This is a genomic window from Streptomyces sp. NPDC044061 (genome assembly GCF_056434305.1).
Map to the genome: position 1 here is coordinate 51,045 of NZ_JBWKFL010000033.1, position 44,599 is coordinate 95,643.

Sequence of the window (44,599 nt, forward strand, 5' to 3'; positions counted from 1 at the left end):
CTGGGCGTCCACGCTGACCGGGGACGGCTGCGGGACGGGAGTCGGAGAGGGCTGCGGCTGGGGCTGCGGGACAGGGTTCGGGTCACCCGTCAGCTGCGCGAACTGCTGGCCCAGCGCGTACCAGGACGGCGCCCCGGTGAAGTACGCGGCGGCCTTGTTCAGGCCGTCTTCGTCCAAGACGACGTACGCCTCGGTCACGTACGTGTGCCAGAAGCGTTCGGTCATGTCGGTCTCTTCGCCCCAGGTGACCAGGCCGAACTTGCCGTGCCCGTACGCGCCGGCGATGACGCAGTGACCGCCCGCGGGCTTCGCTCCGCGGACGACGTCCCAGGTATGGCCGGCGTCGAACTGGCGCATCGCCGAGTCGGGGAACGTCATCCCGACGTACACGGAGCCGAAGAGGGCGATGGCCTGCTTGACCTCGGTCAAGTTCGAGACGTCCAGGGACGCGTAGGCCACGATCTTGTGGCCCTCGAGACCGGTCTTACGCCAGTAGGCGAGGACGTCCTGGCAGTAGGCGCCCGTGTCCGAGTTCGGGTCACTCGGGGTGTAGCCGGTGATGGCCGAGTACATGCCGAGGACGCTGTCTTCGGTCGGGACCACCTCGGTACCGCTGCCGTAGAACGTCAGCTGATTGACCATGTGCCCGACACCGGCGCAGGTGCAGTCACCGACGCGGTCGTTGGCGTACATGGGCCAGCGGATGCCGTTTTCCTGCCAGTCGCAGGAGGCCGGCGGTGCGGCGAGGCGCTCCCTCAGGACCTCGGACAGCTTGAGTTGCGGGCGCGCGGGCTGGGCGGGGAGCTTCCCGAGCCGGTACCGGTCGGTGATGGCGGAGGCAGCCACCGGGTTCCCTTCCTTGGCATCGAAGACACAAGGGCTCTTGTGTCTGTGATCCAAAGGCTAGGGAGTTTTGGTGCGTGTGTTCCCTCCGCTTGCCCGGCAGGGGGAACAGCCTCGTCGAACAGACCTACGCTCGCGGTATGCGTCAAGGCCCCGTCCGCACCGTCGTCCTCGCCCGGAACTTGCAGGCGTTCCACGCCTGGTGCTCCGAGAGCGGCACCCGCCCTCGAGACCGCTCCGTCCTGTACGCCTCCGGCCCGCACGCCCTGCGTGGCCTGACCGGGGTGGAGATAGTCCGCTACGGCCTCTGGTGGGACCGCCCGGACGAAGCCGCCCTCTCCAAGGCAGTTGCCAGCCTCGAGGCCCGCAACGTCAGCAAGCAGGCGGTCTGATGAGCGACCAGAAGATTGGGCAGCTACTCGACTCGCTCGGGACCACGATCGATCTGGACGAGGGTGACCTGCCCGTGGACGCGCTCGTCCTCCTCAAGGTCGTCAAGGTCGACGGGGCGGTCTCCATGGTCAAGGGCCAGTCCGACGCTTTGGACTGGCTGACCTCGCTCGGCATGCTGACCGCTGCCATGGAGGTGGAGCGTGGCGGCTTCGCCAAGGTGACCGACGACTAGGCCGGCGCCACCCTCAGCTCCAGCTGGTCCCCGTACGCGGCCCGGAACTGATCCGGCGTCCACGTACGGTCCCCGGCCACGAACACCGGCTCCACCATTGCCCCGCCCTCGGCTAGTTGGTCGGCCACCAGGACCCACGCCACCACCGAGGATGGCGTGGGTACTCCGCTGAAGACGACGTCCTTGGGCGCGTACGCGTCGACCCTCCAGCCCGGCGCGGCGGGCACCACGGTGGCGATGTCCCGTCCGGCGGGAGGCACCTGAATCATCCGAGACCTCCAGGCCTTCTAGGCGGGTGCGATCGTGCTGACGGTGCCCGAGCTGCCGCGCCACTTCAGCGCGCCGCCCTGGGCGTACAGCACACCGCCGCCGGCCGGGTTCGTGGTGGGCACGACCGCGGCGTTGGTGATGCCGACGATGGCGCCGGTGCCGCCTCCGAGGTCCGCCCCGCCGAGGTTGTTGGTGTAGACGGTGCCGGGCGCGGCCAGCTCCACCAGGGCGGTCCCCAGGGTGCCCTTCGTGATGAGGACATTCCCCGTGATCTGATTGCTGCCCGCCGGGCCCATGGCCTCCTCGCGGATGAGGGAGCGGGTGCGCCCGTTGGTGGGCGAGGAGACGATCGTGTTGCCCTGGACCAGGTTGCGGGCGGCCGCGTACTCGAGGTGGATGCCGGAGGCCTGCCCGGCAGTGCCGACCTCACCCGGGGAGAAGATCGTGTTCCCGACGATGTTGTTCTGCTCGCCCGCGATGAAGATGCTGTCTCCGGCGGTGCCATCGAAATTACAGCCGGTCACCTTGCTGCTGGACGCGTCCTGAAGACGTACACCCTTGCAGTTGTTCGTGGCCCCACCGACGAAATTGCAGGCCACGATGAACTGCGTGCCAGCCCGGTCGAGAATGGCCACGGCCGTCTCGTAACCGGAGCCGCCGGAGCCGCCGAGGAATTCGAAGTCGCACGCGATGATCTGGTTCTCATCATTAGAGAGCATCTGGATGCCGCGGCCCGGGCCGGTGGAACTCATGCTCTGGTCGAACAGGCAGCCGATCACGCGGTTGTTGTGGCCGAAGGCGCCGCCGGTCTGCGGGCCCAGGTAGAGGGCGTCGTCGCGGCAGGCGATGAAGTGAATGTTGTCGAAGCAGCAGGCCACCGCACCGATGCCGTAGATACCGCCGGACGTGCCGGTGGTGCCCTGCCCGGTGCAGTTCCCGTCGATGGTCATGTCCCGCATGGTGACGCGGGTATCGCCGCCGGTCATGGCGAAGATGTAGCAGTTGGCGGCGTTCTTCAGCTTGATCGTCGTACCCCAGCCGGCGCCGACGATGGACATGCCCTGCCCGGCCGGAATGACGAGCGGGGACGAGACGATGTAGGTGCCGGTGGGGATGTACAGGGTCTTCTGCGCGGCGGCCGCGGCGGTGACAGCGGCCTGCAGGGCTGCGGTGTCGTCCGTGACGCCGTCGCCGGTCGCACCGTAGGCGGCGTCGGTGGCGACCGCCCACCCCAGCTGCGAGGGGATCTGGGAGGCCACGATGTGGCCCGCCTCGTCCAGCTGCGCCCATCCCCCAGGGATGCCGCCCTGCGCGATGAACGCGGCCAGCGCCGCACCGGTGTCGATGGCGGACATGGCGTAGCGGCGGCCGTACCCGAAATCGATGTACAGCGAGGTGACGCTGTCCGGGCCGTAGAAGACGACCGCACCGTCCCCGTCGGCGGTGACCGTGGTGACCGGTGCGCCGGTCAGGTCGGTGAGGTCGGTGAGCTGAGTGCCGCCGGTGAGGGCGTCCCAGACGGTGCCGGCGACACCCGGCCGCAGCAGCAGCTGGTTGCCGACCTTCTCCATGGCGTAGTCAGCGGGGCTACCCCCGTAGAGATGCCTGGACACGTGTTCTCGCTTTCTCGGCTTAAGGGAGCCAGTAGGAGCCGTCGACGGTGAGGGCGTCGCCGGTCCGGATGTTGAAGGGCGTGTTGTTCGTCAGGGAGAAGGAGTTCGGCCGGTCGCTGCTGGAGCTGCCGTTGGTCATCGAGTACCGGAGCCGGGCGATCTTCGTGGTGGTCTCGGTGGGGAAGCAGGCGCCCACACCGACGGCGGAGCCTTCATCGTTTCCGCTGGTGAAGAACCACATGAACAGCGAGCGGTGCGCGCTGGTGCAGGGCAGACCCGGCGGAAGGGACACCTGAAGCGGGGCGTCGATCCCGGCCGGGTTGGCCTTCGGCTCCAGCTGGATCGTCACATCCACGCGCTTGCCGACGACCTGGACGCGGCCGATGTTCGTGGCAGCCCAGCCGAAGTCGAGGACCGTTCCGTTCGCCGACCACTCCGGCCGGTACGTGAAGTCCTTCAGGCCGACGGAGGCGAGCCACTTCCAGTCCGCGCCGTCCCCGACGTACAGGTCGGTGCCCTCGATCAGCAGGGTGTTCTTGGCGCTGGCAGGGCGGCCGTTGATGGTGCTGGGCAGCACGCCACGGCTGGTGAAGTACCGCTTGTCCACGACGTTCGCGGCGGTGACCACAGTGGAGGCGGCAGCAACGGTGCACTGGGCGAGGGGGATCTCCCACACGCCGTCCTCAACCTGCGTGAGCGGCGGCGGGGTGGTGCCGCCCGTCTTGTACACGGCCGTAACCGAGTTGGCCGCCTGGTCCGCGCGCAGCACCACCAGGTCGACCCGGGCGGCGCCACCCGCGTTCGCAGGGACAGCCAGGCTCTTCGCGGCGTCCAGGTGGTAGAAGAACCCGTTCACGGTCGCCATGCCGGGAGCGACCGACACCGTGGTGGTGCCGGAGCCGGTGACCTTCAGCACGGTCGAGCCTGGGTCTTCGGTGTGGACGCCGTCGCTGTTCCAGCGGCGCGCCATCCGGGACCACTGCAACTCGGTGGTGATGGAGCTGGTGTCGAACGGGGCGGAGAACTCGGTCATCAGGCGGCCTTTCGGGTCTTCAGCCTGGTCACGTCCTTTTTGACCTGGGCGATGTAGGCGTAGATACGGGCCACCACAGAGGTGCCAGTGGAGTCACCGCCGACGGTCGCGGTGACCTTCGTCCCGTCCGAGGCGGTGCAGGTGATTGAGACCTCGCGGACGACGTCCGTGTACCAGTCGCCCCGCACATCGGCCGCGACGGTGTCACCGACCTGGTAGTCCCGGCCGTAGCGCAGCTGTGGGATGTCGATAGGGCTGATCGACAGGCTGCCTTGCCCGGCTCCGTTGGTGAGGGCTTCTTCGCCGGCCTGGTCCTGCTGTGCGGCCAGGTCAACTGATGCGGTGTCGACACCGGTGAGGTCGACGAACTGCTCGAGGACCAGGCCCGGGAACAGCGGGTCGGTGCGGTCGTACGTCTTGCACACGCGGGGGCTGGTGCCGCCGCCGGCCACGACGATCGCCCTCGTGCAGGTGGGCGGGGTTGTGGTGTAGGAGGCGTCGGTCAGGTTGCCCAGAGCGAAGCTGAAGCGCGCCGCGGGCCTGCTGGTCGGGGTGTACACCTGGAACTGAAGGCCGGCGCCGACCTGGACGACGCGGAAGCCGAGCCCGGCCGCGTTGGCGATGTCGGTGAGGACGGTCAGGAGGTTGTCGAACTGGTTGACCTGCCGGGTGATCGTCGGCCCCTGCAGCCCGTCTGTGGCGAGGGTGAGCAGCGGGTTCTTGCGTGAAGACAGCGCGCCCGGGCCTGCGTTGACGTTGACCAGGGTCCGCATCCCCGTCTCGGCCTTCACCGCGGACAGCTTGTACACGGAGTCGGTCTGGGAGCCGATCGCCGCCGTGGGGGTGGGCCAGCACGTGTACTGCGCGAGGACGGTGGTGTCGTCGACCCCGCCCACGGTCAGCTTGCCGGAGCCGCCGTCGCCGGAGGACCGGGACCAGTCGACGGTGCGGATCGGCCCGGACATGACCGTGTCCCCGTCCGCGGTACGGATGATCAGCCCGTTGCCCTCCACCAGCAGGCTGGCCTTGTCCGAGTCCGCGGACACCTCGAGCGTGTACGCCCCGACCGCGTTGAAGCGGGGGATCACCGTGAGCGAGGTGTACTCGGCGACCTGCCCTAGCCGGGCCAGGGAGGCGTCGCGTACGTACACGCGCAGCGCGCTGGCGTCCATCGGTTCTCCCTTCCTAGGCGGCCAGGTAGCGGGGCTGGTAGGTCATGCGGACCCTCGTGTTGGAGGTCGCCCCGGTCACCGTCAGGGTCAGGTCGTTGGTGCCCATCTCGAGCGCCCACATGGTGGAGGGGTCGGAGAGGTCGCCCCACAGGTTCGTGACGCCGTTCAGCAGGGCGGTCTGCTGCCGTTCCCGGGTGTCGATGACGATCGTGTCGCCGACGGAGATCGAGTGGGTGAGGACCAGGACCTCACCGGTGGTCACGTTGGTCAGGCTGATCGCGGTGGCCGGCCCAGTGATGGTCCAGATCGGGAAGGCGTCGTCGTCGCCGTCGTTGTCGACCGTCACACTGCCCAGCACCTGCGAGTTGCCGACCACCAGCGGCAGGAACGGAAAGAACGACCCGGCCACCGGGGACCGCCACTCGGTGGTGACCTCCGGACCCAGCCAGTACGGGGTCGGGCAAGCGAACGTCAACGCGTTTATGCACCAGCGCGCCCCCGCCGCGTCCAGCGACTCATCGCCCTCGAGGCCCCCGCTGTAGCAGGCGCCGATGGTGCGGGCGGTTCCGTCAGCCTGCGAGACGGTGAGCGTGCCCAGACCACGCTTCGGGTTCAGGGAGCGGATCAGGGTGCGGCGCCGGGCCAGGTAGGCGGCGCGGGAGTCGTCGGCCCAGAACGCAATCGGCAGGGCGATCTCCTTGCCGCCGGCGCGGACTTGCCGGATCGCGTAGCCGTCAATGCCCGGGGACTCGTCCTGCGTGAAGGCGTAGACGGGCATGTCGAGGCCCTTGGCACCGGGCTGCAGCGCCCACCCGTTGGCCCAATCACTGAACTTGGTCACCAGGCCTGCGGGGTCGGTGAACCAGACGGAGGGCATCTCGTTGACCCGTGTCGGCCACGGCACCCCCGGCTGAGGCTGCTCCGGGAAGTCGCTGGCGGGTACGAGGATGGGCACGGTCAGCCTCCCACTAGGACGGGCCGGTGCAGCGCGTCCTCGAGGGCCAGCGCAGCTTGGATGGACTGGCGGGAGGCCTGTTCACGGATGGTCGCGTTGTAGTGCAGGTGCCGGTCGCCGACCGTGGTGGTCGTGCTGCTGCTGTTCTCGATCCGGGACGCGGTGGCGGCCGCCGACGTGCGCACCATGGTCGCCAAGTGCGAGGCGGCAGCGGCAACCTGCGGGGCGCTGTCCTTGACGCCGTAGGCGAAGCCGAGGCCGGTGAACCGGCCCAGGGCACGGGTGACCTTCGACGGGCTGCTGATCTTCATTTCGACCTTGAAGGTCTTCTGGATCTTCTTCGCCAGCGCCTTCATCGCCGCAACGATGGACGCCTGGGTCGCCTTCAGACCCTCGAGGTAGCCCTTGCCGGACTGCTTGCCCGCGTCGTACATCGCGTCGGCCGCGTCCCGGCCGTACTTGGTGGAGGCCTTGGCGATGGCGTCCTGGGTGATGTTGATGGCCTTCAGCTGCGCCGGAGTCGCGTCCACCAACGCCTTGGCGTAGGCGGCGCCCTGGTCGGGGCCCGCCGAGATGATCTGCTGAAGCAGCGTCTTGGACAGGCCCCGGTCGCCGAGGATCTTGACGTTCTTCCCGAACGCCTTGATCTGGCCCAGGCGGACGTTGAGGCCCGAGAGGATGCCGCCCGCGTCGAAGGTGTTCCCGCCGTTCGGGAGGCTGGTCATGGCCGCGAACTGGTTGGCCTGGTTGGTGGAGTCGGCCGCCAGCTGGTTCGCCGCCGTGATCTTCGCGGCGATCGCGTCACGCTGCGCGGCGAGTTTGTCCAGCTTGCTGGTGGTCGCCTTGATGCTGGCCAGCAGCTTGTCGTCCAGGGTGGTCTTCACACCCTTGAACGCGTTCTTGACGGCCGTGGCCACCCGCGACATCGCAGCGTCGATCTGAGCGGCGGTGCCCGCGAGCTGCTTCAGGAAGTCCGACCCTACCGATGCGGCGATCGGACCGGTGTCGATCTTCTTCCCGCCGATTTTCAGGATGCCGCCGCCGGCGAACCCGCGTGGCAGGCCTCTTGAGATGCGTACGCCGCCGCCGAGGATGCCGCCCATGGCGTAGCCGCCGGGCCGGTTGTACGCGGCGGAGAGGCTGCCGTAGCGGGCGAGCGCGTACTTCATCGAGGCGTACAGGTTGGCGATCGGCGACGTGCTGACCCCGTACATGAACGGCCCGGTGTTGCGGTACTTCCCGGCGTAGGCCCGGAAGGTGGAGTCGATGACCTGCATGAGGCCGACCGACGGGTGACCGGCCCGCCAGTTGGAGTCGGTGCGGTTGACCGCCGTGGGATTACCGCCGGACTCTTGGTTCATGCGGCGCAGTGTCGTGTTGACCAGGCTGAGGGACTGGTGGACCTCGCCGAGGGCCTGCTGGACGACGCCGCGCCAGCGCTGCACCCCGGAGCCGCCGTCCCCGCCGCCGCCGGTGAGGTACGGCATCGGGTCCACAGCGCGGCCGTGGACGCGGGCCTCGAGGTGAAGGTGAGGACCAGTCACGTTCCCTGTGGCGCCGACGGAGCCGACCCGGGCGCCCTGCTTGATGCCCGCGCCGACCTTCGCGGCGATCGCGGACATGTGCGCGTACAGGGACTCCAGGCCACCGCCGTGGGAGATCAGGACGTGCCTGCCGTACGGGCCGCCAGAGACCGCGGATTCGACGGTGCCGTTGTCGACAGCGACGACCTTCGTGCCGGTCTTCGCGGGGAAGTCCAGGCCGGTGTGCCGGCCGGAGGACCACATGCGGCCCTTCACCCCGAACCGGGTGCCGAACGGAACGTTGACCGGCTTGATCCACTGCCCGGACGCGTCGGGGATGTCCTTGCCGCGAATGTAGTCGATGGCCTTGTCGATGAGGCCGAGCGGGGCGCCGGCGACCATGCCCGGCCACGTCTTCTTGTTGCTGCCCAGGGCCTTGGTGATGCCGGACTTGACGGGCTTGAAGGCCTTGGCCGCCAGGTCGGCGAGGCCGCCGCGTACGGCGTTCTCGCCCTTCTTCAGCACGCCTCCCACGGTGTCGGCGATGCCGGAGCCGATCGCGCCGAGGATGCCGCCCTCAGCGAAGCCGTACTGGGCGCGGGCGGTCGCCGGGTGCTGGCCGCGCATCGCGGCAGCGTTCAGGGCGTACAGGCGCTGCCGCTCGTACGGATCCCGCATCACCTCCGAGACGTACACGCCTTCGCCGCGGCGCATCGGCACCAGCTGGTCGTCGCCGTCACGCCAGGTCGACCAGCCCGGCAGGACGCCGCCTCGAGCGAAGCCCTTCACCTTCAGGGTGTCCAGGTTCGGCACGTTCGGGATGTGGCCGGCCGTGGCGTTCCAGACCTTCACGATCCCTTCGTTGTACACGGTGTCCACCCAGAACCGGATGGGGGCGGCGACCTGCTTTTTCAGGCCCGACCAGACCCTGCCGATGCCGTCACGGATGTCCCGGAACGCGCCGGTGAGGCCGTCACCGAACTTGTCGAATCCCTGCCGGACCGCCTTCCACGCACCCGAGGCGGTGGACTTCACTCCGTCCCAGAAGTCGGACCAGATCTTGGCGGCGCCGTTCTTCAGGTCGCGGAACCGGGAGACGATGCCGTCCTTCAGATCGGTGACGATCTGCTTCAGCCGCTTCCACAGGCTCTTGAACCAGTCGATCGTGCCGTTGACGATGTCCGGGATGATCGAGTGGCCCAGCAGCACGTCCCACAGCCACTTGAACTTGTCGACCACCCACTTCACGGCGTCGCCGGTCGCCTTCACCCACTTGCTGATCCAGCCGATCACGCGGGTCAGGACGGGGACCAGGACGCCGAGCGCGTCGGTGAGCATCCCGGTGAGCAGCGTCGCCAGGGTGACGATGAGCGGCATCAGTGGGGTGAGGACGTCCACGGCCAGTTGGATCAGCTGGATCGTGAGCTGGGTCAGCGGCGGCAGCAGCGGCAGCAGCGCGGTGATGAGCGGCGGGAAAAGCGGCGCCAGTTGCGCGAACAGATCCCCGAACAGGCCGATGGCGGGCACCAGCGCGGTGATGACCGGCAGCAGCGCCGTCACGACGGCCTTGAGGACCACGTTGAGGCTGGAGCCGATGACGTCCAGGACCGGGGCGAGCGCGGTGATGATCGCGCCGATGAGGACGCCGAGGGGCTCGAGGAGCGGCATCAGGTTCTGCACGATGCCGACGAGGACGCTGCCGATGGTGTCGATGACCGGGGCGAGCGCGTCCACGATCGGCATCAGTGCCTTGCCGAGGGTCTTCGCAAGGTCGGCCAGCACGGGACCGAACTTCTCGGCGAGCTGCTGGATGATGGGGGCGAGCGCGGCGAGGACGGGCAGGAAGGCCTGGATGACCGCGCCGAGGGTGCCGGCGAAGAGCTTGGCGATGGCGTTGATCGCCTTGAAGATCTGGGTGAGGGCGGCCTGGACCTCGGGGGCTTTGAGGACTTTGGCGATCTCGTGGATGGCGGCACCGAACGTGCCGAAGAAGTCGCCCCCGGCCTTGCCGGCCGCTTTGAAGATGCTGCCGATGATGCTGCCGATGTCCCCGAGGAGATGACCGAACTGGATCGCGACGTCCAGCGCCTTGTTGATCGCGTCGGTAAGGGAGCCGTCCTTCAGCTTCTCGGACAGGCGGGCCATGACCTTGTCCATGACGCTGGCTGCGCCCTTGGTCATCCGGTCGAACGCGGGCTGCGCGGCAATGCTCAGCTGGGCGAAGCCGGTGACCATCTGCCCGGGGATGCGGGACAGGTTGCCCAGGGACTGCTTGACGCCGTCGAAGACCTGCTTGAGCTGCCCGGTCTTCCGCAAGTTGGACACCGCGCTGAGCGCGTTGCGGGCCATGGTGTTCAGCTCGCCGGCGGCGCCGACCAAGCCGGAGCGGACAGTGGGCAGGATCTGGGAGCCGACCAGCCTGAGACGGCTCCCGATCCCGGAGAAGAGACGGTCCTGGACATCCAGCTTCATGGACCGCCACGCGGGCGCCATGGCCTGCAGCGTGCCGACGAACGCCCGGGCGTTCGGGGACAGCTTGGACAGGGCGGTGTCCAGCTTGGAGGTCTGCGCGGCCGCCGCCGCCTGAGCGTCCGCGACACTGCGCGCAGCATCCGCGACGGCCTGCTGCGCGTCGGCTATCTGCCGCTGCCCCTCCACTTGCGCCTTGATGACGTCCTGCTGCGCCTGAGCGAGAGCACGCTCCCGGTCAGCTACCTCCTGGTTCGCCTTCGACACCTTGTTCTTGGCGTCGACGACCGTCTTAGAGCCCTCCACGCCGGCCTTGTTCGCGGCCGCGGTGTCCTTCTCCGCGCGCTGCGTGGCTAGGCGCTGCTCCTCGAGGGACTGCACCGCCTGGTCCTTGGCCAGCTCCGCCTGCTGGATCTGCAGCTGCGTCGCGGTCGGGTCGGAACGGACCCGGGCCAGGTCCTCCTCGGCCTGCTGAACGGCGAGCGTCGCCGCCTGCTCGGACAGCCGGGAGTCCGCCAAGCTGTTGTTCATGTCCTGCAGGTCGCGTACGGCCTGCCGACGTGCGGCGGTCAGGTCCAGCTGGGCCTGCTTGGCGTCCCGCTGAGCGGCGGTCAGGTCCCGCTCCGAGGTGGCGACCTGCTGCTGCGCCTGCTTGACCCGCTCAGCGGCCTGCACCTGCGCGTCCGACAGGGACCGCTGAGCGCGGGCCAGGGAGCGCTGCGCGTTCTCCACGGCACGGGTCGCGTTCGCGGCCTTGGTGGCCTCCCCTGCGGCGGGCTTGAAAGCGGCCTTGATGGCGTCGCTCACCCCGGACGTGCCGACCTTGATCGCGGCGAAGGCTCCCGCCAGCATCGCCACGGCCGGCGCGGCAGTCGCCGCGAGCGGCCCCATCTGTGCGATGGCCTGACCGAGGGACGCGATCGTCGGGAACGCCGCTATCGCCGCGGCAGCGAGCTTGGCGATCCGGGAGGAGAGGATCCCGACGCCGCCTGCACCGCCTCCGCTGCTGCCGCCGAGGCCGTTGAGGCTGCCGGTGAGCGCCGCCAGGCCGATGCTGCGGACCCGGATGTCGACGGTACGGTCACGGGTGGCGTGGGTGAGGGCCGTGTTCGCGGCGGTCGTGTCGGCCCGGGCCTGGATCGTCATCGTGCGGCGCCGGGTGAGGTTCGCCAGACTGTCGGCTGCGACGCGGGTGTCGACGTCGGCGCCGATACGGACGGTGCGGCGTTGGATCAGGTTTTTGATCTCGTTCGCGGCGACGCGGGTGTCGACTGTGGCGCGGATGTTGACGACACGGTCCGCGCACAGCTTGTCCAGCTTGGCCTTGGCTCTCTGGTACGCGGCGTCGTTGATCTTTGGTGCGATCTGTACGGCTCGCTGCCCGGTCAGGCTGTTGAGCTTCTTCTTCGCCGCGGTCTCGTCGACTTCGACGGTGACCTTGACCTTGCGGTCCTGAGTGAGCTTGGCCAGGGAAGCGACCGCGGCCTTGTCGTCCAGCTCGGCAGTGACCTTGAGCTTCTGTTCCTTGGTCAGGCGCTGCAGCTCGGTCTTGAACGCCGCATCATCCAGGGACGCTTTGACGCGGACCCCGATCGGCTTGGCCAGCTTCTTGCTGATGGCGTTGCGGATCAGGTCGCCGGCGAGGTCGCCGGCGCTCTTGGCGGGTTCGCGGATGGCGGAGGGCAGCTCGGCGCGGAGCCGGTCGCCGAACTGGCTCACGTCCGGGATCAGCGATACCCGGGTCGAGCCGACGACGGTGGCGTCTGCCATGCTGCCCCTCCTCCCCTACTTCTTCAGTGCTTCGAGTTCGCGGATCCTGACCATCCACTGGTCGATCGCCGCCTGCTGCGCGGCCGCGTCGACCGGACCCTTCTTCGGGGCGAGCCGCTCGAGGACCGCCATGTTGCGGGCGTTGCGGGCCTCGGTGAGCTCCTCGCGCTCCCGGTCCGCGGCGAGCTTGGGCGGATCCACCGGGGACATCTGCGGTGGTTCGCCCTTGAGGTGGGCCTTCCACTGGATCTGCGCCAGCAGCTGCAGCAGGTTGGTGATGGTGGCCTGCATGTAGGTGGTCTGGCTCCAGCGGTGCCCCTCGAGGTCGCCTGAGGCGGCGGCCTTGGTGGCGGAGTCCTCGGGGAGGGCGACGACCAGGTCCCGTAGCTCGGACCAGGTCATCGTTCCCTCCCCCCAGGACAAGGCCCAGAACTCCTCTAGGCGGCGGCCGGGGTAGTACCGCTGGAGGTCGGCGCGGACGGCTCCGGAGTGCTCTCGGAGGAGCTGGAGGAGCCAGAGTCTTCCCCCGGCTCGCTGCCCGCCTCCTTCTGTAGCTCGTCGAGGATCTCCACCAGCTCACCGACGGTCAGCTTCGCGACCTTCACGAGGTCGTCGAACGCGCCGGCCGGGGTGGCGATCTCCTTGAGGATGTTCAAGTTGCGGTCGCCGTCGGCCTCTTCGACCTTCTCCACGACTTCGACAGGCCAGTAGTCCCGGGTGAGGAAGGAGCAGATGCGGTCCTGGGCAACGCCTTCGCCGCCAACGGGGACTTCGAAGACGACGTCGATGTACTGGACGCCAGCGGCCTGGACGCGCTGGGCACGCATCTCTTGGAGCTTGATGACCTTGCGGTTGGGCTTGGACACGACGGTTCTCTCTTCTTGGGCAGGGGCAGGGCGGGGGACGGTGCAGGTGGCCTGCCGTGCCGCCCCCGCCCAGGGATGTGAGCGCGGCAGGCCACCAGTCAGAAGGGGTGTTACGGCGTGGTCAGGGCCACGTTGGTGAGGAACCGCTGGACCGCCTGACCGCCGGACGGGGCGGCGAGCGGCTTGAACGTCAGCTCGAAGCTCGAGGCATCGTCCGCGCTGCGCTTGCGGTTACCACGGTCGGAGACGTCGACGCGGGCGATCATGATGCGCTCGATCTCGTCGCCCTCGATGATGTCGATACCCAAGGCCTTCTCAATGCCCGGAGACGCCTGACCCGTACCGAAGGACAGGAACTGCGGCACGGCCGGCGGGCCGACGGCCGCGGCGGTGCTGGTCATGTCGGAGGCCTGCACCGCGTAGTACAGCTGGAGGAGTTCGGCGGTGGTCTCCAGGAACGTCAGCTTGAAGCTGCCGTCGCGGGACTTGATGCGGGTCTTGACCGGGGCTTCCTCACCCCATGCCGGGATCTCCGTGCGGTCCTCACCCAAGGCCTCCTCGAGACCGTCAGGGTGCAGGTATCCCAGGTCGACCCAGCCGACGCCCCAGGCGGCGACCGGCGTGGTGGGGAAGGTGGTGCCGACGTCCGCGAGGTAGGCGCGGCCCTTGACGCCAATCTTGACATTGTCTGCGTTGCCCACGACGGGCCTCCTAGCTTGTCGATCGGGGTGGGCGCACGCTCATCCCCAGGGTCATGCCGACCCGGCGAACACCCGTGTTGGGTTCCTCCGGGCGGTCTTGCGGTCCGGTCTCCTCGGAGGCGCCGGTGACGATCGCGTCGGCGGTGGACTGGCCGGGCAGTAGCTCCCACTCCCCCCGCACCTGCAGCGCGAGCCGCATGGCCGCGCCGAGGGCGGGCTTGGCGGGGGCGTAGCAGTCGATGGAGAAGCGGGGCTGATCCCTGGCAGATGGATCGGACCAGCCCCGCAGATCAGCGGTCCCGCCGATCCTGAGGACCCGGACGATGCCGCCGTGCTCGGCCAGCAGCGTGTTGAAGGCGTCTCCCTCGGGGAGTTCACCGACAACCTTGGCGCTGGAGCCGAGGGCGGCTTGCAGCAGGTCGATGGCGACCTGCTTGCCGTCGGGGAGCTGGACCGGCGTGGACATGCGTCAGCCCTGCTTCGCCCGGGACACCTTGGCCGGGACTGCCGGCGCCTCGGTGGACGGGGCAGTCTCGTCAGGCTTCGTCTCCGACTTCGCCCGGGACACCTTGGCCGGAGCCGGGACGGCGGTCTCGTCAGGCTTCGTCTCCGCCGGTGTCTCGGCGTGGGTCTCGTCGTCGACGGGGACGGCGGGCGCGTCGGTGGACGAAGCGGTCCCGTCAGGCCTCGTCTCCGGCTTCGTCTCCTCGGCCGGGGTCTCTTCGGCGACGGGGACGGCGAAGCCATGCCAGGAGCGGACCTCGTCGCGGCGGACCTCAACGACGTCTCCGGGCACCATGCCCTTGTGCCAGAACGTCAGCTTCAGCTTGACCAGGTCAGCCGGGTCTTCAGCGGCCATGGTTGCCTCTTCCACTAGTGGTCGCCCCCTGCTGCGTCGAGAGCGGTCGAAAGGGTGTAGCGGGGCGGGTGGATGGCCCGCCCGTGACGGTCGGTCTGCCGGGTGCCGTGCTCCACGTAGATCGCGTACGGCACGTTCGCCTCCACGGACACCTCACCGTCGGGGCCTGGCTGCTCTACGCGGTGAATGGACGCCTTGTAACGGCCGGTGTCCACCGGGGCGATCGCCTGAGCGACCTCCACCACCCGGTCCATGCGCTTCTCGAGGTCGTCCTGCACCACCCGCGAGTGCGGCAGTTGGTGGATGGCGTCCTCGTCCAGGTCCACCTCGATATGGACTTCGCTGCTCATGCGCCCTTCACCTCCAGCAAGGTGATGGACTGGCCATCGAGCGGCCCGGACTGCTCCACGCGGGCGGGGACACCGTCGATGTCCCATGTGCGGCCGTCCCACTGGATGCGGTGCGAGGGAAGCACCGTGGGCGCGGTACGCGGCAGGTACAGCTGGGCGCGGGTGATGGTCTGGTCGCCGGCCTGCTTCGTCCGCGACGCGAACATGTAGTCGACCGTGCAACCCCCGATGAGCGTCGGGGTCGCCTGGTCCCAGTCGCGTACCTCGGTGTTGTAGTCCCCCGCCACCAGGGGCGCCTCGAGGAGCGTGACCGTCTGACGGCCGATGTTCCCGATCATCCGATCACCCACGGCCACATCGTGAGCAGCCCGGAGTTGCGTAGCACCGTGGCTGCCTCGGGCCCGATCTTCGGTGCTGCGGTACCGCCGGAGCCAGTGCCGGTGCGTCGGGTGATGGACCGCTGCCCGGTCGTCATGGACTGCACGTCGTCCTGAGCGCCGGTCTCATCGCCGCGTTCCATCTTCCAGTGGACCTGCCGCACGCACGCCTTGCGTAGGACTTCCTGTACGTCGGCGTCAGCGGGGTCGAAGTGCGCGCCGATCAGCGCCCCGTCGATCGCGTCCGACGCCTGCTCCAGCAGCCGGAACGCATTCGGCGGGGCAGGCTCGGGGGTGAGCCAGGCCTCGAGGTCGCTGACCGTCGCGTACGCCATGGCCTACTCGCCCTGCTCTCGGGCGTCTTCAACGACCTGCGCGTACTCCTGGCACTCCGTCTTGGTGGCGTCCTTCGCCTCATCCGGGTCCATGCCGAGAGCGATCGCGTAGGTACGCCAGTCGGCGACGGCCGCGTTCTTGGCGGGCCGGTCCGGGAGCGGCTCTACCGGCGCCTCAGGGTCGGTGGTGGGGACGGGGGCGTCCTGGCCCTCGCCGAGCGCCTCTTCGTGCGCGGTCACCCACTCCTGGAGCTGCTCCAGGGACAGGGTGGAGGCCTGGACGGCGTTCAGGCCGAGCGCGACCGCGTAGGTCGCCCACTTCCCCACGTGCGCGTCCTCGCCGGGCTTCTCCCCGGGAGCGGCCCGGTGGTCACCGACCCGGTTGACGGTGTCGGCTTCGGAGCCGTGGACGACGACGAGGGACTTGTCCCCGGCCTCCACATCGGCCGGCTTGCCGTCGACGGGCCGCAGGTGCCCGCGGGTGACCTGCTTGGCCATCTCAGGGTGCAGCGGGTCATCCAGGGTGAGCCGCAGCCCACCGGGACCCTCGTATTCGCGGGAGGCCATGGGTCAGTTCCACGCCTTCGGCATCTTGAAGACCGTGATGCTGCCGGTGAAGCCGGCATCGAAGTCGACGTACAGGGCGGAGCCGTCCTGCTGGAACCGGGCACTCGTGAACGGGCCGAGGAACTCGCTGCCGGTGTTCGCTCCGACGGACTGGACGAGGTCGCCCTGGCCGGCCATCCACGACTGGACTCCGGAGCCCGCGCGGACGGTGACGTTCTTCGCGGCGACGGCCGTGTTGTTGACACGGATGATGGTGTGCTCCGGGTCCGCGACCGGGATGACGACACCGTTCGTGACCAGGGTAGCGTCGATGGTCGTCCCGGCCGGGTTGGTGAGGTGGCTGTTGGGGACGAGCGGCGTGTAGCTGACGGTGGTGCGCGCCATGGGATGCCTCCTAGGGGATCAGCGCACGAAGGGGTTCGATGCCCTAGGGGCTTAGGCGGGGTCGACGAATGCGACGGCGATACCGGTGGGGCGGAGGAGCTTGGCGCCGTAGACGTGGAGGCCGCGGATCGCGTCGGCGATCGTGGACTGCAGGCGCAGCGCCTCGGTCTCCAAAATCTGCTCCGCGTACGTCAGCGCCCCCGGGTAGCCGGCCTGGATGACCTGCGTGTCCCCACTGGGGTTGGGGGTGTTGTTGGTCTGCAGGATGTCGAAGCCAGCGGCGCGACCGACCATGCCGTTGCGGAGGCCCTCTTCGGTGCCGGATTCGTTGACCTTGATGAAGCGGGAGTCCCGCAGCAGGGAGCCGGTGAACTCCGGGGAGACCGTGACGTATCGGCCTTCGCTGGGGATGTTGGCCCGGTCGAGCTTGGTGCGCAGCGGCACGAGGACCTTGTCGTAGGCGTCGGTGTAGCTGGTGTGGATGTCGATCGGGGAGCCGGTGGAGCCGACCGTGTTCGCCGCGGCTACGCCGGTGTAGAGGGAGGCGACGTAGGCGTCTGCCTTGTCGCGCAGCCCGTAGGCGGCGTTCTGCGCCATCTGCGCCATCGGGTTGAGCAGGGCCTGCGCCTTGTCGACGTCGTCGAGCTTGAACGCGAAGGCCTTGCCCTGGTCGATGACCAAGTCCGTGCCGGCGGTCTCGACGTCCTCGTAGTTGATCGTGTCGCCGGAGTCGTAGTCGAAGATCGTCGGGTCACCGATCGTGGTGATGTGCACCGACTGACCCTTGGCGGTGATCTCGCCCTCGTAGTTACGGTTCACCAGCTGCGGCTGCGCGTAGATCAGGGAGTTACGGAGAGCCGTCAGGAGCTGCGCACTCCAGATCTCCGGCTTGAAGTTGTTGATCGACACGGAGGCTCCTAATGCCTACCGGCCGCCCAGGTACGAGCTGAAGCGTCCCTCGTCGACGGCCTTGGTTATCTGTTCGGGGGTCATCCGCTTCGCGTCCTCCGCGCCCAGCTGCTTCTTGCCGCCCGGGGCTCCGCCCATCGGCGCGCCCCCAGCGGGAACCGGCGGCTTGGCCGGCTCGGCCGCCTTGGCGGCGAGCTTGGGGTTGGCCCCCACCGCGTCCTTGACGGCCTTCTCCACGTCGGCTGCGAACGAGTTGCTGGCCGGGTCGAGCTTGGCGATCGCGGTGGCGAAACCGCGGGAGTCCAGGAGGGCGTCCGGGTCACCGCCGTGCTTCCCGGCCGACTTGTAGACGGCGAGCTCTACCTGCGTCTGGCGGGCCTGGTCGCGGGACTCCTTGGTCTCGCCGCGGGCCTCTTCCAGTTGCTTGGCCAGCTCTTCGGGGGTGGGCGGCTTCTCCTTGCCCGTGTCGACGCCGAAGATCCCGGCCAGCTTCTCCATGAAGTCGGCCTGGTCCTGCTGCGCCTTCTGTTCGGCTGCCTCGCGCTTGGACTTCTCGCTGGCGACTTCGCCGCGGAGGTTCTCTACGAGGCGCTCGAACTTGTCCGGGTCGAAGTCGCCTTCGAACTTGGGGGTCTTCCCCTTGGGTTCGGCGGGCGGCTGCGTGCCCGTGGGCTCGGCGGGAGTTGCGGGCTGTGCGGGGGGCGTTGCGGGTGCGGCCGGCTCTGGCGGAGTCGGGGCGGGGGTGCCTTCGGGCGCGGGCGGGTTGGCCGGCTGGTTGCCGGGTTCCGCAGGTGCGTTCGCGGGCTGGGCGGGGGTCGACATCAGAGCCTCCTTGGGCTGCCTGGACGTGCGTGTGTGCGGCGCCTTGTCCGCGCACGTCTGGCATGGATGCTAACCCAATCCCGAGGTCAATGCTGCACAATCAAAGGCGAGAACGCAAGCTAGCCTTTGATTCCAAGGAAGAGAGGGGGTGTGGGGTGACAGAGAGCAGCAAGCAGATAGCCGACCTGGCGCAGCGTCAGCCCGCCCAACTCAGGGCCCTCGAGCACCGCCACGCGGCCGCAGCAGCGCGCCCCCTCGCCCGCGCCCTGGCCGACGCCGAGACCGACGCCACTCACCGCTGGCTGATGGCCACCGCCCCGCAGCAGACGATCCCGACCGAGACGAGCCTGCGCGCTCTCATCGAGCACATCCATAAAGCGCTGGAGGCCGCCTTCTACGGCCAAGGCGCGTACGCCATGGCCGAGGCGCAGCGGGCCGCGTACACGGCGGCGTCCCTCGGTATCCAGCACGCATCCAGGATCACCGCTCTTCTGCGTGGTGTTCCCCCGCCCACCAACGTCCCTGTCGAGACCGGCGCGGTGGCGGACCGTGCCGCCGGCGCGATCCCGGCCGCAGTGCAGGAGGAGCACACCCGGGCCCTGGCGCTGCTCACCACCGCCGGACTGACAGCGACCGGACTGGCCGGGATGAAGGGCGTCTTCTCGAGGGCCCGCCGTGCGGTCACCCGGATCACGGCGGGGGTGGCGACGGCGGTGACGTCGGCGGCCGCGAACGCCGCGCTCACCGTGGCCCGATACCTCGGCCCCGGCATACAGATGCTGTGGGTGGCAGAGCCGGGAGCCTGCCCGGCCTGCGCCGCGTACGCCGGCCGCTCCATCCGACCCGGGACGCACTTCCCCGGCGGGCTGTCCCTGGACCCGAAGCGGACCGTTTTCCTGACGTCGATCCCCGGCCCGCCACGCCACCCCCACTGCCGGTGCGTGCTCATCCCCTGGCATCCGTCCTGGGCCACGCGTGGCACTCCGCTGCCGGCGCTGCTGCAGCAACTCGCCCGCACCGCCGCTCGTACCCCCGCCCGAAGGACCCCGTGATGCCTACAGGAACCCTCAGCTCAGACCGTTTCGACGAGTTCCGGGAGCTGCACGCCCAGGGATACGGGCGGAACCGGATCGCCCGGGAGATGGGCGTGGCACCGGTGTGTGTCTCCCGTACGGCCGAGTACCTGGGGCTCACGTTCGACCGGTCGAAGATCGAGGCTGCGACGAAGGCACGCCTGGCTGATCTGGCGGAGCGGAAGTCGCTGCTGGCTGAGGATCTGCTGTCGGATGCGGAGCGGCTGCGGGCGCAGATGTGGGTGCCGACCACGGTCTACAGCTTTGGTGGGAAGGACAACACGTACGAGGAGCACGAGTTCCCGGAGGCGCCGGCGGCTGACAAGCGGGCGCTGATGTCGACGGCGGCGACGGCGATTGACCGTGTGCTGAAGCTGGTGCCGGAGCAGGAGTCGTCGAACCTGGACGACGCCAAGAGCATGCTCGGGTCGCTGGGTGAGGCGCTGTCAGCGTTCTCTCGTACCGCAGACGACGAGGGCCAGGCCGAAGACGGCGGCGAGCGCTGACCGTGACCACCACGCTGGAGTCGTTGCCTCTGTCCCGGAAGCAGATCCGGTCTGTCGCCGAGTCGACGGCGAAGATCTGCTGCTGGGAGGGCGCGATCCGGTCGGGGAAGACGATCGCTTCCCTGCTGAAGTGGCTCATCTTCATTGCGCAGGCGCCGACCACGGGCGAGCTGGTCATGATCGGCAAGACGGCGCAGACGATCCACCGGAACTTGTTCCTGCCCATGCAGAACCCCGCGCTGTTCGGGGAGATATCGAAGTTCATCCACTACACGCCGGGCGCGCCCACGGCGACGATCCTCGGCCGGACCGTGCATGTGATCGGCGCGAACGACGCCAAGTCGGAGCCGAAGATCCGCGGTATGACGGTGTGCGGCGCGTACGTCGATGAGGTCACCCTGGTCCCGCAGGTCTTCTTCGAGCAGCTGTACGGCCGTATGTCGGTGCATGGGGCGCAGCTGTTCTGCACGACGAACCCCGACAATCCGGCGCACTGGTTCATGCGGGACTGGCTGTCGCAGGCCCACCGGAAGCCGGTACTGCGGTTCTCGTTCACGATCGACGACAACCCTTTCTTGGACGCCGACTACGTCGCGGACATGAAGGCTTCCCACGAGGGCCTGTTCTACCGGCGGTTCATCCTCGGCGAGTGGGTTGCGGCGGAGGGTGCGATCTACGACGCGTGGGACCGGGACCGGCACATCGTCACCGAGCTGCCGTCCGAGGGCATCTACAAGTGGATCTCGCTGGGTGTCGACTACGGCACGTCCAACCCGTTCCACGCGGTGCTCCTCGGCCTCGGTCGGGACCGGAAGCTGTATGCGGCGGCGGAGTGGCGGTACGAGGCGCGGCAGACCCGCCGGCAGCTCACCGACACCGAGTACTCGCGGCGGCTCCGCAGCTGGCTGGCCGAGGTGCCGGGGATCGGGGCGGTGCGGCCGCAGTTCATCACGGTCGACCCGTCCGCAGCGTCGTTCTCGGCGCAGCTGCGCAGGGACAAGCTGACGCCGACGCCGGCGAAGAACGACGTCATGGACGGCATCCGCACCGTGTCCTCGCTGATCGCCTCGAACAAGCTCCTCGTGCACGAATCCTGCGAGGCGCTGATTCAGGAGATCGGCGGCTACAGCTGGGACGACAAGGCTGCGGAGAAGGGCGAGGACAAGCCCATCAAGGTCGCCGACCACGGCGTGGACGCGCTCCGGTACGGCATCTACACCACTCGTGCTCTGTGGCAGCGGCATCTCGCGCTCGCCGCCTAACCACCCCACCCCTGAAGGAGAGACGTTATGCCGCTGCCGCCGTCCGGGAAGACCCCCTGGCCCCCGGTCCAGTTCCACGAGCCGTTCGCTGACATGGATGTGTGGCGGGCCTGGTACTCCGGCGACACCTCCCACCTTGCGCAGGTGTACGGCGGGCCGAACCAGCTCGCGTCGAACTCGAGGGCTCGGGACTTCTTCGAGCTGAACCGGCCGTCGCAGTTCCGTGGCGGCCTCGTCGGCGGGCTTGCTCGGATGTTCTGGGGGGAGCCGATCACGCCGGGGCAGCCGGCGGCGAAGCTGCACGTGCCGATCGCCGCGGACATCGCGGAGCTGTCGGCGAACTTGCTGTGGACTGACGTGCCGTCCGTGGCGGTCGACAGCGATTCCACCAGCGACACGGGTATCGAGAAGTCGACGACTGATCAGATCAAGCGGTACCTGGATGACCGTGGGCACGCCACGATGCGGGAGGGCACCGAAAAGGCCTCTGCGCTGTCCGGGGTGTACGTGCGGGTGGTGTGGAATATAAAGCTGCGCCCGCGGCCGTGGTGGGATGTCCTCGGCCCGGACGCGGTGATCCCGGAGTGGCAGTGGAACGTGCTGACGGCGGCGACGGTGTGGCGGCAGCTGGAGTCTCCGACCGGGGGTTCGGAGGTGTGGCGGATGCTGGAGCGGCACGAGCCCGGGACGATCGAGTACGGCCTGTACCGGGGGGACGCCGACACGCTGGGCATGATGATGAGCCTGGCCGACCATCCGGAGACGGAGTATCTGATAGGCCGGGTCGATGACCAGGGCCGGATGGCGTCCGGTGTGGACCGGCTGCTGGTGCACTACGTGCCGAACATTCGGCCGCAGCGCCTGTGGGATCACATCGAGGACGCGGCGCCGTTCGGGCGTTCCGACTTCGCGGGGATTGAGCCGTTGATGGGCGCGTTGGATGAGGCGTGGACGTCGTGGATGCGTGACCTGCGGTTGGGCAAGGCGCGGATCATGCTGCCGCAGTCGATGCTGGATGTGGACGGGCCCGGCAGGGGCGGCATGTTCGACTTGGACCGTGAGGTGTTCATGCAGCTGAACATGCTGGACGAGGGCTCCGGGTCGGCTGCGATCACGATGAATCAGTTCGCGATCCGTGTGGAGGAGCACGAGCGGACGTGCATGGCGCTGCGGAAGCAGATCCTCTCGAGCGCCGGGTACAGCGCGCAGAGCTTCGGTGACGAGGGCACGGTGGCGGCTACGGCGACGGAGGTGGTGGCGCGTAAGGAGGAGTCGCTGACCACCCGGGGTACGAAGATCCTGTATCAGCGGCCGGCGCTGCTGGACTTGGTGACGACGACGATGCTGGTGGACGTGGCGCACTGCGGCGCGAAGAAGGTCGACCCGACGGTGGAGTTGACGGCGTCGTGGCCGCAGGCGGTGCAGCCGGACCCGGAGTCCGTGGGTAGGACGCTGTCGCTCCTGGAGACGGCTGGGGCGATCTCCGACTACATGAAGGTGAAGACGCTCCGCCCCGAATGGGACGAGGAAGAAGTCCTGGAGGAGGTGGCCCGGATCAAGGCGGACAGGGCCGCGGCGAATCCGCTCCCGGCCGGCGACCCGTTCGGCACGGGCGGAGGGCAGGTGCAGGATCCGACGGCCGAGGGCCAGGACGGTGCGCCGCAGGACGGCGGGGACGGGCAGGAGCCGGGCGACCAGGCTAACCAGAAGCAGGGGCAGGCCAAGGCAGCGTGAGCGGGACAATGGCGGGCATGACCGATACCCAGCCGCACGTGATCCCGCTGTTCCAGTGGGCCGCGTACTGCCAGGACACGAAAGCGCTCCAAGACCGGGATCTCGGTGTCGCCAGCTGCCTGGTCTGTGGGCAGGAGCCCCGTGAGGTGGTGGTGAAGGGGTGCCCGGCCAGCCACGCGCACGCCGGCCGTGATGTCCTCGGGCATGTGGCGTGGCTGGGCTGCGGCCACCAGGCCGAGGTCGAGTTCACGGGCTCCGAGTTGGACCGGGCCGCAATGTGGGGGGTGCCTGCATGACCCCTGAATTGGTGACGTGGCTGCGCGCCCAGCTCGGCGAGGACGAGCGGATCGCGCGGAGGGCAGGCGACAGCTTCCGGCAGATCGGCGAGACCGGCGTCATCGTCGCCACAGAAGGCGACCGAGCGGAAGAGTGCGCCTCCGCCAACTGGGCTGGCGTTGCCGAGCACATCGTCGAGCATGATCCCGCGCGGGTTCTGCACGAGATCGACGCCAAGCAGCGGATCGTGGCCTTGCACTGCGATGCGCGCGGCAAGGACCCGGCTTGCTCCTCAATCGACTATCCGGAGAAGGCCGAAGACTGCGAGACCCTTCGCGTGCTCGCTTTGCCGTACGCGGACCGGCCTGGCTACCTCGAGGAGTGGCGGCCGTGAGCAATCAGTGCGTTCTGTCTGCTGCCGATCCTGAGCCGCCGCCGGGGACCGTGGTCCGGGACAGGCTGGGGCGCGAGTGGGTTCGGGACTGGGACGGTCCGGTGGAGTGGTTGTCGGATGATGACGTGAGCGCGAGGTCGTGGACGAAGGTGGCCGGGAACTATGGGCCGGTCACGGTCCTGTCGTGGGGTGAGCCGTGAACCACAGCCTGGACGCCATGCGCTACGCCTGGGGCCCGCTGGTCGGCCGCGAGCAGCTCGAGCATGCGCACGTGCTGGCGAGGGACCCGTTGCGCCTGGGCTGGCGGTGCCGACGGCTGGGATGCGGTTTCTTCAAGCCGGCTGGGGAGTTCGACGGGGTCAGGCTTCTGCCGGGTATGGAGTGGTGGGACGAGGCGTGAGGGTGGGCGGGGGCCAGTGGAGACTCTCGTAATGCTCCGTAGGCCTAGCGAGTGGGCTCGGCGTGTCAGTCCGTCAGCCGGAGAGCCAATCGTGCTGCCATTCCCTGCATGACCGACGCCCGAGAGTGCCAGCACGGGCCTGGCTACGTCTGCGGACTCTGCATGGAGCCGACGGAGGTGGAGCCGCCGTGCCACGACGACCCGGGCGACTGCGACTATGACTGCCCACGCTTCGTGAAGAGCCACGCGGGGTTCTAACCGCTGGGGTGGGCGGGGGCTCGTAGGGCTGTCAGCGGCGGCGGACGCCCTTGCGCATCGGTAGACGCCTGTAGCGGGTTACGGGCCCGCCCTTGGTGGCGTGGGCCTTCTGGTGAGCGAAGCGGCGCAGACGCGGGTTGGAGAAGAAGTAGCGCCACTGCTTTTTGCTCTTGAAGCCGGTGTGCCTTCGTCCCGGCATGTGATCACCTCCCCTTCAAGTGTGCCCAGGGGTGCCGCGTTTCTGCAGGTCGCATCCGAACCCGTGGGTAACTTGTTTGGGTCAGGGACGGAACAGCGACCCCCACACGCGCTGCATCGCCTCGCGCCCACTCGCCTCGATCGCGCCCTCATCGATGATGAGCAGCTTTCCTTCTGGGCAGAACAGGCTGGCGCGCAAGGTCAGGTGTTCGTAGCCGCGCTCATCGATGACTGCTTGGATCTCGTCCAGACGGTGCGGCTCGCAGAGGATAGTGCGCTTCATGTCGCCGTGAATCTGCGCCCAGAACGCCTCATCGATCTGCCACTGACCGCTCACGCGATGCTCTCCCATTCGCCGCGCCCCTGTAGGCCCGCCACCATCGCAGCCACACCCGCCTCCGCAGCACGGGCCATGATCGCAGACGCCTCGAAGAACCGCTTCTCGAACTCCGACAACGTCGCGGCCCCGACGGCCCGGGTTGGCGGTGTCTCCTCGTCGTGACGTTCGACCTGATGCCGGGCACGGTCGACACTCGGGTACGGGCGGTGGCTCACGAGGTCTCCTCCCCTGAGCGTGCCGGGCCCGCGCCCTTCTCCGCGCGGATCTGCTCGGCCAGCTCGTGCGCGTACTCGTCCAACAGCTTCCCGACGTGCGCGATGTACTCATCCGAGCCCGCGAACATGAACCCGGTCTCCGGATCACACGGCACCGTGGTGCCGTGGTCCGGGGTGTTCTCCCGGGCGAGGCGGATCAGCTTGTCTCGGGCGCTCATACGGTCTCCTCCTCACGTTCGATGCAGCATGGCCCCGCCGCGCCTCACGCGCGCGAAGACGGGCCGGACCGGTCCCCGGCTCAGAGTCCTGCTCGCAGCGTCTTCGTGTGGGCTCGGATCGTGGCCAGGGACGTGTTGCCGATGCCGGGGACGCTGAGGAGTTCGGCGTCGGTTGCTTGCGCGAGGTGGGTGATGGTGTAGCCGTGGGTGTGGAGCGTGTGTGCGATGACCTGGGCGGTGCGGTTGCCGCCGAGGGCTGTGGCGATGTCGGCTTCGTGGTGGGAGCGGCAGCATGGGGAAACGCACTTCTCGCAGTGGCAGTAGGAGTGGTGGAGTGCTTCTTCGGGCCAGCGGAAGATGGCGTAGCCGTGTCCGGCGATGCCGATGCTGATGCCTATGGCTGTGCGCCAGCGGAGGCTGTCTCCGTCTCCGACTGGGCCGATGCCCCAGCGTCGTGTGGTGCAGCGGTAGTGGACGGTGTCCCAGCGGGTTTGGCCGTGGGCTTTGCGGTTGGCCAGGACTCCGAGTGCCGCGGCGAGGGTGGTGAGGGTCAGGCTGAGGGTGACGAGGGTCCATTGCGCGGCGCTCATGAGCGGTCCTGCTCCTTGATGGCCAGGTCGAGTTCGTTGCGGAGGCGTTGGAGGCGGTCCCAGGGCCAGCACAGGTCTCGTACTTGTGCGACGGCGGCTTGTACGTGGGGGTCGGTCGTTTGGTATCCGGCTGCGAGGAGGCGTGCCCAGTCTCGGTCGAGCCAATTGGTGGCGCCGTGGCAGCAGCCGAGCTTGGCGGGTTGGTCGCGTGAGGTGGGGCAGCCGAGTTCGACGAGGGGGTAGGAGTAGCGGCCGATGGCGAGGTCGCAGGCGTGGTGGCCGGTGATGCCGTTACGGATTGCGTCATCGGCTTCGGCGGGTCGGTTGTAGCCGGCGTCGGTGACGACGATGGCGGGGTCGTGGCTGAGGCAGAGGATGTGGAAGGTGCTGCTCATGGGCGGGGGCTCCTGCGGGGTCAGGCGACGGGCTCGTAGGTGGCTTCGAAGATGTCGGGCTTGACCGGGTACAGCTCTCCCTTGATGCCTCGCACGATCCAGTCGTCGTGGTCTCCGCGCATCTGGCCTTCGAGGGTGCTGATGGACACGGCGTCGTCGAGGAAGAGGATCGTGCCGTTGTCGTAGGCCTGGGTGATCCAGTTGGGGAGTTCGTTCCAGGCGTGCTTGGCGGCGTTGAGGGCGTCGGTGACGCGGATGGCGTCGATCTCTACGGGCTTCTTGCGGTAGCGGGCCATGGGGGTCTCCTCCGGGTCAGGCGTTGTCGGTCTGCTGGTCGTCCTGGCGGACGATGCTGCGGACGTTGTTGACGGGGATCCAGGCGACGGGCTCTTTGTCGCGCAGGCCGATGTACTGGCCGTCGACGGAGTCGATGACGTCGGCGGTGAGGTACTCGGCGTCGCCGTTGAGGTAGTTGATCCGGTACTGGGCCATGTGGTCCTCCTGGGGTGTGGGTGGGCCCCGACACTGGGGTCCGGTGTCGGGGCCTTGGTGGGTGATCTGATCGTGGCGTACAGGGGGCGGCTTGTCAGAGGCGTGTTCCCTCGGCGGCTACTTGCCGGGCGGGAGCTGGTTGCGGGTGCTGGCCCAGATGCCGCTGGTCTTGCTGTTCACGGTCCGTTCGTGGTGGATGACGGTGCCCTGGTAGACGTTCGTGGTGGACGCGGACCGGGCCTTGGAGAGGGCTGCGCCGATAGCGGTGACGACTGCGGCGGCTCCGGCGAAGGGGGCGGCGATGGCGAGTACGCCGAGGAGGGTCACGGATGAGAGTCCTTGGAGTACGAGCCAGGCGCCGCATCCGAGGCCGGTGATGCCGGCGCCGACGCCGATGGAGGCGACGGCGACTCCGGCGGCCCATTGGGGGACGATGCGGTTGTCGGGCTGGGGTACGGGTGGGGTGGGGCCGTACGCGGGGGGCTTGGTGTTGTCCCGGTAGGAGGTCGGCGGGTATGTCTCGGGGCGGGTGGCTGCGGCGAGGGCGTCTTCGATGTCGGCGAGGAAGGCTTGGGCGTTGGGGTTGGGCTGCCCGGCCTGGGTGGCGTGGGGCTGCCGCGCGGGGGGCTCGGGCAGACGGTTCACGGTGTGGGGTCTCCTGTTCTGTGGTTAGGCGCGGGTGGCCCAGCGGTTGTTGGAGCCGCGGCGGATTTCGAAGCCGGGGCCTGCGATGCGGCCGGGCGCGGGCATGGTCTGGCCGATGCCGAGTTCGTCGATGGTGTTGAGGAGGCGTGCCAGTTCGGTGGCGAGTTCGACTGCCTTGGCCTGGCGCTTGCGTGCTTCTTCGGGGGTTCCGGTGAACACGGCTGTTTCCCCTTCGTCAGGCGATGCGGAAGATGCCGGGGCGCCAGGTCTCGGCGATCTGGCCTTGGTCGACGAGGTCGTTGAGGTGGGCGGCGATCCAGGCGCGGGGGCGGCCGATGCGGGCGGCGGCTTGGGTGAGGTCGCGGGCGTGGATGGTGGTGTGGCCGGCGGCGCGGTGTTCGGCGAGGAGTGCCTGGATGGCGTCGGCTGCGTGTTCGGGGCTGGCGTTGTGGGGGGTGTGGGCGGTGACGTCGTCGCGGAGAAGGTCGAGGATGCGGCGGGTCTGTTGGTCGGTGATGTTGATGGTTCCGGCGTATTCCCAGGTGGGGGGTTGTCGGATTTGGATGCGGGCGGCGGTGGGGCCGTCGGTGTCGAGGGCGGCCCAGTTGCGGAGTGCGGCGGTGAGGACGCGGGCTTGGCGGCCTTCGGGGGTGGCTGTGGCGGTGGGCATGGGGGTGGGTCTCCTCTGACAGGTGATCTTGGGTTGGGTGGGGTGTCAGCCGGGTCCTCGAGGGCGCGTTTCTATAGGTGGGGCGGGGTGTCAGACCCGCTGGCAGGGCGGCTGACAGCCGGCTGACGGCGGATCATGCTGTCAGCCGGTGTCACTGCTGGTCAGAGGTGGTGTTAGACCCCTGCGGGTTCGGGGTCGAGGAGGCGGTAGACGCCGATCTCTTCGGTTTCGGCGAGGTGGATGCCGGTGTCGGCGAGGTCGTTGAGTTTGCCGGAGACCCAGGCTCGGGAGCGGTCGAGGCGGTTGCCTTTGCCCCAGTAGGGCTGGAAGTCCTTGGGGCCGACTAGTTCGCGGTCCTGGGTGCGGAACTCTTCGAGGATGGTGAGGAGTTCGGAATCGGCTTCCTGCGGGGTGAGTTCGCGGTTCTGACCTGCGGTTTCAGCACCGAACGTCCAGACCTGCTGGACGGGTGGGATCTCCCGGTCCGGGTCGCCGTGGTGGTCGTTGAGGTCGTCGGTGTGGATGCCGGCGGCCTCGAGGATGGTCTGTTCGGCCTGGCGGCTGACGAGTTCATCCTGCTCGGCCATCTCGTCCTCCTTGGTCATGACCACCGTGGGGGTGTCGGTGCTGGTCAGCGGGGTGTCAGCGTCGTATCGGGTGCGGTTGGCGTAGGCCTCACCGGCGGCCGCAGCGGTGACGTCACCAGCGGCGGGGCGGGGGGCGATGGCGAGAGCTGCGGTGATGGCGTCGTCGTCGATGAGATAGGTGCGCAGGGGGGTCGGGTAGCGGTCTTCGTCGACGCCGGGGGCGACGAGGTAGCAGTAGCCGGGCTTGCGGTTCTCCCAGGCTTCGGGGCGGGCTCCGGCGTCGCGGACGTCGTCGGGCAGGGCCATGTCGGCGGTGGTGGAGCCCTTGACGCCGAAGCAGAGGACGCCGCCGAGCTGTTCCCGCACGTCAGTGGGCATGGAGGTGGAGGACGGCCGCTGCAGGCTGATGATGACGCTGATCCCGGCGGAGCGGGCTTCCATGACGAGGCCTTCCATCTCGGTGCCGTTACGGAAGAACTTCGCGGCCTCCTCGATCCAGACGACCATGTAGGGCATGCCGAGTTGCTCGTAGACCTCGGGGGTCCAGTTCTTGAAGCCGTGGCGGCCCATCTCGTCGGCGCGGGCGGTGATGACCTGCGACAACGCGTCGATCATTGCTTCGCCGCCCGACGTGGTCATCTCAACCCAGTCCAGGTACGGGAGGAACGGGGCGAAGGTCTGCATGCCCTTGGAGGGGTCGACCGCCCACACGATGGCGTTGTGCTTGGTCAGGACCTCGGTGATGGCGACGGAGACTCCGGTGGACTTGGCGGAGCCGTTCATGCCGGCCGCGAGGAAGTGGGTGGCGTTGCGCTTGGTGGCCTGGTCGAAGGGGAACCACAGGACGGCCTGCTCACCGTCTTCGTAGATGCCGACGGGGATGGAGTTGGTGATGCATCCGCCCAGGTTGGATGGGCCGGGCCAGAACGTCGACTTCTTCAGCTGGTCCTGCGGGACGATGACGAGGGTGGCTTGGTCGGCGTGGTCGGGGTCGGGCTGGATCCGGATGGCGGTGGGGGAAACGCCCAGCTCACCGGCGATGTGCTTGATGCGGTTGCCGAGTTCGTCGGTGGTGATCTGCCCGCCGGCGAGCTGCAGGGGGGCGGTGACCTTGTTCGGTTCGACTTTCGGGGTGCCGCGGAGGGCGGCCTTGGCGTTGCCGATGGACTTCACCAGGACACCGGTCTCCACGGATCCCTGCTGGTCCTTGGGGGCGTCGGGGTTGATGCGGAGGGCCTGGCGGACGTTCCAGGAGCCGGCGGCGACGGCTCCGCCGATGACCAGGGTGGACAGCAGGGCGGGGTCGAGGGGGTCGACGACGGTGCCGACGACCAGGTAGGACGTGCCGACGGCGGTGGACAGGGTGGCGTGGATACGGCGGGGCTGTTTGGTGCCCTGCCCTGCCCACCAGGTGGCGGCGGTCAGCGCGCCGGCGGCGACGGTCAGGCCGACGGCGGCGAGGGGGCTGTTGCCCCAGGCGTGGTGGGCGGCAAAGGTTGCGGGGACTTCCGCGGCTACGGCGAGCCAGGGCCGCATGCGCGGGTGCTTGATGGCCTTCCACAGGTCGTTCTGCGCGCTGTGGTGGGCGGCCTTGAGGCTGTCAGCCACGGTGTCAGCTCCGGTGTCAGAGGGGGGTGTCAGAGGGGGGTGTCAGAGGGGGGTGTCAGAGGGGGGTGTCAGAGGGGGGTGTCAGAGGGTGTCAGTGCAGGTCACGTGGGGTGTCAGGACCACTTGAAGCGCTGGTTGGGCTGGGTTTGGGTACGGCCCTTGCCGATCTTGATGAGTTCGGCTTCGTACTCCCGCTCGAACGCGGAGTACAGGGCGGTCGCCCACTTCGCGATGGCCTTCTCAGCTGCGGCGATGAGCTTGAGGTAGCGGGTGACGCGGCGGGCCCGGGCCCGGGCGCCGGACATGGAGCCGCTGGCGTTGGGGATGTTGCGGAGACGGGCCTCGAGCTGGGCGGCGTCCATAGAGCGCTCCACGGCGGCGTTGCGGGCCTGCTTGCGGACGTGCTCGGCGAAGGCGCGGATGTCCTCGTTGGAGGTGAAGTCCCCGCCCGGAGCCCCGGTGCCGGCCGTCGGCCCGCCGCCGGGGCGGCCCTGGCCTGTGGTGTTGCCGGTGGGGTGGCCCTTGTCGGTGACGTTGATGTTGAGGGTGGGCTTGAAGCCTCCGCCGACCTTGGTCTTGTTCGTGGTGCGCTGGCCGGGCCACGTGCCGTTGCCGGCGCTGTGGCCGCGGCGCTGGGCGTCGGCAAGGGCCGTGCCGTTGTCCGCAGCGGTCTGGAGGGGATTCCCGTTCGGGATGGCCATCTTGGTCTCCTGGTCTCAGTCTCAGGCGGTCTTCTCGGACTTCGGGTTCTGGGCTGTTTCGTAGAGTCGCTGGGCGGTGACGAGGCGGTCGTAGGCGGTGGTCTGGCTCAACCCGAAGTCGGCGATCACTTCGGAAAGCGGGTAGGCCTTCGGGTCGTTCGCTTCGACGAGGCGGGCGAGGACCGCTTCGACTTCGGCTTGCTTCTTCGCGCCGCGGCCTCCGATAGCGGAGACCGAACCCGAAGCCGAACCCGAAGTGGCGGTGGTCTTCGGGGCGGAACCCGAAGTGCTTGCCGAAGTGGAAGTCGAAGTGGTGGTGGCCTGGGTGGCGATGCGCTGGGCTCGTTCCCGAAGCTCCTGCTCTCGTCGCTGCTGGGCTTCGGCTGCGGCCTGCTCGCGGGCCTGGCGTGCTGCTTCGGCTTGGAGGCGGGCCTGCTCTGCCTGGCTGCGCTGCCGGTTCAGTTCGGCTTCGGCTTCGGCCTGCCGCTCGGCGCGGGCGATCTCTGCGAGCTTCGCTTCGGTTTCGGCTACGAGGAGCCGGGCCGCTTCGGTTTCGGCTACGCGCTTCGCTTCGACTTCGAGTCGGGCGGCTTCGACTGCGGCTTCGGCTTTCGCCTTCGCTTCGGCTTCGGCTGCTTCGGCTTCGGCTACTTCGGCTCGCCGCTTCGCTTCGGCTTCGGCCTTCCGGAGGTCGGCCTGGTGCTTCGCTTCGGCTTCGGCTTCGGACTTCGCCCGGGCTTCGGCTGCGCGCTTCGCTTCGGCTTCGGCGAGCTTCTCCGCTTCGCGCTTGGGGAGGTCGATGGCGTCCTGGATGCTCATGCCGTCCTTGGCGAGCGAGAGGACCAGCATCTGCTCGGCGGACGCCTTTCGCCGCCAGGCCCACCGGCCGTAGTCCCTGCGGAGCTGGGCCACGTAGATGCGGCGTTCCCGCTCGAGGCCGAGGACTTCGTCCCAGGTGCGGATCTTCCACAGGCGCTGGCGGCGCCACAGGATGAACGTTCCGATCGGGTTGAGGAGCCAGCGGGAGGGGTTGGGGCCCTCGAGGTGCTTGTCCGCGGTGATCTCGGCGATACGGCCGATGGCGTGGCGTGCGGCTTCGACGGCGATGACGAAGAGGATCGGGATGACGCCGTGCATGGAGACGCCGACGGGGTCGGGCCAGGCGGCGACGGCGTTGAACGCGATGGTGGCGAGGGTGAGGCCCCAGGCGGTGTAGCGCAGGAGGGGGAAGGCGATACGCCGCCAGGTCAGGAGGAGATCGAGGGCGAGGAACGCGATGATGCCGGCGTCGACTGCGATGGGGAAGGCGTGGGCGAACTCGCCGAAGCCCTTGGCGAGTGCGAGGTGGGTGACGGCGCTGTAGGAGCCGATGAAGCCGAGGGTGGCGATGACGAGGACGGCTCCGACGACGATGCCGGTGAGGATCTTCTGGGTGCGGGTGAGGGGTTGAAGGGCGGGGGCGGTCCCCGGCGCGGTGGGCGCGAGGGTGCCGTCCTGGGTGGGGCGGTGCGGCTCGATGCCGTCGGCCGGGGTGGTGGTCACGGGGATCGGTTCCTCTCGGTGAGTCGGTACGGGACGGCTGCTCAGTCGGTGCGTGCGGCGGCGGGCTCCGGCTCGGGGGCGGTGTCGAAGCCGAGGACGGCTGCGATGACGTCGAAGGGGCGCTTGGGCAGCAGGCCCTGGGACCAGGCGTCGGCGTAGAGGTCGCGGAGGACGCCGTACGCGATGGCGGCCCGCGTGGTCTCGCCGGTCTCGGTGTCGGCGGCCGCGTCGCGAAGTCGGGTGTAGTCCTCGCGGAGCTCGGCGATCTGCCGGTCGGTCTCGACCCGGCCCTGGTCCCGCTCGACCCGGTCCTGGTCCCGCTCGGTGCGGGCCTGCCGGGCGTCGCGCTCGGCCTGGATTCGGTCGGCGTGCGCCTGGGCGAGCTGCTTGAGCAGGCCCTCGTTGACCAGTTCGGCTCGCGCGGCGGAGTCTGTCGCGTTGGCGGCCTCGGTCCTCGCCCAGGCGAGTTCCTCGCGAGTGCGCTCCAGTTCGGCCTGGTCGTCGCGGAGGGCGTCCAGGGCGGTCTTGCGGATGACGCGGAGCATGGTGGTCCTTTCCGGGTCAGGCGGCGAGGCCGGTGGTGGGGGCGGGCTTCGTGCGGAGGGCGATCCACGCGGGCTGCGCGTCCATCTCGGCGAAGACCAGCTCGGCTTCGAAGTCGGCCGGCATCCAGGTGCTGGAGTCGCCGTGGGCTTCGGCGAACTCGGCCCCGGTGGTGGGGACGCGGTCCATCTCGGAGAGCTGGGCGTGCGCGGTGCGGCCGTCGGACATGTGCAGTCGAATGAGCCCGTCGGCCTGGATGCTGGTGACGCGTCCGGTGTCGCCGCGGCGGTGGCTGGTGTCGGGGGTGTGAATGTCGGTGGTGAGGCGTACGCGGGTGCCGATGGCGAGCTGGTACTGGTGTCCGTGCTGCATCACTGCTCGGCTCCCTTGGTCTCGAGGCCGCGGAGGCGGTCGATGGTGGGGCCGAACACGGTGGTGATCATGGGGGCGAGGAAGCCGTGGGCGCCGAACGCGACGGTGATGGCCGCGGAAACAGCGAACAGGTCGGGGGCGTTGGCGAGTAGCTCGTACATGCCGATGCCGGCGGCGAGGGTGGCGGTGACGAGGAGGGTCTCGGCCAGGGCCTGGAGGGCGTTGGCCTTCGCCTTGCTGCGGTCCATCGTGGTCCTTCCGGCTGGTGGTGATCGGGTGGGGTGCTGGTCTTGCTGGGGACCGTCCCGCCCTGGGGGGTGGGCGGGACGGTCTCCGGCGAGGCCAGAGGGGGTGGGGTGCGGCCGCCGTGTCGGCTTCGGTGGCCGCACCCCGCGGTGGGTGGTCAGGCGGCGGGGCGGTTGATCGCGTCGTCCATCCGGTCGAAGACTTCGTCGGGGACGTCACCCGGGCCGGGCTTGCCGAGGTAGGCGATGCGGATGCGGCGGACGTAGCTGGCCGGGTATTCGGCCCACTCGTCGGCGGTGAACGGCATTTCGCCGCGGTCGCTGATGCAGTCGAGGGCGAAGGTGTCGCCGGCGGTGAGGTCGTCGGCGAAGACGCGGAGCCCCTCGGCGACGGCGGCGGGGTCGATGGTCTTCGGCTGGGGGGTGGTGCGGGGCTTACGGAGACGGGCGAGCAGTGCCATGGGGAGTCCTTTCAGTGGCTGGTGTCGGGGTGGCTATCGGGCGGTGTTCTGGCAGGCGCTGCAGACGCCGCCGTTCCAGTCGGGGAACCACTGCTGGCAGATGGAGCACTGGCCGGAGTAGGCGATCAGGGCCCGTAACCGGGCCAGCAGGCGGTTCACGGGCGGGAGTCCTTCCTGGAGTCGAGGGCCGCGTTGGCGGCGGCGGTGGCGTCGCGGAGGTCGGGGTCGGCCAGGTTGTGGGAGGTGAGCCAGCCCTGGCGGGAGGCTTCCTTCTGCGCGTCGTACGGGAGGGCGCGGAGGGCGGGGTTGGTGTCGGGGTCGGTGAGTCGGGCCACCAGCTGGCCGATCGCTCCGACCACGTCGAGCGCGGACGGGCTACCGGCAAGTTCGGCGAGGAGCAGCTGGGTGGCGGGCAGGTTGAGGGTCTGGTCTTCGGCGATGGTGCGGATTCCGGCGGCGATGAGGTGGATGCCGGGGTGGATGTTGGATCCGTTGGTGAGGTCTGCGAGGAGGCCACCGAGTTCGGTGTCCGCCAACTCCGGGCCGGCGTTGCCTTCGGTGTGCACGTGCTGGCCGGTCATCAGAGGTCGCCATCCACACGGGTGATCTCGTCGAACGCGGCGACCGCACTGTTCGGGTCCTGCGCGGCCATGTCCATCAGGAACTCGGTGTCCAGACCGATGCAGTACTCCTCGAAGTCGGCTTCCGCCTTCGGGTCCAGCTCCGCGTCACCCGGCAGCTGCATGCCGCGGGTGGCATCGGTGATGGCCTTCGCCGCCTCGAGGGCCTTGATGGCGATCTGCAAGTCTCGGGTGGAGAGGGAGGCGTCGGCGACGAACTGGCCGGTGGGGCCGAGGAGCATGAGGCGGCCGGCGTTCTCGGTGTCGTCGGACAGGCCGAGGAACGCGTTGAGGAGGTCGAGGAGGAGGGGCTGGGGGTCGTTGGTGGGGCGCTCGTCGTCGGGCGTCGGGTTCTGCATCACAGGCTCCCCTCGGACTGGCGCTTGGCGGCCGCGAGACCATTGAGGGCCACCAGGGAGAGGAACATGTAGGTGCCGGCCGACGCCTGGTCGCCAGAAGCGGCGAAGTACAGGCCGTTCGCGGATGCCAGGAGAAGAGCCAGAGCCCAGGCACGGGCCGTGTCGGTCTTCTCGGTGATCGCGGCGAGCATCGCGGTGGCGAGGAGCGCCTGGGCGATAGCGAGGACGATGCGCATCAGACCGCCACCGCCTTCAGGACGCGGTCGGATCCGGTCCAAACGGCGCCGGTGTAGTGACGGCCGGCGGTGTGCAGGTCCTCCACAAGGACCGCGAACCGGGCCGCGTTACGGCGCAGGATCCGGCGGGCCTCGGACGGGACGGTGACGACCTCGAGCACCCGGAAGATGCCGGACGCGTTGTCGTACACCGTGCCCGGACGACGCGGGCCGATCTGCTGAGCGGTGACACGGCGGAGCGCCTCGTCAGCCTGGGTGGAGTCGGGGGTGGTGATGGGCGGTGCTTGTGCGATCCTGTCCATGCGGATCGGCCTCCTGGTTGAGCAGGTAGGGCTGGGTCTGCATCGAGGGCTCCGTGTTCGCGCACGGGGCCCTTTCTGCTATGCCGCGGCGAGCGCGGCGGCCGGCTGGACGCGGCACCGGGCCTCGAAGGCTCGGAAGTCGTCCTCGTGCACCCGGATGGTCTTCTTGGAGCCGCGGCCGATGGCGATGGCCGGCAGTTCTCCGGTCTCGATGGCCTGGTAGATCGTCGAGAGGGCCACGTCGAAGTAGGTGGCGATCTCCTTGACCTTCAGGTAGCGGGCAACCGGGGTGCTGAGCAGCCCGCTTTGGCCCGCTTCCACCGCAGTTGCGGTTTCCGTGGTTTCCATGTCTCACACCGTACCTGGCTACCTGCATACCGCACAAGCAGGTATGCCATGCATAATGGTTCTCGCGTACGGCAGTAAGGTCAGCGTGAGATCCCTAGCGGAAAGGATGGCCATGTCAGACCACTCATGGGTCAGCGAGTCGGCGCCCTATCTCCGCCCACACTCCGGGGAATCTTCGAACGCGTGGACAGACGAGGCGGCCAGCCGCGGCCACAAGGGCGGGCAGAAGACCCTCGAGGTCGCTACGGTCTCCCCCTCCAGCGAGGTCAAGGAAGCACTCGGTCTCGCTGAGGGGACGGAGGTTGTGGTCAGGCGCCGGCTGATCCTGCTGGATGAGGAGCCTGTCGAGTTGACGGACTCGTTCTATCCGGCCGATCTTGCTGCTGGCACTCGTCTCGCTGATCCCCGGAAGATCCCGGGTGGCGCGGTGAGGCTCCTCGCGGACCTCGGCTTCGTGGGTGAGGAGCATGTCGAGCAGGTGAGCGCGGCCGTCGCGACCAGCGCGGAGGCCGAGCTGCTTGCCCTGGCGCCGGGCAGTGCGGTGCTGAAGCTTCTGCGGGTCAGCATGACCGCGCAGGGCGCACCGTTCGAGGTATCGATCATGACGATGCCGCCTGAGCGGCACCTCACCTACCGACTCCGGAAGGAGGCTTCCTGAATGGCTCGCGAGTATGTCGACGCCAGAGACCCGTACCAGAAGATCGCCGCTGAGATACGGCGGAAGATCACCCGTGGCGATCTGGCGCCGGGTACGCAGCTGCCCACTGTGGCGCAGCTGATGCAGCAGTACAACCGGGTGTCGAACACGACGATCCAGAAGGCGCTCCAGCTCCTCAAGGACGAGGGGATCGCTGAGGGAAGGCCCGGCAAGGGCGTGTTCGTGCGCCAGCACAGCCAGCAGGCCATCGAGCCGATGACGTACATGGTGCCCTCCGCGCCTGGCGAGTCGTACAAGTGGATGACGGAGGCGGCGAAGCACGAGCAGGTCGGCGGGGCGCGCCTTGTCGACGTTGCGGTGGTGGCCCCTCCGGCTGAGGTTGCCGCGGCGTTGGAGCTGGAGGAGGGCGAGCAGGCGCTGCTGCGCAAGCTCGTCCTGACCTTGGACGGCGAGCCCACGGAGCTGACCCGCTCGTACTACCCGCTGGGGTTGTGCGAGGGCACGCCGATGATGGAGAAGCGCCGGATCCGGGGCGGAACGCCGGCCCTGCTGAACACGATGGGCTTCCCCCCGAGGGAGTTCATCGACGACGTGTCCTCGGAGATCCCGACCGAGGAGGAAGCCGTCGCGCTGGAGCTCCCGAAAGGCATGCCGGTTCTGGTGGCCTTCCGGGTCGTTTACTCCGACGATCGGCGCCCCATCGAGGCGACGCTGATGACGAAGGCCGCGCACCGGTATCGGATGCGCTACAGGCTGCAGGTGCGAGAGGAGGAGCCGAGTGTGTAGCCCGCCGTAGAGGCGGGAGGCCGACCGGGCACCACCCCGGCCGACCTCCCTTTTTGGCCGCTGTCCTGCGAAGACGTGTCGGCCATGACCCACCAACCCATGCAAGGAAGGCAGTCACAGGTGACTCTACTTGTTGGCGATGCTCTCGCGCTGCCCCTGGTCTCTACCACTGACCGGGGGAACAGTTGAAGCAGCCACCCGATCCCAGAACCCTCAATGCCGTCCCTCCCGTGGTCACCTTCGCCACCGGCGCCGATCTCCTGGTCCGCCTCGGCCTGGCGAAGAGCATGACCCGCGAGGGTGTACGCCGGATCTCCAAGCACCCCGAGTGGCCGTTCGGCCCGGACCGCCCGCACCCGTACTGGGATCTGGCGAACGCCGACGTCATGGAGACCAAGCCGTTCCTGGAGTTTTTCCGGAACTACCCGATCGTGGGGCGCGGTCCTGACAAGGAGCCAGGCCGCCGTCCCAACAAGGCCTCGGGCCAGCAGTAACGGTCGCGTCCCGACCGCCGTGATCGCAGCCACGGCCCGGGAAGCAGAACGGCCGGCTAGAGGTCGCAGCACCTCAGACCGGCCGTAGTGCACACCAGCGGATTGGCGTCCGCTGGCTCAGAAGATCCATGGAATGGATTGGACTGGTTCTCCTGTGAGGACTCTAGCGGGTACACCGGGTATGTCGACAAGTACCCCCGGCCTGTTCCTCCGCTCGGCGGAGGTAGCGCGGTGACCCAGGAACGTCGGCCGTCGAACCGGAATCGCCCGAGCGTCACCCGTAACGCGCCTGGTGGGCTGCGCTTCGGCATGTTCGCCGCGTGCGTGATCCGCGACGGCTCCCCTGACCTCGTAGGCAAGCCGAAAGAGTTGTATACGGTGCTCGTCACCTTCGCCGACGTACAGGGGCGTAACACCGATAAGGGCTATCCGTACCGAACGGCGCTGGCCGCGGCCCTGGGGTGCAGCACGAAGACGGTCGACCGGGCTACAGCGGCACTCGAGAAGATCGGCCTGGTGACGACTCGCCATCGGAAGCTGCCCGGCAGCAAGGAGAACGACGCCAACCGGTACGAGCTGCATGACGGCTGGCTGATCCACGGCGTAGAGCCAGGCCCGGAGGTTCCGCCGCAGCTGGTAGCTCGATACGGCCACCTGATCTCCGGGTTCGACGTGAAGGGGTTTCTGGGGGGTGGGGACATGGGTGTCGCTACCTCTGGGGACACCGGTGTCGCCACGGGTGGGGACATGGGTGTCGCCCAATCAAGAGCCGTAGTTCAAGAGCCTTCCTCGAGAAATGACGGGGTTGACGGCCGTAGGCCTTCTACCGGTAGTAGGGGTTCGCGTGGTGGCGGCTCCGCCGCGTCCGGCAAGAGCAAGCCCCCATCACTGACCCGAGAACAGCGGCAGCAGGTCGACGCGTTCTTCCAGGCGCTGCCGACGTCTCTTGCCGACTTGGTCCCCACCAGGGCACCGGGCAACTTGCAGGCGGCGGTCCTCGAGGCCCTGGCCGTCGGCAAGCCAGAGGGGCGCACGCCGCAACAGGTGGTCGAGTTCCGGATGCTGCCGAAGTGGCACAAGCACTACGCCTCGAGGGACGCGGCCGGGCCGATCAGGAAGCCGGTGGGCGTGCTCATCGCCCTGCTGGAGAGGAACGCCGAATGCGGGGACAAGCGCTGCGACGAGCGAACGAACGTCGACACCGGCCAGCCGTGCATCTCCTGCGAGCAGCGAGCCGTCAACAATCGGGCAGAGCGCGCCCAGGAGGCCGCCCCGGAGCCCGCTGCCGCTCCCAGGTCACATCCGTCCAGGAAACCCACTAAGGTGCCCGCTCAACCCGCAGCCGGCCTCGGGGGCGAGTGGGCGCCGCCCAGCGACGAATACCTTGCCGCCCGGGCTCTGACTTCCGGGCAGCGACGACACCGATGAGGGGGACCATGTCCAATGGCGTACGTGTATTCCATCCTCGCTCGGCGGGCTGCCGAGCAACTCGAGAACGGGGAATCGTGACCGACACCCGCAACCTGCAAGCTGGTACCGACACGGCAGTCCGCGACTACGTCCAGGCCCTACTGCGTCAGCGCCTCGCCGACGAGGAAGCCCGCCAGGATCGTGTCCGCGCCCTGGAGGCGGCCGGCCGTCGCATCGTGGATGGCGGGCAGACCGGTCAGGATGAGTGGGAGATCATCGACTGGCGCACCAGAGAAACCCTCGCCAGTGGAACTGGTGGTCCTCACGCATACGGCGAAGCAGGGCAGTGTCTCGACCCGGATGGCAAGTGGCTGCACATCGACAACCTTGATGCCGACCCGGTCAGCGTGGAACCCGTCGGGATCCCGGCCAGCCTCGCTGACGCGTTGCAGGACTGGCTGGGGATGGCTTCGACGCCCGATGAGGACGTTGCCCAGTTCGTTGGGTGGAGTGTGGAAGAAGTCGCCCGTCATCGCGAGGAAATTGACTGACCGTCTCTGCGCGGCGCCCCTGGGTCACTTGGCCCTGGGGCGCCGCCGCCCGTTTCAGCCGAGGGCGGCTCGCCCCTCGAGGGCGGATGGTCTGTCTACGGCGTCTACAGCATCCACCGGCTTCTCCCTACGCACTCAACACCGGGCGCCCGCACCTGGGGTTGAGTGGAGGTACGCTCCCATGCGTCGCATGGGAGCGTGTCTCCACCCATCCCCACCCCCTCTGACCTGCACGAATAGCGGTTTGCCTGCCCAACTCCCCCTTGCCCATGGTGGTTTCACGCCCCGGGAACGCCGGTGGCGATCGACCCGGGGGAGGACCCGACATGGACCACACGACCGCTCAGAACACGCGAACCGACGCGGCCACCGTCACCAGCAGCCAGGACGCCAGGGTCTCGCCGTGGCGCCCCGTCCCGGTCGCGTGGCGGCCGCCCCGCCCGCTCGACATCCTGCGGGCCATCTCCGGGGTGATGACGGCCTCCCTCGGCCTCGGTTACGTGCCCCAGGGAGCGCCGACCACGACGGGGTTCGCCATGATCTGCACGCACGGCCTCATCGAGCTGATCTCCGGTTGCGTGCGCCGGACCGGCTGACGCTCCGCGTGCCGCGCAGCTGAACCCTGGCCACGCGCACAAGGCCCGGCCGTACCCCTTCGACGGCCGGGCCTCGCCGTGTCACCTGCCCGTTTGGTGCGAATGCCATTCCACGTCATGCTGCCGCCCAGGACACTCCACAGCCGACGCACCGCATGGAGAGTTGATGAGCCAAAACATTCCGCAGCCCAACAGTGCCCCGGTCCTGCCGGGCTTCATCGAACGCCGTACCGCGGGCGTAGCCGGACCGCCGGCCATGCTGCTCCGGGTCTGGTGTCGCTGGTGCTGCCGCTGGCACGAGCACGGCCTGGCCGGCGGCAAGCCTGGCGATGAGACTGACCGGGCCGCGCACTGCACCGCGCCAGACAGTCCTTACAAGCGCACCGGGTACGTCATCCGCATCACAGGCGTGTCGTTTACCAGGGCCCGGCAAGGGATCCGGCAGGCCACTATCAACCAGCGTGCGGCGATCGGCTCCGGCCGCATCTCCCCGGCCGTGCAGCGCCTTCGTGACCAGCCGGAGCCGACCGGCTGACATCCGTCCCAGCACCAGCGCAGCGCCCCGTACGGCCCGTGTGCGGGGCGCTGCGGCGTTCTGAGGCGCTCCCGCCTCGAGGACCTCTCCGGGTCTGACAGGATGGACGGCATGGCGGGAGAGACGACGTACGACCAGCGGCTGACTGCCCTCGAGGCGGAAGCGTTCCGGACCGGGCGGACGCTGGCCGAGCACAGCGAGCAGTTGCAGCGGATCGGTGAGCAGCAGACGACGGCCTTCGGGAATATCGATTCCCTCGCGAACGCCATCGGCATGCCTGGTGACCGGACGATCGCGCAGCGGCTCGACGGCATGCAGCAGCAGATGGACTCGATGCAGCGGGTCCTGTTCGCTCTGGCCCGCGCTCAGGGCATCGACCCCGACGACCTCACCTGAGCCCTACGTAGGTAGACACGCCCGGGCACCGTCGGGGACGGTGTCCGGGTTTTCGCATGCCCAATGAACCCGTGAATGCATTGCCAACTCATGCATAGAGTGGGTACAGTGACATGCGTCGGGGGCACCGCCCAATCCTGCGAAGAATGATCGGTGCCCCCTCACACCCAGACTGGCCGGGCCGGCCCATCATCCCCGACCCGAACGGAGCCCCGACAGATGCCGCCCGGCCACGATCTGACCGCTTTCTACCTCTTGCTGCCCCTGCTCGCCATCCTCGCCGTCCTCAACCCGCCGGCCTTCACCGCCGTCGCGAACACCGTGGGGATGCTCGCAGCCATCCGGCAGCTTCACTAGACCCAACTGCACCAACCTGCTGAAGGAGCACCCATGTTCAACGCCGTCACCGTCCCGCACACCATCACCGCCACCACCCTCGACAACGGTGACCGGGAATACGACTGGACCCACCCGGACGCGTGCCAGGACGGCGACGCCTGCGACATCCAGCGCCGTATCCACCGCTCCCGCCCCGATGCCATGGCCGAGCTGGTGGAGGGCCGTCCCGACGGCAGCTACCTGCTGGCCCGGTTCGGCTTCCACGGCCTGCTCCTGGTCGACGAGGACGGCACCGTGCTCCCCGACGTCGTGGAGGCCCTCCCGCCGGCCGCGCAGGCCGCACGGGACATCGCCGGCCAGGTCATCCGAGAACTCGCCGAGGCCATCTGCGAGGACACCGAACGCCTGCAGGAGCTGTGCGAGGTCATCCGCCGCGGGGAGGTCCTGGACCACTGGGAGGGCGCGGCGAACGACGCCGTCGACACGATCATCCGGGAGCAGCTGGGCACGATGCGGGCTTTCGCCAAGCCGATCGACCGCCTCCTCGAGAGCACCGGCCGGTAAAGGGCCTGCCGAACTCGATACCCGTTCACCACAGCAGGAGGACCACCGTGGACATCACGCCCGCCGCGTACGACGCCGCACGTACCGCCGCACGCTGGAAGCTCAAGCAGACCGTCGGCGACCTCATCTCCCCTGACATCGCCGACCAGCTGGCCGACGAGGCCGCGGAGAAGGCCGTGGCCATGTCCGCCGCCGACACGCTCACCAACCCCGACCAGCCCGGCTACGGCGGCCCCGTGTCGTGGATCGTCTACAACGCCATGCACCTGCGGGCCCTGCGCGCGGAGAGCATGCTCCGCCGCATGGGCGCCACCGATGAGCAGCTGCGCGTCCTGGGCGAATGATCCGATCCACCCCGCGTACGGGCCCGGCCGCATCCACCACGGCGGCCGGGCTTCGTGCATACCGCACCCAACTGTCAGTGGCATACCGCACGATAGAACCCGAGAACGCCCAACACCGGCTTGGAGGCCAGTAGTGGACGCACCCGACCTTTTCAGCCTGGACGACGAGGAGTACGAGAGCTTTACCCTCTCCCAGGTTCACCCCCGTCACCGCGACCCCCAGGTGTGGGAACTGCTCACCAGTCCCGAACACGTCGACAGGACCCGGGCATTACTCACCAACGTCCACCAGCGGACCGCGGCCGCGCTACGCCGACGTAAGACCGAACGTGATCAGTTCCAGCGGGAGTGCTACGCCCGCGGCCAGGCCGGCAAGAAGGAATGGTTCGAGACCCGGCCCGAGTACGAGAAGTGGCGGCGTGGCGCGGCGGGCTTCCATCAGATGGTGCAGGCCGCCATTTCGGAGATCGGGAAGGCCCAGAGGGCCCACAACCGGGCCGCCGGCCGTCAGAACGGGCAGGAGGCGCGGGAGGCCCTGCGGAAGCTGGCAGTGGCGGTGCAGCGGCACCAGGCCCTCCACGCCAAGTCCGGGACGATGGCCGGGCAGGAGGACTACGAGCTGTGGCAGATGCTGGACCAGCTGGCCGTGCCGTGCGGTCCGCAGCAGGAGCCGACGAGCCTGCGGACCATGCTCGACTTCTACTGGACGGACGTCGACATGGTCACGGAGGGCGAGGAGGCTCGAGCGGCAGCGGAGAAGGCGATGCGTCAGGCGCCGGCTGGACGGTCCGCCCGGTTCACGGGCGTGCCCAGGGCCCGGCACGTCGGCAACGAGAAGCCTCTCGCCGGGTAGCTGCAGTCGCTGGCCCGGCCGCCGTGGGTGCGGCCGGGCCAGCGCATGTCTGCCCCGTTGTCAGTGGTATGCGATGAACTGTCCCTAAGCCTTTTCAACTCGCTCCGGAGGTGTTTGTGACCGCGTCGACGTCCACCGAGGACCTGCCGGTGTATGAGCGCAAGGAGGTGCCCGAGGGGTTGAGGCACTTGCGCACCATGACGGACCTGAAGAAGCAGCGGCTGAAGCCGGCCGACGGGCAGAAGCCGGTCGCGCTGCTGCGGGTGTACCGGACCGGCCACGGGTGGGGCGAGTTCCCGTTGTACGACCCGGCCGGCGCGGCGAAGATGCGGCCGCTGTCGGCGAAGCAGCAGGCGGCGATGACCGCGCGTCGGACGTGCCCGAGGTGCGAAAAGGTCCGCGACCACGTCGTGGGCAGGCAGTGCGGCCCGTGCGACGTGAAGGACCGCGAGGAGCACATGGCGCTGCAGGCCCGTACCTGCTGGAAGTGCCGCCGGGTCTCGGTGGCCGCGCTCCCCAAGTCGGCCGGGCTTCCCGGGGCGCAGGATCGGTGTACGCCGTGCTGGGTGCTGTGGCGGCTTCAGCAGCAGTTCGAGGCCGAGCGGACCGCTGTGTGGCGGCGTACGTGCCCCGGACGGGACTGCCACGTGGTCACGGCGACCGATGAGGAGATCGCCGCCGGGAAGGCCTCGCAGGGCTGGTGGTCGCCGCGCTGGTGCCCGCCGTGCGCCGAGCGGGACGCGCTCGAGCGCGCCGAGCGGCAGCGGGCGGAGCAGGAAGCCCGGGAGCGCGCGGAGCAAGCCCGCCGTGACCAGGTCGCCGGACTTGAGGAGTGGGCGCGCACGGTCCTAGCCGACCCGGACACGGTCGTCCTGGACACGGAGACGACGGGACTGCACGATGAGGCGCGCATCGTCGACCTCGGCGTGTACAGCATTGCGGGCGACGTCCTGGTGGATACGCTCCTCGACCCGGGGGAGCCCATTCCCCCTGTGGCGACCGACATCCACGGCATCACCGACACCGACGTGGCCGAGGCG

The 44,599-nt window shown here is 68.8% G+C and carries 66 protein-coding genes (1 of these 66 running past the window's edge); 23 read left to right on the forward strand and 43 right to left on the reverse strand.

Going from position 1 to position 44,599, the window contains the following annotated elements; all coding sequences use genetic code 11:
* Positions 1-846: the 5' portion of a hypothetical protein gene (locus tag AC07CM_RS37890; RefSeq protein ID WP_478881057.1), read on the reverse strand. 45 nt of this gene lie to the left of the window's left edge; only the first 846 of its 891 coding nucleotides appear in the window; the start codon lies at positions 844-846; its stop codon lies beyond the left edge, outside the window.
* A 137-nt stretch (positions 847-983) separates the two neighbouring features.
* Here AC07CM_RS37890 and AC07CM_RS37895 point away from each other — a divergent pair, with 137 nt between their 5' ends.
* Both AC07CM_RS37895 and AC07CM_RS37900 read left to right on the forward strand, forming a co-directional pair.
* On the forward strand, positions 984-1,235 hold the full coding sequence (locus tag AC07CM_RS37895; RefSeq protein ID WP_478881058.1) for a hypothetical protein: 252 nt from the start codon (positions 984-986) through the stop codon (positions 1,233-1,235).
* A complete protein-coding gene (locus tag AC07CM_RS37900) occupies positions 1,235-1,468 on the forward strand; it encodes a hypothetical protein (protein ID WP_478881059.1) in 234 nt (77 codons plus the stop codon). Before AC07CM_RS37895 ends, AC07CM_RS37900 begins: the two co-directional genes overlap by 1 nt.
* Here AC07CM_RS37900 and AC07CM_RS37905 read toward each other — a convergent pair.
* From AC07CM_RS37905 to AC07CM_RS37990, 18 genes are all read right to left on the reverse strand, one after another.
* Positions 1,465-1,737, reverse strand: a complete 273-nt coding sequence (locus AC07CM_RS37905; protein ID WP_478881060.1) for a hypothetical protein — start codon at positions 1,735-1,737, stop codon at positions 1,465-1,467. The two genes, AC07CM_RS37900 and AC07CM_RS37905, sit on opposite strands and share 4 nt — an antisense overlap.
* 18 nt (positions 1,738-1,755) lie before the next feature.
* Entirely contained in the window at positions 1,756-3,351 is a 1,596-nt protein-coding gene (locus AC07CM_RS37910; RefSeq protein WP_478881061.1) for a right-handed parallel beta-helix repeat-containing protein, read from the reverse strand.
* 19 nt (positions 3,352-3,370) lie between these two features.
* Complete coding sequence (locus AC07CM_RS37915) at positions 3,371-4,384, reverse strand: hypothetical protein (RefSeq protein WP_478881062.1); 1,014 nt, start codon at positions 4,382-4,384, stop codon at positions 3,371-3,373.
* Positions 4,384-5,556 (reverse strand): siphovirus ReqiPepy6 Gp37-like family protein, encoded by a 1,173-nt coding sequence (locus AC07CM_RS37920; protein ID WP_478881063.1) that lies wholly within the window; start codon positions 5,554-5,556, stop codon positions 4,384-4,386. Before AC07CM_RS37920 ends, AC07CM_RS37915 begins: the two co-directional genes overlap by 1 nt.
* Before the next feature lie 13 nt (positions 5,557-5,569).
* Entirely contained in the window at positions 5,570-6,511 is a 942-nt protein-coding gene (locus tag AC07CM_RS37925) for a phage distal tail protein (protein WP_478881064.1), read from the reverse strand.
* 2 nt (positions 6,512-6,513) lie between these two features.
* On the reverse strand, positions 6,514-12,273 hold the full coding sequence (locus AC07CM_RS37930) for a peptidoglycan DD-metalloendopeptidase family protein (protein ID WP_478881065.1): 5,760 nt from the start codon (positions 12,271-12,273) through the stop codon (positions 6,514-6,516).
* Positions 12,274-12,288: 15 nt separating this feature from the next.
* Positions 12,289-12,675 (reverse strand): hypothetical protein, encoded by a 387-nt coding sequence (locus tag AC07CM_RS37935; RefSeq protein WP_478881066.1) that lies wholly within the window; start codon positions 12,673-12,675, stop codon positions 12,289-12,291.
* 35 nt (positions 12,676-12,710) lie between these two features.
* Positions 12,711-13,139: a hypothetical protein gene (locus AC07CM_RS37940; protein WP_478881067.1), complete on the reverse strand. Its 429-nt coding sequence runs from the start codon at positions 13,137-13,139 to the stop codon at positions 12,711-12,713.
* A gap of 110 nt (positions 13,140-13,249) precedes the next feature.
* Positions 13,250-13,840: a phage tail tube protein gene (locus tag AC07CM_RS37945; RefSeq protein WP_478881068.1), complete on the reverse strand. Its 591-nt coding sequence runs from the start codon at positions 13,838-13,840 to the stop codon at positions 13,250-13,252.
* Positions 13,841-13,850: 10 nt separating this feature from the next.
* On the reverse strand, positions 13,851-14,306 hold the full coding sequence (locus AC07CM_RS37950) for a hypothetical protein (RefSeq protein WP_478881069.1): 456 nt from the start codon (positions 14,304-14,306) through the stop codon (positions 13,851-13,853).
* A gap of 3 nt (positions 14,307-14,309) precedes the next feature.
* Entirely contained in the window at positions 14,310-14,699 is a 390-nt protein-coding gene (locus AC07CM_RS37955) for a hypothetical protein (RefSeq protein ID WP_478881070.1), read from the reverse strand.
* 14 nt (positions 14,700-14,713) lie between these two features.
* Positions 14,714-15,049, reverse strand: coding sequence for an HK97 gp10 family phage protein (locus AC07CM_RS37960; RefSeq protein WP_478881071.1), 336 nt, complete (start codon positions 15,047-15,049; stop codon positions 14,714-14,716).
* Positions 15,046-15,399, reverse strand: a complete 354-nt coding sequence (locus tag AC07CM_RS37965) for a hypothetical protein (RefSeq protein WP_478881072.1) — start codon at positions 15,397-15,399, stop codon at positions 15,046-15,048. Before AC07CM_RS37965 ends, AC07CM_RS37960 begins: the two co-directional genes overlap by 4 nt.
* A complete protein-coding gene (locus AC07CM_RS37970; protein ID WP_478881073.1) occupies positions 15,384-15,761 on the reverse strand; it encodes a head-tail connector protein in 378 nt (125 codons plus the stop codon). Before AC07CM_RS37970 ends, AC07CM_RS37965 begins: the two co-directional genes overlap by 16 nt.
* Positions 15,762-15,764: 3 nt before the next feature.
* Positions 15,765-16,328: a hypothetical protein gene (locus AC07CM_RS37975; RefSeq protein WP_478881074.1), complete on the reverse strand. Its 564-nt coding sequence runs from the start codon at positions 16,326-16,328 to the stop codon at positions 15,765-15,767.
* Between the two features lie 3 nt (positions 16,329-16,331).
* On the reverse strand, positions 16,332-16,712 hold the full coding sequence (locus AC07CM_RS37980; RefSeq protein ID WP_478881075.1) for a hypothetical protein: 381 nt from the start codon (positions 16,710-16,712) through the stop codon (positions 16,332-16,334).
* A 51-nt stretch (positions 16,713-16,763) separates the two neighbouring features.
* A complete protein-coding gene (locus AC07CM_RS37985) occupies positions 16,764-17,621 on the reverse strand; it encodes a phage major capsid protein (protein WP_478881076.1) in 858 nt (285 codons plus the stop codon).
* A 15-nt stretch (positions 17,622-17,636) separates the two neighbouring features.
* On the reverse strand, positions 17,637-18,443 hold the full coding sequence (locus AC07CM_RS37990) for a hypothetical protein (protein ID WP_478881077.1): 807 nt from the start codon (positions 18,441-18,443) through the stop codon (positions 17,637-17,639).
* A gap of 155 nt (positions 18,444-18,598) precedes the next feature.
* Here AC07CM_RS37990 and AC07CM_RS37995 point away from each other — a divergent pair, with 155 nt between their 5' ends.
* The 8 genes from AC07CM_RS37995 (at position 18,599) to AC07CM_RS38030 (ending at position 24,346) form a co-directional block, all read left to right on the forward strand.
* Complete coding sequence (locus AC07CM_RS37995; RefSeq protein WP_478881078.1) at positions 18,599-19,495, forward strand: hypothetical protein; 897 nt, start codon at positions 18,599-18,601, stop codon at positions 19,493-19,495.
* Entirely contained in the window at positions 19,495-20,022 is a 528-nt protein-coding gene (locus AC07CM_RS38000) for a hypothetical protein (RefSeq protein ID WP_478881079.1), read from the forward strand. The genes AC07CM_RS37995 and AC07CM_RS38000 overlap by 1 nt, the downstream gene beginning before the upstream one ends.
* A 2-nt stretch (positions 20,023-20,024) precedes the next feature.
* A complete protein-coding gene (locus AC07CM_RS38005) occupies positions 20,025-21,284 on the forward strand; it encodes a PBSX family phage terminase large subunit (RefSeq protein ID WP_478881080.1) in 1,260 nt (419 codons plus the stop codon).
* Between the two features lie 27 nt (positions 21,285-21,311).
* The gene (locus AC07CM_RS38010) at positions 21,312-23,018 is read left to right on the forward strand and encodes a hypothetical protein (RefSeq protein WP_478881081.1); all 1,707 of its coding nucleotides are present in this window, start codon (positions 21,312-21,314) and stop codon (positions 23,016-23,018) included.
* A gap of 17 nt (positions 23,019-23,035) precedes the next feature.
* Positions 23,036-23,314: a hypothetical protein gene (locus AC07CM_RS38015; RefSeq protein ID WP_478881082.1), complete on the forward strand. Its 279-nt coding sequence runs from the start codon at positions 23,036-23,038 to the stop codon at positions 23,312-23,314.
* Positions 23,311-23,688 carry a DUF6221 family protein gene (locus AC07CM_RS38020; protein WP_478881083.1) on the forward strand — a complete coding sequence of 126 codons (378 nt, stop codon included), beginning with the start codon at positions 23,311-23,313 and terminating at the stop codon, positions 23,686-23,688. The genes AC07CM_RS38015 and AC07CM_RS38020 overlap by 4 nt, the downstream gene beginning before the upstream one ends.
* A 196-nt stretch (positions 23,689-23,884) precedes the next feature.
* A complete protein-coding gene (locus AC07CM_RS38025; RefSeq protein ID WP_478881084.1) occupies positions 23,885-24,088 on the forward strand; it encodes a hypothetical protein in 204 nt (67 codons plus the stop codon).
* Between the two features lie 108 nt (positions 24,089-24,196).
* Positions 24,197-24,346 carry a hypothetical protein gene (locus AC07CM_RS38030; RefSeq protein WP_478881085.1) on the forward strand — a complete coding sequence of 50 codons (150 nt, stop codon included), beginning with the start codon at positions 24,197-24,199 and terminating at the stop codon, positions 24,344-24,346.
* A 31-nt stretch (positions 24,347-24,377) separates the two neighbouring features.
* Here the strand turns inward: AC07CM_RS38030 and AC07CM_RS38035 are convergent, their stop codons facing one another.
* From AC07CM_RS38035 to AC07CM_RS38150, 24 genes are all read right to left on the reverse strand, one after another.
* The gene (locus AC07CM_RS38035) at positions 24,378-24,545 is read right to left on the reverse strand and encodes a hypothetical protein (RefSeq protein WP_478881086.1); all 168 of its coding nucleotides are present in this window, start codon (positions 24,543-24,545) and stop codon (positions 24,378-24,380) included.
* An 81-nt stretch (positions 24,546-24,626) separates the two neighbouring features.
* Complete coding sequence (locus tag AC07CM_RS38040; protein ID WP_478881087.1) at positions 24,627-24,881, reverse strand: hypothetical protein; 255 nt, start codon at positions 24,879-24,881, stop codon at positions 24,627-24,629.
* Positions 24,878-25,099 carry a hypothetical protein gene (locus AC07CM_RS38045; RefSeq protein WP_478881088.1) on the reverse strand — a complete coding sequence of 74 codons (222 nt, stop codon included), beginning with the start codon at positions 25,097-25,099 and terminating at the stop codon, positions 24,878-24,880. Before AC07CM_RS38045 ends, AC07CM_RS38040 begins: the two co-directional genes overlap by 4 nt.
* On the reverse strand, positions 25,096-25,317 hold the full coding sequence (locus AC07CM_RS38050) for a hypothetical protein (protein ID WP_478881089.1): 222 nt from the start codon (positions 25,315-25,317) through the stop codon (positions 25,096-25,098). The genes AC07CM_RS38045 and AC07CM_RS38050 overlap by 4 nt, the downstream gene beginning before the upstream one ends.
* 80 nt (positions 25,318-25,397) lie before the next feature.
* The gene (locus AC07CM_RS38055; protein WP_478881090.1) at positions 25,398-25,907 is read right to left on the reverse strand and encodes a helix-hairpin-helix domain-containing protein; all 510 of its coding nucleotides are present in this window, start codon (positions 25,905-25,907) and stop codon (positions 25,398-25,400) included.
* Complete coding sequence (locus AC07CM_RS38060) at positions 25,904-26,302, reverse strand: hypothetical protein (RefSeq protein ID WP_478881091.1); 399 nt, start codon at positions 26,300-26,302, stop codon at positions 25,904-25,906. Before AC07CM_RS38060 ends, AC07CM_RS38055 begins: the two co-directional genes overlap by 4 nt.
* A 20-nt stretch (positions 26,303-26,322) precedes the next feature.
* Positions 26,323-26,598, reverse strand: a complete 276-nt coding sequence (locus AC07CM_RS38065; protein WP_478881092.1) for a hypothetical protein — start codon at positions 26,596-26,598, stop codon at positions 26,323-26,325.
* A gap of 16 nt (positions 26,599-26,614) precedes the next feature.
* The gene (locus AC07CM_RS38070; protein ID WP_478881093.1) at positions 26,615-26,794 is read right to left on the reverse strand and encodes a hypothetical protein; all 180 of its coding nucleotides are present in this window, start codon (positions 26,792-26,794) and stop codon (positions 26,615-26,617) included.
* 117 nt (positions 26,795-26,911) lie between these two features.
* Entirely contained in the window at positions 26,912-27,439 is a 528-nt protein-coding gene (locus AC07CM_RS38075; RefSeq protein WP_478881094.1) for a hypothetical protein, read from the reverse strand.
* Positions 27,440-27,463: 24 nt separating this feature from the next.
* Complete coding sequence (locus AC07CM_RS38080) at positions 27,464-27,658, reverse strand: hypothetical protein (protein WP_478881095.1); 195 nt, start codon at positions 27,656-27,658, stop codon at positions 27,464-27,466.
* A 16-nt stretch (positions 27,659-27,674) separates the two neighbouring features.
* Positions 27,675-28,109, reverse strand: coding sequence for a hypothetical protein (locus AC07CM_RS38085; protein WP_478881096.1), 435 nt, complete (start codon positions 28,107-28,109; stop codon positions 27,675-27,677).
* A 173-nt stretch (positions 28,110-28,282) separates the two neighbouring features.
* Complete coding sequence (gene traB / locus AC07CM_RS38090) at positions 28,283-30,304, reverse strand: plasmid transfer protein TraB (protein ID WP_478881097.1); 2,022 nt, start codon at positions 30,302-30,304, stop codon at positions 28,283-28,285.
* A 113-nt stretch (positions 30,305-30,417) separates the two neighbouring features.
* Positions 30,418-31,005 carry a plasmid transfer protein TraA gene (traA, locus tag AC07CM_RS38095; protein ID WP_478881098.1) on the reverse strand — a complete coding sequence of 196 codons (588 nt, stop codon included), beginning with the start codon at positions 31,003-31,005 and terminating at the stop codon, positions 30,418-30,420.
* A gap of 21 nt (positions 31,006-31,026) precedes the next feature.
* A complete protein-coding gene (locus AC07CM_RS38100) occupies positions 31,027-32,547 on the reverse strand; it encodes a DUF2637 domain-containing protein (RefSeq protein WP_478881099.1) in 1,521 nt (506 codons plus the stop codon).
* Positions 32,548-32,588: 41 nt separating this feature from the next.
* Positions 32,589-33,092 (reverse strand): hypothetical protein, encoded by a 504-nt coding sequence (locus AC07CM_RS38105; protein WP_478881100.1) that lies wholly within the window; start codon positions 33,090-33,092, stop codon positions 32,589-32,591.
* Positions 33,093-33,108: 16 nt separating this feature from the next.
* Positions 33,109-33,462 carry a hypothetical protein gene (locus tag AC07CM_RS38110; RefSeq protein WP_478881101.1) on the reverse strand — a complete coding sequence of 118 codons (354 nt, stop codon included), beginning with the start codon at positions 33,460-33,462 and terminating at the stop codon, positions 33,109-33,111.
* Positions 33,462-33,710, reverse strand: a complete 249-nt coding sequence (locus AC07CM_RS38115; RefSeq protein WP_478881102.1) for a hypothetical protein — start codon at positions 33,708-33,710, stop codon at positions 33,462-33,464. The genes AC07CM_RS38110 and AC07CM_RS38115 overlap by 1 nt, the downstream gene beginning before the upstream one ends.
* A gap of 155 nt (positions 33,711-33,865) precedes the next feature.
* Positions 33,866-34,168, reverse strand: coding sequence for a hypothetical protein (locus AC07CM_RS38120; protein WP_478881103.1), 303 nt, complete (start codon positions 34,166-34,168; stop codon positions 33,866-33,868).
* A 33-nt stretch (positions 34,169-34,201) separates the two neighbouring features.
* The gene (locus AC07CM_RS38125; protein ID WP_478881104.1) at positions 34,202-34,327 is read right to left on the reverse strand and encodes a hypothetical protein; all 126 of its coding nucleotides are present in this window, start codon (positions 34,325-34,327) and stop codon (positions 34,202-34,204) included.
* A complete protein-coding gene (locus AC07CM_RS38130) occupies positions 34,324-34,749 on the reverse strand; it encodes a hypothetical protein (protein ID WP_478881105.1) in 426 nt (141 codons plus the stop codon). The genes AC07CM_RS38125 and AC07CM_RS38130 overlap by 4 nt, the downstream gene beginning before the upstream one ends.
* The gene (locus tag AC07CM_RS38135; RefSeq protein ID WP_478881106.1) at positions 34,749-35,147 is read right to left on the reverse strand and encodes a hypothetical protein; all 399 of its coding nucleotides are present in this window, start codon (positions 35,145-35,147) and stop codon (positions 34,749-34,751) included. Before AC07CM_RS38135 ends, AC07CM_RS38130 begins: the two co-directional genes overlap by 1 nt.
* Positions 35,147-35,383, reverse strand: a complete 237-nt coding sequence (locus tag AC07CM_RS38140) for a hypothetical protein (protein WP_478881107.1) — start codon at positions 35,381-35,383, stop codon at positions 35,147-35,149. Before AC07CM_RS38140 ends, AC07CM_RS38135 begins: the two co-directional genes overlap by 1 nt.
* Complete coding sequence (locus AC07CM_RS38145) at positions 35,383-35,685, reverse strand: hypothetical protein (RefSeq protein ID WP_478881108.1); 303 nt, start codon at positions 35,683-35,685, stop codon at positions 35,383-35,385. The genes AC07CM_RS38140 and AC07CM_RS38145 overlap by 1 nt, the downstream gene beginning before the upstream one ends.
* A 78-nt stretch (positions 35,686-35,763) precedes the next feature.
* Entirely contained in the window at positions 35,764-36,033 is a 270-nt protein-coding gene (locus AC07CM_RS38150; RefSeq protein ID WP_478881109.1) for a helix-turn-helix domain-containing protein, read from the reverse strand.
* Between the two features lie 55 nt (positions 36,034-36,088).
* Here AC07CM_RS38150 and AC07CM_RS38155 point away from each other — a divergent pair, with 55 nt between their 5' ends.
* From AC07CM_RS38155 to AC07CM_RS38215, 13 genes are all read left to right on the forward strand, one after another.
* Complete coding sequence (locus AC07CM_RS38155; RefSeq protein WP_478881110.1) at positions 36,089-36,691, forward strand: GntR family transcriptional regulator; 603 nt, start codon at positions 36,089-36,091, stop codon at positions 36,689-36,691.
* Entirely contained in the window at positions 36,692-37,477 is a 786-nt protein-coding gene (locus AC07CM_RS38160; RefSeq protein ID WP_478881111.1) for a GntR family transcriptional regulator, read from the forward strand. It begins immediately after the preceding gene.
* A gap of 230 nt (positions 37,478-37,707) precedes the next feature.
* Positions 37,708-37,971 carry a hypothetical protein gene (locus AC07CM_RS38165; RefSeq protein WP_478881112.1) on the forward strand — a complete coding sequence of 88 codons (264 nt, stop codon included), beginning with the start codon at positions 37,708-37,710 and terminating at the stop codon, positions 37,969-37,971.
* A 231-nt stretch (positions 37,972-38,202) separates the two neighbouring features.
* Complete coding sequence (locus AC07CM_RS38170) at positions 38,203-39,399, forward strand: hypothetical protein (protein WP_478881113.1); 1,197 nt, start codon at positions 38,203-38,205, stop codon at positions 39,397-39,399.
* A gap of 77 nt (positions 39,400-39,476) precedes the next feature.
* On the forward strand, positions 39,477-39,932 hold the full coding sequence (locus AC07CM_RS38175) for a hypothetical protein (RefSeq protein ID WP_478881114.1): 456 nt from the start codon (positions 39,477-39,479) through the stop codon (positions 39,930-39,932).
* A gap of 326 nt (positions 39,933-40,258) precedes the next feature.
* A complete protein-coding gene (locus tag AC07CM_RS38180) occupies positions 40,259-40,528 on the forward strand; it encodes a hypothetical protein (RefSeq protein WP_478881115.1) in 270 nt (89 codons plus the stop codon).
* A 166-nt stretch (positions 40,529-40,694) separates the two neighbouring features.
* A complete protein-coding gene (locus tag AC07CM_RS38185; RefSeq protein ID WP_478881116.1) occupies positions 40,695-41,063 on the forward strand; it encodes a hypothetical protein in 369 nt (122 codons plus the stop codon).
* 111 nt (positions 41,064-41,174) lie between these two features.
* Positions 41,175-41,459, forward strand: coding sequence for a hypothetical protein (locus AC07CM_RS38190; RefSeq protein WP_478881117.1), 285 nt, complete (start codon positions 41,175-41,177; stop codon positions 41,457-41,459).
* 219 nt (positions 41,460-41,678) lie between these two features.
* Positions 41,679-41,816 carry a hypothetical protein gene (locus tag AC07CM_RS38195; protein WP_478881118.1) on the forward strand — a complete coding sequence of 46 codons (138 nt, stop codon included), beginning with the start codon at positions 41,679-41,681 and terminating at the stop codon, positions 41,814-41,816.
* Positions 41,817-41,849: 33 nt separating this feature from the next.
* Positions 41,850-42,362, forward strand: a complete 513-nt coding sequence (locus AC07CM_RS38200) for a hypothetical protein (protein WP_478881119.1) — start codon at positions 41,850-41,852, stop codon at positions 42,360-42,362.
* Between the two features lie 47 nt (positions 42,363-42,409).
* Positions 42,410-42,706, forward strand: a complete 297-nt coding sequence (locus tag AC07CM_RS38205; protein ID WP_478881120.1) for a hypothetical protein — start codon at positions 42,410-42,412, stop codon at positions 42,704-42,706.
* Between the two features lie 133 nt (positions 42,707-42,839).
* Positions 42,840-43,559, forward strand: coding sequence for a hypothetical protein (locus AC07CM_RS38210; RefSeq protein WP_478881121.1), 720 nt, complete (start codon positions 42,840-42,842; stop codon positions 43,557-43,559).
* Between the two features lie 116 nt (positions 43,560-43,675).
* The coding region (locus AC07CM_RS38215; protein WP_478881122.1) for an exonuclease domain-containing protein at positions 43,676-44,599 on the forward strand (924 nt) is incomplete at its 3' end.

Bases quoted from the DNA above. Each gene is read 5' to 3' on its own strand.
- AC07CM_RS38020 (WP_478881083.1), top strand. From the start codon at position 23,311: ATGACCCCTGAATTGGTGACGTGGCTGCGCGCCCAGCTCGGCGAGGAC.
- AC07CM_RS38195 (WP_478881118.1), top strand. From the start codon at position 41,679: ATGCCGCCCGGCCACGATCTGACCGCTTTCTACCTCTTGCTGCCCCTG.
- AC07CM_RS37920 (WP_478881063.1), bottom strand. From the start codon at position 5,556: ATGGACGCCAGCGCGCTGCGCGTGTACGTACGCGACGCCTCCCTGGCC.
- AC07CM_RS38055 (WP_478881090.1), bottom strand. From the start codon at position 25,907: ATGAGCGCCGCGCAATGGACCCTCGTCACCCTCAGCCTGACCCTCACC.
- AC07CM_RS38105 (WP_478881100.1), bottom strand. From the start codon at position 33,092: ATGCTCCGCGTCATCCGCAAGACCGCCCTGGACGCCCTCCGCGACGAC.
- AC07CM_RS38200 (WP_478881119.1), top strand. From the start codon at position 41,850: ATGTTCAACGCCGTCACCGTCCCGCACACCATCACCGCCACCACCCTC.
- AC07CM_RS38065 (WP_478881092.1), bottom strand. From the start codon at position 26,598: ATGGCCCGCTACCGCAAGAAGCCCGTAGAGATCGACGCCATCCGCGTC.
- AC07CM_RS38155 (WP_478881110.1), top strand. From the start codon at position 36,089: ATGGTTCTCGCGTACGGCAGTAAGGTCAGCGTGAGATCCCTAGCGGAA.
- AC07CM_RS37950 (WP_478881069.1), bottom strand. From the start codon at position 14,306: ATGTCCACGCCGGTCCAGCTCCCCGACGGCAAGCAGGTCGCCATCGAC.
- AC07CM_RS38130 (WP_478881105.1), bottom strand. From the start codon at position 34,749: ATGACCGGCCAGCACGTGCACACCGAAGGCAACGCCGGCCCGGAGTTG.
- AC07CM_RS38115 (WP_478881102.1), bottom strand. From the start codon at position 33,710: ATGGACCGCAGCAAGGCGAAGGCCAACGCCCTCCAGGCCCTGGCCGAG.
- AC07CM_RS37900 (WP_478881059.1), top strand. From the start codon at position 1,235: ATGAGCGACCAGAAGATTGGGCAGCTACTCGACTCGCTCGGGACCACG.
- AC07CM_RS38185 (WP_478881116.1), top strand. From the start codon at position 40,695: ATGAGCCAAAACATTCCGCAGCCCAACAGTGCCCCGGTCCTGCCGGGC.
- traA (WP_478881098.1), bottom strand. From the start codon at position 31,005: ATGGCCATCCCGAACGGGAATCCCCTCCAGACCGCTGCGGACAACGGC.
- AC07CM_RS37955 (WP_478881070.1), bottom strand. From the start codon at position 14,699: ATGGCCGCTGAAGACCCGGCTGACCTGGTCAAGCTGAAGCTGACGTTC.
- AC07CM_RS38030 (WP_478881085.1), top strand. From the start codon at position 24,197: ATGACCGACGCCCGAGAGTGCCAGCACGGGCCTGGCTACGTCTGCGGA.
- AC07CM_RS37895 (WP_478881058.1), top strand. From the start codon at position 984: ATGCGTCAAGGCCCCGTCCGCACCGTCGTCCTCGCCCGGAACTTGCAG.
- AC07CM_RS38050 (WP_478881089.1), bottom strand. From the start codon at position 25,317: ATGAGCGCCCGAGACAAGCTGATCCGCCTCGCCCGGGAGAACACCCCG.
- AC07CM_RS37975 (WP_478881074.1), bottom strand. From the start codon at position 16,328: ATGGCCTCCCGCGAATACGAGGGTCCCGGTGGGCTGCGGCTCACCCTG.
- AC07CM_RS38150 (WP_478881109.1), bottom strand. From the start codon at position 36,033: ATGGAAACCACGGAAACCGCAACTGCGGTGGAAGCGGGCCAAAGCGGG.
- AC07CM_RS37980 (WP_478881075.1), bottom strand. From the start codon at position 16,712: ATGGCGCGCACCACCGTCAGCTACACGCCGCTCGTCCCCAACAGCCAC.
- AC07CM_RS38160 (WP_478881111.1), top strand. From the start codon at position 36,692: ATGGCTCGCGAGTATGTCGACGCCAGAGACCCGTACCAGAAGATCGCC.
- AC07CM_RS37990 (WP_478881077.1), bottom strand. From the start codon at position 18,443: ATGTCGACCCCCGCCCAGCCCGCGAACGCACCTGCGGAACCCGGCAAC.
- AC07CM_RS37935 (WP_478881066.1), bottom strand. From the start codon at position 12,675: ATGACCTGGTCCGAGCTACGGGACCTGGTCGTCGCCCTCCCCGAGGAC.
- AC07CM_RS38000 (WP_478881079.1), top strand. From the start codon at position 19,495: ATGCCTACAGGAACCCTCAGCTCAGACCGTTTCGACGAGTTCCGGGAG.
- AC07CM_RS38180 (WP_478881115.1), top strand. From the start codon at position 40,259: ATGGACCACACGACCGCTCAGAACACGCGAACCGACGCGGCCACCGTC.
- AC07CM_RS37930 (WP_478881065.1), bottom strand. From the start codon at position 12,273: ATGGCAGACGCCACCGTCGTCGGCTCGACCCGGGTATCGCTGATCCCG.
- AC07CM_RS37970 (WP_478881073.1), bottom strand. From the start codon at position 15,761: ATGGCGTACGCGACGGTCAGCGACCTCGAGGCCTGGCTCACCCCCGAG.
- AC07CM_RS38110 (WP_478881101.1), bottom strand. From the start codon at position 33,462: ATGCAGCACGGACACCAGTACCAGCTCGCCATCGGCACCCGCGTACGC.
- AC07CM_RS38120 (WP_478881103.1), bottom strand. From the start codon at position 34,168: ATGGCACTGCTCGCCCGTCTCCGTAAGCCCCGCACCACCCCCCAGCCG.
- AC07CM_RS38145 (WP_478881108.1), bottom strand. From the start codon at position 35,685: ATGGACAGGATCGCACAAGCACCGCCCATCACCACCCCCGACTCCACC.
- AC07CM_RS38085 (WP_478881096.1), bottom strand. From the start codon at position 28,109: ATGCCCACCGCCACAGCCACCCCCGAAGGCCGCCAAGCCCGCGTCCTC.
- AC07CM_RS38035 (WP_478881086.1), bottom strand. From the start codon at position 24,545: ATGCCGGGACGAAGGCACACCGGCTTCAAGAGCAAAAAGCAGTGGCGC.
- AC07CM_RS37960 (WP_478881071.1), bottom strand. From the start codon at position 15,049: ATGAGCAGCGAAGTCCATATCGAGGTGGACCTGGACGAGGACGCCATC.
- AC07CM_RS38190 (WP_478881117.1), top strand. From the start codon at position 41,175: ATGGCGGGAGAGACGACGTACGACCAGCGGCTGACTGCCCTCGAGGCG.
- AC07CM_RS38060 (WP_478881091.1), bottom strand. From the start codon at position 26,302: ATGAGCAGCACCTTCCACATCCTCTGCCTCAGCCACGACCCCGCCATC.
- AC07CM_RS38140 (WP_478881107.1), bottom strand. From the start codon at position 35,383: ATGCGCATCGTCCTCGCTATCGCCCAGGCGCTCCTCGCCACCGCGATG.
- AC07CM_RS38010 (WP_478881081.1), top strand. From the start codon at position 21,312: ATGCCGCTGCCGCCGTCCGGGAAGACCCCCTGGCCCCCGGTCCAGTTC.
- AC07CM_RS37905 (WP_478881060.1), bottom strand. From the start codon at position 1,737: ATGATTCAGGTGCCTCCCGCCGGACGGGACATCGCCACCGTGGTGCCC.
- AC07CM_RS38015 (WP_478881082.1), top strand. From the start codon at position 23,036: ATGACCGATACCCAGCCGCACGTGATCCCGCTGTTCCAGTGGGCCGCG.
- AC07CM_RS38070 (WP_478881093.1), bottom strand. From the start codon at position 26,794: ATGGCCCAGTACCGGATCAACTACCTCAACGGCGACGCCGAGTACCTC.
- AC07CM_RS38135 (WP_478881106.1), bottom strand. From the start codon at position 35,147: ATGCAGAACCCGACGCCCGACGACGAGCGCCCCACCAACGACCCCCAG.
- AC07CM_RS37915 (WP_478881062.1), bottom strand. From the start codon at position 4,384: ATGACCGAGTTCTCCGCCCCGTTCGACACCAGCTCCATCACCACCGAG.